Source organism: Haloferax gibbonsii (assembly GCF_001190965.1).
GTDB lineage: Archaea > Halobacteriota > Halobacteria > Halobacteriales > Haloferacaceae > Haloferax > Haloferax gibbonsii.
Window position 1 is genome coordinate 2,707,851 of sequence record NZ_CP011947.1, and the last position, 54,614, is coordinate 2,762,464.

56 protein-coding genes and 6 tRNA genes (2 of these 62 cut by a window edge) are annotated in these 54,614 nt (G+C 66.0%); 22 read left to right on the plus strand and 40 right to left on the minus strand.

Annotated elements, in window-relative coordinates; translation table 11 throughout:
- Positions 1 to 595 carry the 5' portion of an MBL fold metallo-hydrolase gene (locus ABY42_RS13790; RefSeq protein ID WP_050459774.1) on the minus strand. Its footprint begins 152 nt before the window's first position, so only the first 595 of its 747 coding nucleotides appear in the window; its start codon is at positions 593 to 595; its stop codon lies off the left edge, out of view.
- A gap of 94 nt (positions 596 to 689) precedes the next feature.
- Between ABY42_RS13790 and ABY42_RS13795 the strand changes: the two genes are divergently transcribed.
- Complete coding sequence (locus ABY42_RS13795) at positions 690 to 3,446, plus strand: ATP-dependent helicase (protein ID WP_050459775.1); 2,757 nt, start codon at positions 690 to 692, stop codon at positions 3,444 to 3,446.
- A gap of 63 nt (positions 3,447 to 3,509) precedes the next feature.
- On the opposite strand, the gene ABY42_RS13800 is transcribed toward ABY42_RS13795, so the two are convergent.
- On the minus strand, positions 3,510 to 6,164 hold the full coding sequence (locus ABY42_RS13800; protein WP_050459776.1) for an AAA domain-containing protein: 2,655 nt from the start codon (positions 6,162 to 6,164) through the stop codon (positions 3,510 to 3,512).
- Positions 6,165 to 6,285: 121 nt separating this feature from the next.
- Here ABY42_RS13800 and ABY42_RS13805 point away from each other — a divergent pair, with 121 nt between their 5' ends.
- Together ABY42_RS13805 and ABY42_RS13810 are read left to right on the plus strand one after the other, a co-directional pair.
- On the plus strand, positions 6,286 to 6,861 hold the full coding sequence (locus ABY42_RS13805) for a hypothetical protein (protein WP_050459777.1): 576 nt from the start codon (positions 6,286 to 6,288) through the stop codon (positions 6,859 to 6,861).
- A 100-nt stretch (positions 6,862 to 6,961) separates the two neighbouring features.
- Positions 6,962 to 7,189: a hypothetical protein gene (locus ABY42_RS13810; protein WP_004974550.1), complete on the plus strand. Its 228-nt coding sequence runs from the start codon at positions 6,962 to 6,964 to the stop codon at positions 7,187 to 7,189.
- Between the two features lie 264 nt (positions 7,190 to 7,453).
- Here ABY42_RS13810 and ABY42_RS13815 read toward each other — a convergent pair whose 3' ends face one another.
- Positions 7,454 to 8,416 carry a zinc-dependent metalloprotease gene (locus tag ABY42_RS13815; protein ID WP_004974543.1) on the minus strand — a complete coding sequence of 321 codons (963 nt, stop codon included), beginning with the start codon at positions 8,414 to 8,416 and terminating at the stop codon, positions 7,454 to 7,456.
- Positions 8,417 to 8,526: 110 nt separating this feature from the next.
- On the opposite strand from ABY42_RS13815, the gene ABY42_RS13820 reads away from it, so the two are divergent.
- Positions 8,527 to 9,345, plus strand: a complete 819-nt coding sequence (locus tag ABY42_RS13820; protein ID WP_050459778.1) for a VOC family protein — start codon at positions 8,527 to 8,529, stop codon at positions 9,343 to 9,345.
- Between the two features lie 57 nt (positions 9,346 to 9,402).
- On the opposite strand, the gene ABY42_RS13825 is transcribed toward ABY42_RS13820, so the two are convergent.
- The 14 genes from ABY42_RS13825 to ABY42_RS13890 form a co-directional block, all read right to left on the minus strand.
- Positions 9,403 to 10,563 (minus strand): MBL fold metallo-hydrolase, encoded by a 1,161-nt coding sequence (locus ABY42_RS13825; RefSeq protein WP_049905051.1) that lies wholly within the window; start codon positions 10,561 to 10,563, stop codon positions 9,403 to 9,405.
- A gap of 156 nt (positions 10,564 to 10,719) precedes the next feature.
- The gene (rpsB, locus tag ABY42_RS13830) at positions 10,720 to 11,502 is read right to left on the minus strand and encodes a 30S ribosomal protein S2 (RefSeq protein ID WP_004974538.1); all 783 of its coding nucleotides are present in this window, start codon (positions 11,500 to 11,502) and stop codon (positions 10,720 to 10,722) included.
- Positions 11,499 to 12,698, minus strand: a complete 1,200-nt coding sequence (gene eno, locus ABY42_RS13835; RefSeq protein WP_004974537.1) for a phosphopyruvate hydratase — start codon at positions 12,696 to 12,698, stop codon at positions 11,499 to 11,501. The genes rpsB and eno overlap by 4 nt, the downstream gene beginning before the upstream one ends.
- A gap of 4 nt (positions 12,699 to 12,702) precedes the next feature.
- Positions 12,703 to 12,879, minus strand: a complete 177-nt coding sequence (locus ABY42_RS13840) for a DNA-directed RNA polymerase subunit K (RefSeq protein WP_004043021.1) — start codon at positions 12,877 to 12,879, stop codon at positions 12,703 to 12,705.
- On the minus strand, positions 12,876 to 13,070 hold the full coding sequence (locus tag ABY42_RS13845; RefSeq protein WP_004061330.1) for a DNA-directed RNA polymerase subunit N: 195 nt from the start codon (positions 13,068 to 13,070) through the stop codon (positions 12,876 to 12,878). Before ABY42_RS13845 ends, ABY42_RS13840 begins: the two co-directional genes overlap by 4 nt.
- 12 nt (positions 13,071 to 13,082) lie before the next feature.
- On the minus strand, positions 13,083 to 13,481 hold the full coding sequence (locus ABY42_RS13850) for a 30S ribosomal protein S9 (protein WP_004043023.1): 399 nt from the start codon (positions 13,479 to 13,481) through the stop codon (positions 13,083 to 13,085).
- Positions 13,475 to 13,912, minus strand: a complete 438-nt coding sequence (locus ABY42_RS13855; RefSeq protein WP_004974520.1) for a 50S ribosomal protein L13 — start codon at positions 13,910 to 13,912, stop codon at positions 13,475 to 13,477. The genes ABY42_RS13850 and ABY42_RS13855 overlap by 7 nt, the downstream gene beginning before the upstream one ends.
- Positions 13,909 to 14,259, minus strand: coding sequence for a 50S ribosomal protein L18e (locus ABY42_RS13860; RefSeq protein ID WP_004043025.1), 351 nt, complete (start codon positions 14,257 to 14,259; stop codon positions 13,909 to 13,911). The genes ABY42_RS13855 and ABY42_RS13860 overlap by 4 nt, the downstream gene beginning before the upstream one ends.
- Before the next feature lie 26 nt (positions 14,260 to 14,285).
- Positions 14,286 to 14,370, minus strand: a tRNA-Leu gene (locus ABY42_RS13865).
- A 144-nt stretch (positions 14,371 to 14,514) separates the two neighbouring features.
- Positions 14,515 to 15,294, minus strand: a complete 780-nt coding sequence (locus ABY42_RS13870) for a DNA-directed RNA polymerase subunit D (RefSeq protein WP_004974519.1) — start codon at positions 15,292 to 15,294, stop codon at positions 14,515 to 14,517.
- 6 nt (positions 15,295 to 15,300) lie between these two features.
- On the minus strand, positions 15,301 to 15,693 hold the full coding sequence (locus tag ABY42_RS13875) for a 30S ribosomal protein S11 (protein WP_004043027.1): 393 nt from the start codon (positions 15,691 to 15,693) through the stop codon (positions 15,301 to 15,303).
- A complete protein-coding gene (locus ABY42_RS13880) occupies positions 15,690 to 16,217 on the minus strand; it encodes a 30S ribosomal protein S4 (RefSeq protein ID WP_004974516.1) in 528 nt (175 codons plus the stop codon). Before ABY42_RS13880 ends, ABY42_RS13875 begins: the two co-directional genes overlap by 4 nt.
- Positions 16,214 to 16,717, minus strand: coding sequence for a 30S ribosomal protein S13 (locus ABY42_RS13885; protein WP_004969358.1), 504 nt, complete (start codon positions 16,715 to 16,717; stop codon positions 16,214 to 16,216). The genes ABY42_RS13880 and ABY42_RS13885 overlap by 4 nt, the downstream gene beginning before the upstream one ends.
- Before the next feature lie 23 nt (positions 16,718 to 16,740).
- Positions 16,741 to 16,825, minus strand: a tRNA-Ser gene (locus ABY42_RS13890).
- A 206-nt stretch (positions 16,826 to 17,031) separates the two neighbouring features.
- On the opposite strand from ABY42_RS13890, the gene ABY42_RS13895 reads away from it, so the two are divergent.
- On the plus strand, positions 17,032 to 17,382 hold the full coding sequence (locus ABY42_RS13895) for a thioredoxin family protein (protein ID WP_050459779.1): 351 nt from the start codon (positions 17,032 to 17,034) through the stop codon (positions 17,380 to 17,382).
- A 30-nt stretch (positions 17,383 to 17,412) separates the two neighbouring features.
- On the opposite strand, the gene ABY42_RS13900 is transcribed toward ABY42_RS13895, so the two are convergent.
- The 6 genes from ABY42_RS13900 to moaA all read right to left on the minus strand — a co-directional run bounded on the left by ABY42_RS13900 (position 17,413) and on the right by moaA (position 25,057).
- A complete protein-coding gene (locus tag ABY42_RS13900; RefSeq protein ID WP_050459780.1) occupies positions 17,413 to 18,129 on the minus strand; it encodes a TetR/AcrR family transcriptional regulator in 717 nt (238 codons plus the stop codon).
- A 20-nt stretch (positions 18,130 to 18,149) separates the two neighbouring features.
- Complete coding sequence (locus ABY42_RS13905) at positions 18,150 to 18,617, minus strand: zinc ribbon domain-containing protein (RefSeq protein WP_050459781.1); 468 nt, start codon at positions 18,615 to 18,617, stop codon at positions 18,150 to 18,152.
- Positions 18,618 to 18,855: 238 nt separating this feature from the next.
- Positions 18,856 to 21,333, minus strand: coding sequence for an efflux RND transporter permease subunit (locus ABY42_RS13910; RefSeq protein ID WP_050459782.1), 2,478 nt, complete (start codon positions 21,331 to 21,333; stop codon positions 18,856 to 18,858).
- Between the two features lie 21 nt (positions 21,334 to 21,354).
- Positions 21,355 to 22,980 (minus strand): COG1361 S-layer family protein, encoded by a 1,626-nt coding sequence (locus tag ABY42_RS13915; RefSeq protein ID WP_050459783.1) that lies wholly within the window; start codon positions 22,978 to 22,980, stop codon positions 21,355 to 21,357.
- Between the two features lie 175 nt (positions 22,981 to 23,155).
- A complete protein-coding gene (locus ABY42_RS13920) occupies positions 23,156 to 24,040 on the minus strand; it encodes a universal stress protein (protein ID WP_050459784.1) in 885 nt (294 codons plus the stop codon).
- Between the two features lie 54 nt (positions 24,041 to 24,094).
- On the minus strand, positions 24,095 to 25,057 hold the full coding sequence (moaA, locus tag ABY42_RS13925; RefSeq protein WP_050459785.1) for a GTP 3',8-cyclase MoaA: 963 nt from the start codon (positions 25,055 to 25,057) through the stop codon (positions 24,095 to 24,097).
- A 258-nt stretch (positions 25,058 to 25,315) separates the two neighbouring features.
- On the opposite strand from moaA, the gene ABY42_RS13930 reads away from it, so the two are divergent.
- The 6 genes from ABY42_RS13930 (at position 25,316) to ABY42_RS19480 (ending at position 29,748) form a co-directional block, all read left to right on the plus strand.
- A complete protein-coding gene (locus ABY42_RS13930) occupies positions 25,316 to 26,356 on the plus strand; it encodes an Mrp/NBP35 family ATP-binding protein (RefSeq protein ID WP_050459786.1) in 1,041 nt (346 codons plus the stop codon).
- Positions 26,353 to 26,670, plus strand: coding sequence for a hypothetical protein (locus ABY42_RS13935; protein WP_004974493.1), 318 nt, complete (start codon positions 26,353 to 26,355; stop codon positions 26,668 to 26,670). Before ABY42_RS13930 ends, ABY42_RS13935 begins: the two co-directional genes overlap by 4 nt.
- Before the next feature lie 249 nt (positions 26,671 to 26,919).
- Entirely contained in the window at positions 26,920 to 27,555 is a 636-nt protein-coding gene (locus ABY42_RS13940; protein WP_050459787.1) for a uracil-DNA glycosylase, read from the plus strand.
- Positions 27,556 to 27,651: 96 nt separating this feature from the next.
- Positions 27,652 to 28,407 (plus strand): hypothetical protein, encoded by a 756-nt coding sequence (locus ABY42_RS13945; protein WP_004974484.1) that lies wholly within the window; start codon positions 27,652 to 27,654, stop codon positions 28,405 to 28,407.
- A 46-nt stretch (positions 28,408 to 28,453) separates the two neighbouring features.
- Positions 28,454 to 28,537: transfer RNA gene (locus tag ABY42_RS13950), tRNA-Ser, on the plus strand.
- Positions 28,538 to 28,884: 347 nt separating this feature from the next.
- Positions 28,885 to 29,748 (plus strand): hypothetical protein, encoded by an 864-nt coding sequence (locus ABY42_RS19480; protein ID WP_156224416.1) that lies wholly within the window; start codon positions 28,885 to 28,887, stop codon positions 29,746 to 29,748.
- A 293-nt stretch (positions 29,749 to 30,041) separates the two neighbouring features.
- Here the strand turns inward: ABY42_RS19480 and ABY42_RS13955 are convergent, their stop codons facing one another.
- Positions 30,042 to 30,773: a GNAT family N-acetyltransferase gene (locus tag ABY42_RS13955; RefSeq protein WP_004974483.1), complete on the minus strand. Its 732-nt coding sequence runs from the start codon at positions 30,771 to 30,773 to the stop codon at positions 30,042 to 30,044.
- A gap of 151 nt (positions 30,774 to 30,924) precedes the next feature.
- Between ABY42_RS13955 and ABY42_RS13960 the strand changes: the two genes are divergently transcribed.
- The gene (locus tag ABY42_RS13960) at positions 30,925 to 31,245 is read left to right on the plus strand and encodes a DUF5785 family protein (protein WP_004974481.1); all 321 of its coding nucleotides are present in this window, start codon (positions 30,925 to 30,927) and stop codon (positions 31,243 to 31,245) included.
- Between the two features lie 36 nt (positions 31,246 to 31,281).
- Here ABY42_RS13960 and udk read toward each other — a convergent pair whose 3' ends face one another.
- Positions 31,282 to 31,977, minus strand: a complete 696-nt coding sequence (gene udk, locus ABY42_RS13965) for a uridine kinase (protein ID WP_008094926.1) — start codon at positions 31,975 to 31,977, stop codon at positions 31,282 to 31,284.
- Positions 31,978 to 32,164: 187 nt separating this feature from the next.
- Between udk and ABY42_RS13970 the strand changes: the two genes are divergently transcribed.
- Positions 32,165 to 33,478: an ABC transporter substrate-binding protein gene (locus ABY42_RS13970; RefSeq protein ID WP_050459788.1), complete on the plus strand. Its 1,314-nt coding sequence runs from the start codon at positions 32,165 to 32,167 to the stop codon at positions 33,476 to 33,478.
- Positions 33,479 to 33,727: 249 nt separating this feature from the next.
- Here the strand turns inward: ABY42_RS13970 and ABY42_RS13975 are convergent, their stop codons facing one another.
- The 4 genes from ABY42_RS13975 to ABY42_RS13990 are packed head-to-tail and all read right to left on the minus strand — an operon-like array spanning position 33,728 to position 37,644.
- Positions 33,728 to 34,489: an ABC transporter ATP-binding protein gene (locus tag ABY42_RS13975; protein ID WP_004974477.1), complete on the minus strand. Its 762-nt coding sequence runs from the start codon at positions 34,487 to 34,489 to the stop codon at positions 33,728 to 33,730.
- Positions 34,486 to 35,349 carry an ABC transporter ATP-binding protein gene (locus ABY42_RS13980; protein WP_004974475.1) on the minus strand — a complete coding sequence of 288 codons (864 nt, stop codon included), beginning with the start codon at positions 35,347 to 35,349 and terminating at the stop codon, positions 34,486 to 34,488. The genes ABY42_RS13975 and ABY42_RS13980 overlap by 4 nt, the downstream gene beginning before the upstream one ends.
- Positions 35,342 to 36,709: a branched-chain amino acid ABC transporter permease gene (locus ABY42_RS13985; protein WP_004974473.1), complete on the minus strand. Its 1,368-nt coding sequence runs from the start codon at positions 36,707 to 36,709 to the stop codon at positions 35,342 to 35,344. Before ABY42_RS13985 ends, ABY42_RS13980 begins: the two co-directional genes overlap by 8 nt.
- Positions 36,706 to 37,644 (minus strand): branched-chain amino acid ABC transporter permease, encoded by a 939-nt coding sequence (locus ABY42_RS13990; RefSeq protein ID WP_004974466.1) that lies wholly within the window; start codon positions 37,642 to 37,644, stop codon positions 36,706 to 36,708. Before ABY42_RS13990 ends, ABY42_RS13985 begins: the two co-directional genes overlap by 4 nt.
- A 328-nt stretch (positions 37,645 to 37,972) precedes the next feature.
- Here ABY42_RS13990 and ABY42_RS13995 point away from each other — a divergent pair, with 328 nt between their 5' ends.
- Together ABY42_RS13995 and ABY42_RS14000 are read left to right on the plus strand one after the other, a co-directional pair.
- Positions 37,973 to 38,518: a GNAT family N-acetyltransferase gene (locus tag ABY42_RS13995; RefSeq protein WP_050459790.1), complete on the plus strand. Its 546-nt coding sequence runs from the start codon at positions 37,973 to 37,975 to the stop codon at positions 38,516 to 38,518.
- A gap of 11 nt (positions 38,519 to 38,529) precedes the next feature.
- Positions 38,530 to 38,603, plus strand: a tRNA-Thr gene (locus ABY42_RS14000).
- Positions 38,604 to 38,696: 93 nt separating this feature from the next.
- Here the strand turns inward: ABY42_RS14000 and ABY42_RS14005 are convergent.
- On the minus strand, positions 38,697 to 39,116 hold the full coding sequence (locus tag ABY42_RS14005) for a hypothetical protein (protein WP_004974462.1): 420 nt from the start codon (positions 39,114 to 39,116) through the stop codon (positions 38,697 to 38,699).
- A gap of 275 nt (positions 39,117 to 39,391) precedes the next feature.
- Here ABY42_RS14005 and ABY42_RS20170 point away from each other — a divergent pair, with 275 nt between their 5' ends.
- Positions 39,392 to 39,550, plus strand: coding sequence for a DUF7563 family protein (locus ABY42_RS20170; protein ID WP_013035319.1), 159 nt, complete (start codon positions 39,392 to 39,394; stop codon positions 39,548 to 39,550).
- Between the two features lie 12 nt (positions 39,551 to 39,562).
- On the opposite strand, the gene ABY42_RS14010 is transcribed toward ABY42_RS20170, so the two are convergent.
- The 7 genes from ABY42_RS14010 to ABY42_RS14035 form a co-directional block, all read right to left on the minus strand.
- Positions 39,563 to 39,781 carry a helix-turn-helix domain-containing protein gene (locus ABY42_RS14010; RefSeq protein ID WP_008094913.1) on the minus strand — a complete coding sequence of 73 codons (219 nt, stop codon included), beginning with the start codon at positions 39,779 to 39,781 and terminating at the stop codon, positions 39,563 to 39,565.
- 234 nt (positions 39,782 to 40,015) lie between these two features.
- Positions 40,016 to 40,113 (minus strand) — tRNA-OTHER (locus tag ABY42_RS19485).
- A 148-nt stretch (positions 40,114 to 40,261) separates the two neighbouring features.
- Positions 40,262 to 42,109 (minus strand): FAD-binding protein, encoded by a 1,848-nt coding sequence (locus ABY42_RS14015; RefSeq protein ID WP_004974458.1) that lies wholly within the window; start codon positions 42,107 to 42,109, stop codon positions 40,262 to 40,264.
- A 55-nt stretch (positions 42,110 to 42,164) separates the two neighbouring features.
- Positions 42,165 to 43,046 carry a succinate dehydrogenase/fumarate reductase iron-sulfur subunit gene (locus ABY42_RS14020; protein ID WP_004974456.1) on the minus strand — a complete coding sequence of 294 codons (882 nt, stop codon included), beginning with the start codon at positions 43,044 to 43,046 and terminating at the stop codon, positions 42,165 to 42,167.
- Positions 43,046 to 43,417, minus strand: a complete 372-nt coding sequence (locus ABY42_RS14025) for a succinate dehydrogenase hydrophobic membrane anchor subunit (RefSeq protein ID WP_004974454.1) — start codon at positions 43,415 to 43,417, stop codon at positions 43,046 to 43,048. Before ABY42_RS14025 ends, ABY42_RS14020 begins: the two co-directional genes overlap by 1 nt.
- The gene (gene sdhC / locus ABY42_RS14030; RefSeq protein ID WP_004974453.1) at positions 43,417 to 43,812 is read right to left on the minus strand and encodes a succinate dehydrogenase, cytochrome b556 subunit; all 396 of its coding nucleotides are present in this window, start codon (positions 43,810 to 43,812) and stop codon (positions 43,417 to 43,419) included. Before sdhC ends, ABY42_RS14025 begins: the two co-directional genes overlap by 1 nt.
- 110 nt (positions 43,813 to 43,922) lie before the next feature.
- Positions 43,923 to 44,948 carry a succinylglutamate desuccinylase/aspartoacylase family protein gene (locus ABY42_RS14035; RefSeq protein ID WP_004974452.1) on the minus strand — a complete coding sequence of 342 codons (1,026 nt, stop codon included), beginning with the start codon at positions 44,946 to 44,948 and terminating at the stop codon, positions 43,923 to 43,925.
- Positions 44,949 to 45,079: 131 nt separating this feature from the next.
- Between ABY42_RS14035 and ABY42_RS14040 the strand changes: the two genes are divergently transcribed.
- From ABY42_RS14040 to ABY42_RS14065, 6 genes are all read left to right on the plus strand, one after another.
- Complete coding sequence (locus ABY42_RS14040) at positions 45,080 to 46,441, plus strand: putative ATP-dependent zinc protease (protein ID WP_050459791.1); 1,362 nt, start codon at positions 45,080 to 45,082, stop codon at positions 46,439 to 46,441.
- A gap of 133 nt (positions 46,442 to 46,574) precedes the next feature.
- Positions 46,575 to 47,156 (plus strand): DNA-3-methyladenine glycosylase family protein, encoded by a 582-nt coding sequence (locus tag ABY42_RS14045; RefSeq protein WP_050459792.1) that lies wholly within the window; start codon positions 46,575 to 46,577, stop codon positions 47,154 to 47,156.
- A gap of 141 nt (positions 47,157 to 47,297) precedes the next feature.
- Positions 47,298 to 49,274, plus strand: coding sequence for a 3-hydroxyacyl-CoA dehydrogenase/enoyl-CoA hydratase family protein (locus ABY42_RS14050; protein ID WP_004974449.1), 1,977 nt, complete (start codon positions 47,298 to 47,300; stop codon positions 49,272 to 49,274).
- Between the two features lie 86 nt (positions 49,275 to 49,360).
- A tRNA-Glu gene (locus tag ABY42_RS14055) sits at positions 49,361 to 49,435 on the plus strand.
- A gap of 351 nt (positions 49,436 to 49,786) precedes the next feature.
- The gene (locus ABY42_RS14060) at positions 49,787 to 51,148 is read left to right on the plus strand and encodes an MgtC/SapB family protein (protein ID WP_049905049.1); all 1,362 of its coding nucleotides are present in this window, start codon (positions 49,787 to 49,789) and stop codon (positions 51,146 to 51,148) included.
- 429 nt (positions 51,149 to 51,577) lie between these two features.
- Positions 51,578 to 52,009 (plus strand): disulfide bond formation protein B, encoded by a 432-nt coding sequence (locus ABY42_RS14065; protein ID WP_050459793.1) that lies wholly within the window; start codon positions 51,578 to 51,580, stop codon positions 52,007 to 52,009.
- 37 nt (positions 52,010 to 52,046) lie between these two features.
- Here ABY42_RS14065 and ABY42_RS14070 read toward each other — a convergent pair whose 3' ends face one another.
- From ABY42_RS14070 to ABY42_RS14080, 3 genes are all read right to left on the minus strand, one after another.
- Positions 52,047 to 53,561 (minus strand): DASH family cryptochrome, encoded by a 1,515-nt coding sequence (locus ABY42_RS14070; RefSeq protein WP_050459794.1) that lies wholly within the window; start codon positions 53,559 to 53,561, stop codon positions 52,047 to 52,049.
- 76 nt (positions 53,562 to 53,637) lie between these two features.
- Positions 53,638 to 54,180: a DUF7344 domain-containing protein gene (locus tag ABY42_RS14075; RefSeq protein WP_004974441.1), complete on the minus strand. Its 543-nt coding sequence runs from the start codon at positions 54,178 to 54,180 to the stop codon at positions 53,638 to 53,640.
- Between the two features lie 8 nt (positions 54,181 to 54,188).
- Positions 54,189 to 54,614, minus strand: the end of a protein-coding gene (locus ABY42_RS14080; RefSeq protein ID WP_050459795.1) for a SpoVR family protein. It continues 1,584 nt past the right edge of the window; 426 of the gene's 2,010 nt are visible here — the last part of the coding sequence; the start codon falls outside the window, past its right edge; it ends in the stop codon at positions 54,189 to 54,191.

The following is a 54,614-nucleotide window of genomic DNA, read 5'->3' on the forward strand; positions in this document are numbered from 1 at the left end:
CGCCCACCTGCGACGGCGTCGGATGGTTCGACACGTCCACGTCGTCCGGGAACGAGCAGTCGTGCGCGAGGACGCTCGCGCCGTCGGCGAAGTCGCCGAGGGCGGAGAACGCCTCTGTGTCCCCCGAGAAGACGAAGTCGGCCTCGCCCCGCTCGTTGCTGAAGCGGTAGGCGAGCGTCGGCATCGAGTGGCGGACCTCGAACCCCATCACGTCGAAGCCGGCGACGCCGAACTCGGTCGGCCCGACCTCCCGAACCTGCACGTCGAGGCGTCCCTTTAGGTAGTCGTGAACGTCGAACAGCCCCTCGACGAGGTCCTCGGTTCCCTCGGGACCGACGATTTCGAGTCGGTCCTGTCCGGCGAGCCACCGGGCTTTCACGAGCGCCATCAGGTCCGACACGTGGTCGAGGTGGTGGTGCGTGAGGAGGACAGACGAGACGCCCTCGTAGCCGACCTCCGTCTCCGCGAGTCGGGCGAGGACGCCCGACCCGCAGTCCACGAGGAGGGCGTTGCTGTCCGATTCGAGGAGGAGCCCGGTCTGGGCGCGGCCGGTGACGGGCATCGCACTACCGGTTCCGAGGAACGTGACGCGCATGCGCCGAGATACCACGGCGGCGGCGTTAGTCCTTGCGCCCGCTGGCTCGGCCGCGGGCACAACCCTCATACCCGCGCAGGCTAACCCCGAGGTAATGACCCGGCGCGGCCGCTCGCTTCTCGCGTCGAGAGGCGGCGACTACGAGTTCGACCCCGAGTCGGTGACGGTCGCCGACGAGGACGTCCTCGACCTGTTGGAGCCCGCCGTCCAGGAGTGGTGGGTCGACCGGTTCGGGGAGTTCGTCCCCGGCAACGGCGGCTTTTTCACCCCGCCCCAGCGCGGGGCCATCCCGCGCATCCACGACGGCGACAACGCCCTCATCTGCGCGCCGACGGGGTCGGGCAAGACCCTCGCCTCCTTCACGGCCATCATCAACGAGCTGTTCCGCCGGGAGCGCGAGTCGCCCGACGGCCTCGACAACTCGGTGTACTGCCTCTACGTCTCGCCGCTGAAGTCGCTCGCCAACGACATCCACCGGAACCTGACCGAGCCGTTAGAGGGCATCGCCGACATCGCCGCCGACCGCGGCGAGACGGTCGACATCAGACACGCCATCCGCCACGGCGACACCTCCTCGGCGGACCGCCAGAAGATGCTCTCGGAGACGCCGCACATCCTCAACACGACGCCCGAGACGCTGGCGATTCTGCTCAACTCGCCGAAGTTCAAAGAGAAGCTCCGAACCGTCGAGTACGTCGTCGTCGACGAGATTCACAGCCTCGCGGAGAACAAACGCGGCACCCATCTGTCGGTGTCGTTAGAGCGGCTGGAGGACCTCGCCGAGTCGTCGCCGACGCGCATCGGCTGTTCGGCCACCGTCGAACCGCTCGACACGGTCGCGGAGTTCCTCGTCGGCCGCGAGGACGGCGAGCCCCGCGACTACGAACTCGTCGACACGCGGTTCGTCCGCGACTTCGACGTGCAGCTGGAGTGTCCGACCGACGACCTGATTCGGACGCCCCGAAGCGAGGTCCAGAGCCGGTTTTACGACCGCCTGCACGACCTCGTCGCCTCGCACACGAACACGCTCGTGTTCACCAACACGCGGTCGGGCGCGGAGCGCGTCCTCCACAACCTCCGCGAGGGGTTCGACGACATCGACGAGTCGAACTCCGGCTGTCACCACGGGAGCCTCTCGAAAGAGCGCAGACAGGAGATAGAGTCGAAGCTGAAAGCCGGCGAGTTACGCGTCGTCACAACTTCTACGAGCCTCGAACTCGGCATCGACATGCCCCACATCGACCTCGTCGTGCAGGTCGGCTCACCCAAGTCGGTCGCCGCGCTCCTCCAGCGGGTCGGTCGGGCCGGCCACCAACTCGGCCAGACGGTCGAAGGGCGCGTCATCGCCCTCGACAGGGACGAACTCGTCGAGTGCGCGGTGATGCTCTCGAAGGCCGAGTCTGGCTTCGTCGACCGAGTGTTCATCCCCGAGAACGCCTTCGACGTGGCCGCCCAGCAGGTGTACGGGATGGCCATCAACGCGATTCGCCCCGAGTCGGAACTGCGGGAGACGCTCCGGCGGGCCTACCCGTATCGGAACTTCTCGGACGACGACTTCGAGCGCCTGTTCCGCTATCTCACCGCCGACTACGACGGCCTCGAAGACAAGAACGTCTACGCGAAAATCTGGCGCGACACCAACGACCCGCCGGACGGCGAGCACCACTACGAGGAGTACCCCGTCGGCGAGCACCTCATCGGCAAGCGCGGTCGGATGGCCCGCGTCATCTACATGACCAACATCGGCACGATTCCGGACTCGTTTACCTGCGACGTGTTGGTCCGCGGGGCCGACCAGTGGGTCGGCACGCTCGACGAGGGTTACCTCGACACGCTGGAGAAAGGCGACGTGTTCGTCCTCGGCGGCGACCACTTCGCGTACCGCTACCGCCGCGGGTCGAAGGTGTACGTCGACCGCACCGCACAGCGCCCGACGGTCCCCTCGTGGTTCTCCGAGCGCCTGCCGCTTTCGTACGACCTCGGCCGCGAACTCGCGGCGTTCCAGGCCGACCTCGTGGACCGACTCGACGCCGGCGGCGCGCCCGCCGTCAGGTCGTGGCTCCGGGAGTTCCCGCTCGACGAGAACAGCGTCCGCGCCGTCACGCGGATGTTCGACGAGCAGGTCAGGTACGCCGGCCCCGAGAGCGTGGCGGCCCCGGACAGACTCGTCGTGGAGACCGAACTCGACCGCGACACCTACCGCCGGCACTTCTACGTCCACTGCACCTACGGCCGGCGGTTCAACGACGGCCTCTCGCGGCTCCTCGCGTACCACGCGGCCCGCCGGACGAACGCGAACGTGCAGGTCGCCGTCGCCGACAACGGCTTTTCGCTCTCGATGCCGCTCAACCGCAAAGTCGACCTCGCGGGCGTCCTCCGCGACCTGACACCCGAGGAAGTCGAGGACGACCTGCGGGCCGCCCTCGACGGGACCGACCTCCTGAAGCGCTACTTCCGCATCAACGCGACGCGCTCGCTCATGATTCTCAAGCGCTACAAGGGCTACGAGAAGTCCGCCGCCCAACAGCAGGTCTCCTCGGAGATGCTGCTGTCGTTCGCCCAGGACCTCGACGAGTTCGCCGTGATAGAAGAGACCTACCGTGAGATCCTCGAAGACAAACTCAACCTCGCCGCCATCGAGGACGCGGTTGCGGCGATTCAAACGGGCGACGTGGACGTGGTCGGCCACCAGGTCTCGTCGCCGACGCCGCGGGCGTTCGGCCTCGCCACGCTGACCGCGAGCGACGTGGTCCTCGCCGAAGACGAGAGCGCGGCGCTCCGGGAGTTCCACGAGCGCGTCAAGGCCGAAATCGGCGACGACGAGGCGGACCTCGGCATCGACGTGGACTGACGGGCGACGGGTCGGCGAGTCGGCGGGGCGGCGGGCCGACGGTCGGTGCGCCGCCGAGACGACCTACCGACGCGCCCACGCGAGCATCCGGTCGTAGAACGGGTCGGATTCGAGCGCGTCGGCGTCGCCGACGAGACACAGCGCCTTCTTCGCCCGCGTCAGGGCGACGTTGATGCGGCGGTGGTCCTCGAACAGCGGGCCGTCCAAGTCGCCGGTGGCGACGAAGGAGACGACGATGACCTCCTTCGAGGAGCCCTGGAACCGGTCGACCGTGTCGACGGTCGCGTCGGTTCTGCGGGAGATTTCTGCGACCTGCGCCCGGAACGGCGCGATGACGCCGATGTCGTCGGCGTCGACGCCGGCGGCCTCGTAGGCGGCGACGACCTCCGCCACGCGGTCGGCTTCGATGGGATTCGTGTTGCCGACGCGCCGGCCGTCGGGGTCGACGAAGGCGACTTGGTCCGCGAGTTCCGCGGGGAGGTCCGCGGTGTCGACGCCGAGGTCGCGGAGGTGCTGAGACGCGACCGCGCCCGTGGCCGGGCGGAGCGCGCCGTCGTAGAACTCCTTGGAGGCGAAGGCCTGAATCCGCTGGGACATGCGGTACTGGCGGTCGAGCATGACCGAGGCGTCCGGGTACGTCTCGATGAGTCGCTGGAACAGCGATTTCTGGAGGTCGTTTTCGGCGCGGACGACCGGCGGAAGCTGTTTGTGGTCGCCGACGAGGACGAACCGGTCTGCGAGGTTGACGGCGGCGAGTGTGCCCGGTTCAGTTATCTGCGACGCCTCGTCGACGAGCGCCACGTCGAACGACTGCTCGCGCATCACGCGCGACCCGCAGGAGGCGGTGGTCGCGGCGACGACGGGCGCGTCGTGGAGAGCGGCGGCGAGCGCGTTCGGGTCGCCGCTCCGGGAGAGCCGAACGTCCTGCATGTCCTCGCGGACGCCGGATTCGGTGCCGACGCGGACGATATCTTCGAATCCTTGGTCGCGCAGGGCCTCCAGCGCGTTGTCGACCGCGCGGTTCGTGAAGGCCGAGAGCAAGACGCGGTTGCCGTCCTCGACGAGCGCGCGGATGGTCCGGGCGATGGTGTAGGTCTTGCCCGTCCCCGGCGGCCCGTGGATGAGCGCGAGGTCGTCGGCGTCGACGGCGAGGCGGACCGCGTCGTCCTGCGCGTCGTTGTTGTCGATGAACGTGCGGCCCGCAGAGCGGTCCGAAAAGTCGGGGTCACGGCGGTCGAACAGCACGTCCTTGCGGTCGGGCGAGCCCTTGAGCACCGCGTCGTGGAGCGCGGTGAGCAGGCGGTCGACGGTGAGTTCGGAGGGGTACACGTCGAGGCGGCGGAGCGGGACGGGTTCGTCGGTCGTGACGACGATTTCGTCGCCGAGTTCGACGATGCGCGCGAGTTCGGCGTGCCCCTCGACGGGGTGGCCGTCGCTGGCGAGCGCCACGTCGCCGGCGCGGAGTTTCGACACCGCGTCGTCGGTCTGCTTCGCCCGGAGTTCCCACGTGCCGTCGGGGCGCTCGGTCTGGCCGATGGGTTCGAGGCCGATGAGCGCCCGGTCGTCGTCGGCGCGCTCCTCGGCGCTCTGGTCCCAGAGTTTGCGGTACTCCTTGTGGACCGCTCGTCGCTCCTCCTCGACGGCACGGTAGAAGCGGTCGAAGTAGTCGCGTTCCTCCTCGGGGACCGGATTCCCGATTGCGCCGGCTTTCGACTCCTGGTCGAGTCTGCCGGAGACGACCATGCAGGTGTCCTTCTCGAAGCAGTACTCGCACTTCGAGTTCACCTCGTAGCCGGTCGGCACCGACGCGTCGTGTTCCATCGCCGCGATTTCGTTGCGGGTGCGGACGACGAACTCGAGGAGGCCGCGGCCGATGGAGAAGTCCTTCGCCGGCGAGAGGTCGCCGGACTCCTCGGTCCGGTCGAGCGTCGTGTTCTTCGTGTAGAGGAGCGTCCCCGTGTCGACCGGGACGCCCCGCTCTTCGAGGATGAGCGCGTAGGAGGCGGCCTGAATCTTGTCCTGGAACCGCGGGTCGCGGTTGAGGTTCTTGCCGGTCTTGAGTTCGACGGGCGACCCTCGGCGGAGGGCGTCGGCGCGGCCCTTGATGCCGAACGTCGGCGAGATGAGCGTGTACTCGGAGCGCCACTCGTCTTCGTCCGTGAGGACGCCCTGCGAGAGCCAGCCCTCGATGGCGGCGGCGTTGCGGCGGACCTCGTCCGCGACCTCGTCGACCTCGCGGCCGAGCAGGCCGAGTTCGAGGCCGCGCTCGTCGATGCGCTCGTCGATGGACGAGTCGAGGTCGCGGCCGCGGAGGAGGTCACCGAACACGTCGTGGACGATGGTCCCTTTCACCACCGGGTAGTTCAGCGGGATACCCGAGAGCTTGTTCAGGTAGTACATCCGCGAGCACTGCACCCACGAGCGGATGTCGGTCACGTCGACGAGGAAGTCGGGTTCGACGACGACGAACGACTCCGAGCCGGTCGAATAGGTCGTCTCGCCGCGGTACTCGGACTCCTCGGCGTCGGTGACGAGCAGGTCCATCCCGGGTTCGGCGTGTTCGGCGGCGTGGGTCCACTTCCCCCAGAGGGTGACGGTCACGGGGTCTCCGGTCCCGCGCTCGGGGCGGAGCGTCACCTCCGCCAGCGAGCGCTCGCCGTACTTCGTTTCGACGTCACGCGGCTCGCCGACCTCGACGAGCGGACCGCGAAGGTTCACGTCCGAACCGTCGGTGAGGCGCGGCCAAATAGCCGTCGGTGGGGTGTGAGTCCCGCGCGGTTCGCGTGCGCGACTCTCCCCGACCGTCACGCTCTTTCTCTCCCGCGTGGTACGCCCAACCATGCGCGTCAGAGATTGGCAGGACATCCTCTCGGAGGTCGTCGAAGACGGCCGCGGCCGCGACCCCGACGCGTGGCGGGCCGTCGCGGGCACCCGGCGACGGAGCCTCGGTGAGGACCTCTTTCTCGCCCACCCGAACGCCGGTGTCTACCAACTGAAGACGTACGCGAAGAACCCCTACGAGGTCCGCGGCGTCGGCGCTCGCGTCGCCCGTCGCATCGACGACGACCTCGACCCGCTGTTCCCGCGCCGGCGCGGCGACGACGGCGAGAACGACGCCGGCCGGTTCGCCGTCCAGCAACCGCCCGAAGACGAGTCGCAGGCCGAATCGATGGCGCGGCGACTCGAAGAGACCGTGAAAGTCCACGCCGACGCGCCGACCACCGCCGACGACTTCTTCACCGACGTGATGGAGGCGCTCGAAAGCCCGGCGTTCGGCCCGATGGACTACGAGTTCGACGCCCGGCCCGACCGCCTCGACGACCTCGCGGACGAGTTCGCCGACGCCGACGAACTGCTGTCCACGGACCTCGACGACCTCATCGAGTCCGACGGCGTCGACCGCGGGTTCCAGTGAGACACCGGTTTCAAACCCTCCCAACCCAATGGACTGCTATGGACGATAGATTCCGCGGGCGGTCGCGAAAACCGCCCCACGGCGCGATTTCGGAGGAACGATGGTCGGTTCCAGCATGAGCGACGAGGAGACGCGGCTCGCCAACAACCGAATCAAAATCGGATTCGTCCTGTTGGTCGGCGTGTCGGCCGGGCTCGTCGCCGTCCAAGCCGGAGCGACGCTCGTTCAGAGCGCAATCGCGCTCCTCGCCGGGGTGGCCGTCGGCGGGGTCCTCACGTGGTATCTGGGCCGCTGGGCCAAGGAGTTCACCGCGGTGAACCGACGCTAGACGTATCGTCTGTTGTGAAATTCGAACACAAACACATATTTCAGATTAAACGTGTGGCACTGAATCGCAGGGTATATATCTGTCCTCTGAGGACAGTTTCTCGCCGGTAACCAGGGCAGGGGCAATGACCTGGTTATTCACCGGAAGACGCTGTGGGACACCGGAATTGGGCCTTCGGTGCAACGCGGCGTCCTACCCAAGGTGCGTGCGCGACCCGGACACGGTTCGGGTGTCGGGTACGCATGTGATGGAGTTGCAGTCTCCTCAGGGCGATACCCGTGCGATCCATCGCTCGGGCGCGTCCAATTCCGCGTCGGTCGGTAAGTTCTCCGGATGGTCCCACACTCGCGAAGCGGCCGCGACGCCGCGTTCGTCGGCGACGTGCTCGAAAAAGCGAGCGCCGCGTTCGTACTGCCGGCGCTTGAGGCCGAGTCCGAGGAGCCGCCGCGCGAGCTTCGCGACGGGACCGCCGCCCTGTCGTCGCTCGTCGAGCTTCCGGCGGAGGTCCTCGTAGTCGTCGTCGAACGCCCGGTCCATCAGCAGTTCCGCGTAGCCCTCGACGGCGGTCATCGCCGTGTCGAGTTCGCGGAACGCGTCGCGGTCGATGTCGCCTTCGACGAGCGCGTCGACGCCGCGTTGCATCCGCGATTCGAGGTGCGTCGAGAGCCACGGGGCCGCGCCGAACTCCGCGGCGTGGGACACCTCGTGGAAGGCGATCCAGCGGCGGAACCGCGGGTAGTCCACGTCGAGGCTGTCGGCGACCCGGCGGATGTTCGGGTGGACGAAGTACAGGCCGTGGTCGTCGTCGCCCTCGGCGAGGAGCAGCGGGTCGTACTGCCCGAGGACGTTGTTCCCGAGGAACGAGAGGACGAAGGCGAACGAGCCGGTGTTGACGGCGCGGGTGACACCGGGAAGGAGCGCGGGGCCGTGTTCCTCGAACGGGACCATCACCCGGCGGAACGTCGCCACGTTCGCGTCTATCCAGTGGTGTCGGTTCTGGACTTCGACGACTTCGGGCACGTCGAACTCCACCTCGGCGACGGTCGAAAGGCGGTCGCGCGCGTCGCGAACGTCCGCGGCGTACCCCGCTCGCTCCGCCTCCGAGAGGTCGAGCGAGCCGGGGTCGGTCGCGGCTTTCGCGGCCTCGGCGACGGCGTCCCAGTCGATGGTGCCGGAGCCGGTCGCCGAAGCGTCCGCGACCGCTCTGACGCTCCGAAAGAGGTTCATACTGTATCGTGGCGGGCCGGACGCAAAACGCTTCGGTCGGGCGAAACGAACCCTCTAATTCGCAGACACGACGCCCCTAAACACTATACCGAGTCGAACGTGGGGGGCGTATGGACCGAACCATCGACCACGTCGCGTTCGGTGGTACCGAGCTGTACGAACTCCGGGCGGCCGCGAACGAGGTCGGTCTCACCCCGACCTACGGCGGCGAACACGGGACCGGAACGACTCACATGGCCGTCGTCCCGTTCCCCGACGGGTCGTACCTCGAACTCATCGCGCCGACGCTCGGAACCGACGCGGCGGACGCCGGCTTCTGGCCGGACCACCTCGCGGCCGACGCCGGCCCCGCATCGTGGTGTCTGGAGACCGACGACGCCGCCGCCACCGCCAAGGCCGCCATCGACGCCGGCCTTCCCGTCGACGGTCCGCACGAGGCCTCCCGCGCTCGGCCGGACGGCCGCCTCGTCGAGTGGGACATGAGCTTCGAGGGCGCGGACCAGCGGCTCCCCTTCTTCATCCGGGACCGCACCCCGCGGAGCTACCGCGTCCCGAAAGCCGCGCGAAACGCCGCCGTCCGCGGACTCCACACCGTCGTCGTCGCCACCCGCGACCGCGAGGCGACCGCGGCGCTGTTCGCCCGGCGGCACCGCTACCCTTCGCCGGTCGACATCAACGGGCCGTTCTCCGAGTTCGCCGTCCTCCCCGGCACGCCGCTCGCCCTGTGCGAACCCGGCGGCGGCGCGCTCGAAGCGCGCATCGACGCGGTCGGCGAGGGACCGTGCGCGTTTCTCGTCGGCGTCACCGACCTCGACCGGGCGCGGAACTCGCTGTCGCTCGGCCCCGAGATTCGCTACAGCGACCGCCACATGGCGTGGTTCGACCACGACCTGTTCGAGGGGCGACTGGGCGTGGTGGAACTCCCCTGAATCGGCCCGAATCGCCGCGAATCGCCCTGAATCGCGAGCCGAGGTCCGACGGTCGGCTCAGGCGGCGCAGTTGTTCGGTCCGAGTTCGAGTTCGGTCGCCTCCTCCTCGTCGCCGACCGAGGCCCGCCCGGTGTTGATGGCGATGACGCGCTCGTAGTTCGCGGGCTTTTCCGGCGTATCTCCGGCCACCCGGTCGACGAACGCCTGCTCGTCCATCGACAGCAAGTCGAGTTCCCCGCGCAGGTCGCCGAGCGTCGCGCTCACGAGTTCGCCCGGCGCGGCGACGCCGTAGCGCCCGTCCGCCCCGACCGAGACGTGCCCTGGGAGGACGCGCGTCTCGTCGGGAAGCGACAACAGCGTGTCGTGGAGCGTCTCGTAGAGGAGTTCCGCGCCCGTCGCCGCGTCGGCGTCGCCGAACTGGAGTTCCGTCCGGCCGACCGACTCGACGAACAGCGTGTCGCCGGTGAGGAGGAACCGACCGTCGACGAGGTAGTTCGTCATGTCCGAGGTGTGGCCCGGCGCGTGAATCGCCTCGATACCGTAGTCGCCGACGCTCAGCGTCTCGCCGTCGTCGAGCGCGGTGAACTCGTATGCAACGTCGCGGTCCGCCGCCTCCGAACCGAGGTAGTACGGCACGCCGAGTCGGTCGGCGAGGGCCCGGCCGCCCGAGACGTGGTCGGCGTGGACGTGCGTGTCGAGCACACCCGAGACCGTCATGCCGGCGTCGGCGGCGACGAGTTCGAACTCGTGGACCTGCCGCGTCGCGTCCACGACGACCGCCTCGCGGGCCGACCGCGAGCCGACGACGTAGCCGAGACAGCCCTTCGCGCGCCGCTGGACCTGCGCGACGAACAGGTCGTCGTCGCCGGTGTCGAGTTCGACCACCTCGTACAGCTTGCTCCAGTCTTCCATGCCGCCCTTGACGACCTCCACGTCGTCGTAGCCCCGCGACGCGAGTTCGAACCCGAACGACGTAGAGGACAGCCCCTTCCCGCAGATGGCGACGACCGGCCCTTCCTCGGCGAGGTCGTCGACGCGCTCCCAATCCCAGTCGCCGCCGAGTCCGTCGACGGGGTGGAAGGGAACGTTAACCGAGCCCTCGATGTGCCACGACTCGAAGCTCTCGGGCGGTCGCGTGTCGACCACGGTGAACGATTCTCCCGCGTCTACCCGGTCAGCGAGTTCGCCCACGGTGAGCTGGTGGAGGAGTTTACTCATGTGGTTAGCTATGGGAACGACGCACAAAACCGTTTGCGGCGGGAGCGACGCGCGCGGCTCTCGGGTCGGCGTCGCTGCACCGCTATCGAACCGAGAGAACGTGCCGCCGCTCACCGGGCGGGTGTCAGAAAAGTCGAATCGAAATGTCGTCCCGAACTACAGTTCGGCCTCGAAGTCTTCGAGGGCGTAGACCGTGTCGGAGCCGCGGCGGTCGAGCGTCTCGTTGGCGAGGAGCCAGTAGACGACCGACAGCGCGCGTCGACCCTTGTTGTTCGTCGGGACGACGAGGTCGACGTTCGACGTCTGGTTGTTGGAGTCGCACATCGCGATGACCGGGATGCCGACCGTGATGGCCTCCTTGACGGCCTGCGCGTCACCGATCGGGTCGGTGACGACGACCACGTCGGGTTCGATGTAGCCGGCGTAGTCGGGGTTCGTCAGGGTTCCCGGGATGAAGCGGCCCGTGCGGGCGCGAGCGCCGACGGCGTCGGCGAACTTCTCGGCCGGGAAGCGACCGTACTGACGGGAGGACGTGACCAGAATCTGCTCCGGACTGTAGTTCGCGAGGAAGTCCGCGGCGGTGCGGATTCGCGAGTCCGTCTGGCTGACGTCGAGCACGTAGAGCCCGTCGTCGCGGACACGGTGGATGAACCGGACCATGTCCTTGGTCTTCTGCTGGGTACCGATGTGGACACCGGCGGCCAGGTAGTCCTCGACCGGGATGAGCAGGTCGGCGTCTTCGTCGGGCATAACGTCCTCGTCGAAGGCCGGTTCCGGCTCTGCTTCTTCGGCCTCGGCGGCTTCGTCGGCCGCCTCGGCGGTCTCTGCTGTCTCGTCTTCGGTGGCGGCCTCGGCGGGTTCCGTCTCGGCGACCGCTTCGGTCTCCGTCTCGGGTTCCTCGTCGGCGACCTCCACCGCGTCGTTTTCGTTGTCGCTCATACTGCGTCGTCCGCGATGCGGATGAGTTCGTTCAGTTTGGCGGTTCGCTCGCCCTGCACCGTGCCAGTCTTGATGAACGGCGCGTCGGTTGCGACGGCGAGGTGTGCGATGGTCGCGTCTTCCGTCTCACCGGAGCGGTGAGAGATGACGGCGTCCATCCCGTTTCGGGAGGCCAGTTCGACGGCGTCGAACGCGTCGGTCAGCGTCCCGATCTGGTTCGGCTTGATGAGGATGGAGTTCGCGGCGCCCACGTCGATGCCGTCCTGCAGACGGTCGACGTTGGTGACGAACAGGTCGTCACCGCAGATGAGCGTGCGGTCGCCCACGCGCTCTGTGAGTTCCGCGAAGCCCTCGTAGTCGTTCTCGTCGAGGGGGTCTTCGACGTAGACGAGGTCGTACTCGTCGACCATTTCGGCGACGTAGTCGATCTGCTCGTCGGTCGTCTTCGTCTCGTCACCGTAGTGGTAGACGCCGTCTTCGAACATCTCCGAGGCCGCGATGTCGAGGCCGAAGCGAATCTCGAAGCCGAGTTCGTCCTCGACGTCGGAGACCGCTTCGGACATGATTTCGAACGCGTCGGCGTCCGAAACCGGCGGTGCCCACGCACCCTCGTCGCCCTTCGCGGCGGGCACGCCGCGCTCGTCGAGAATCTCGGACGCGCGGGCGTGGACCTTCGCGTTGGCGAAGACGGCTTCGGAGACGCTCGGCGCGCCGACGGGCGCGGCGAGGAACTCCTGGATGTTCGTCGCTTCCTTGGCGTGTTCACCGCCACCGATGACGTTCCCGAGCGGCGTCGGGAAGTTGTCGCCGCGGAACGCGCCGCCGAGGTGCTGGTACAGGGGTGCACCGAGCACGTCGGCACCGGCCTTCGCGGCCGCCATCGAGATGGCGACCGCACTGTTCGCGCCGATTTCCGAGAAGTTCTCGGAGCCGTCTGCGGCGCGGAGCGTCGCGTCGACCTCACGCTGGTTGCCCGCGTGGACCTCGTCCACGAGTCGGGGAACGGCGTGTCGCCGCGCGGCGGCGATGGCTTCAGTCGGCGGCAGTTCGATTGCCTCGTACTCGCCGGTGGACGCCCCGCTCGGGGCCGCAGCGCGACCGAACCCACCGGATTCGGTGAGCACGTCGGCTTCGACCGTCGGGTTTCCACGGGAGTCGAGCACGCGGCGCAGAGCTACGGATGTGATTCGAGTCATGTTGTCACTTACCCTCTCGTTTGACGGTGAACGGAAGTACACCTGCGTCGTACTCCTCAGCGGCGATTAATATCGGTTCGGTCTGTTCCGAATCGACGAGTACGGGTGCACCGTAGGAGACCTGCAGCGCTCGCGCGCCGAGGATGCGTGCCTTCTCGTATCGGTTGTACCGTTGCATCATTGGTAGGGAGATACGACGTCCACGAGGTCCTTGTGCGACACCATCATCCGCCGGCAGCAAGCACGGGTGACCCCGAGGTCGTCGAGGACGTCAGCGGGGTCCTCGTCTCCCTCGCGAGCACGGGCTTTGAACTCGTCCCAGTGTTCGCCGATCACTGTGCCGCAGGTGAAACACCGGACGGGAATCATCATGGTTAGATCACCTCAGCGGTAGGACTTCTGGTAACGAGCGCGCGCGCCCGGTCCGCCCCACTTCTTGGGTTCGGACTGGCGGACGTCGTTGACCAGAAGCGAGCGGTCGAACTCCATGTACGCGTCGCGAAGCTCCGCGTCGTTCAGGTACTGCACCAGGCCACGAGCGAGCGCGGTGCGGACTGCGTCGGCCTGACCGGCCACGCCGCCGCCGTTGACGCGCACGTCGATGTCGACCTGCGAGCGGAGGTCCTCGCCTGCGATGCGGAACGGTTCCAGCATCTTGAGGCGGGCCATCTCCGGCTCGACCAGCTCGACCGGCTGGGAGTTGATTCGGACTCGACCTTCGCCCTCGCGCACGGTGGCGCGAGCGATTGCGGTCTTCTTCTTACCGGACGTGTTCGTTACCATGTGACGTTAGCACCCAGCTTCTCGGAGACCTCTCCGAGCGAGATGAACTTGATGTTCGAAAGTCGGTCCAGCGAGGTGTCTTCGAGCATCTCGCCGTCTTCGTCGTACGGATTGCCGACGTAGACGCGGACGTTCGAGAGCGCCTCGCGGCCGCGGGGCTTCTTGTACGGAAGCATGCCGCGGATGGCACGCTTGAAGATGCGGTCGGGACGCTTCGGGTAGTACGGACCCTGGTCCGAACCGACTTCGACGCGCTTTCTGTACTTGGCCATCACGTCCTGTTCCGAGCCCGTGATGACGGCGTCTTCAGCGTTGACGACGGCGACCGTCTCCCCTGCGAGGGCGCGCTGTGCGACCTCCGAGGCGACGCGGCCGACGATGCAGTTTCGAGCGTCGACAACGACGTCTGCGTCGAATTCTGCGAGGCTCATCGGATCACCCGTACGTTGGACCCGTCGGGGTTCTGTTCAGCGAGTTGTTCTAGCGTCACGGTGTCGCCGACCTGCTCGATCTTCTTTCGAGCGGTGGACGAGAAGTCCACGGCCGCGACTGTGACGTTCTTCTGCAGCACACCGCTACCCAGCACCTTGCCGGGCACGACGACGGTCTCGTCTTCCTGAGCGTATCGTTCGATACGACCAAGGTTGACTTCCGCGTGGGTGCGCCGTGGCTTTTCGAGACGGTCCGCGACATCCTGCCAGACGTTGGCACCGGACTCACGCGAGACCGCCTTCAGCTCGGCGATGAGACTGTTGAGTCTCGGGTTCGTCTTACTCATTGTCTACCTCCAGAGAGAAAGCGGAGTGCAGGGAGCAGGATTTGAACCTGCGGACTCCTATGAGACAGCGCCCTGAACGCTGCGCCGTTGGCCAGACTTGGCTATCCCTGCAAGCATTCCGCTGTACTTCATGCCCCGTAAAAACACCTTCGGTCCGACCCGCCGCCGTGAGGGAGTCACACGCCACGCTATCGGTGGTCGTGACCCCTCGCGGGGCGGGCGAACGTCGGTGTTGAGACGGGGCAGTGTTCATTCTTACAGTGCGACCTTCTCTTCGAGCTCGGCCGCGCGGTCACCCAAGGAGGCGACTGCGCGGGTCACGAGCTCGTCGACGTCGAACGAACCGTCCGTCTCCACACTGAAGACGAACGCTCCGGGCACGTCGTGTACTTCGACCTCTTTACCGGGGTACCGCTCCGTCAGGTCGTTCCCGAACGTCTCCGTCGCGACGAGGTCGCCGTCTTCGGCGTCCCCCTCGGCGTGCTCCGCCGCGGCCTCTTCGATGACGCCGCGGAGGATGTTCGGTTCCTGTTCATCGAACTCGCCGGCGTCGCCGACGACCTCCACGCGCTGGAGGTGTCGGTAGCCGACGGCGACCCCGCCTTGGTTCTTGGCGTGGTCCTTTCCGTAGCCGAGGACGGCGTCGGCCTCGAACTCGAGGCGCTGGCCCTCCTTCAGCTCGATGATGGGGATGTTCTCGTCCGCCGGGACGACCATGTCGTCCGCGGATTCGATGTCCCCGGAGTAGGCGGTTGCCGGCCCGTCGACTTCGAGCGCGACGGTGACGGTGTCACCGGGCTCGAAGTCGTCGAGAGGCGTGGTCAACGGAACCAGACCGAGACGAAGCCCGATCATCTCGTCGAACATGACCGAGGTGTTCTCCACGAACCGAACGGTTTCGATGGAGAACGTCGGCACGTCGGCGACCATCGCCCGGCGAATGCCGTTGGCTAGCGCCGGGGTCAGACCGCGCGCGACGAAACGGGCGCGTCGGTCTTCGCGTTCGATGAACTCGACCTGGAAGTCGTTTACCATGGTGTGTTAGAGTCGGCTGTTTTTCGGCGCGCGAGTTCCGTCGTGCGGAATCGGCGTCACGTCCTCGATGCGACCGATCTCGAGACCGGCGCGAGCGAGGGCGCGAATCGTTGCCTGTGCGCCGGGTCCGGGGCTCTTGTTACCGTTGCCACCGGGACCGCGGACGCGGACGTGCAGACCGGCGATACCGGCCGCCTTAATCTGGTCGGCGACGCTCTCTGCCATCTGCATGGCCGCGTACGGAGATGCCTCGTCACGGTTCTGCTTGACGACGGAACCGCCGGACGACTTGACGATCGTCTCGGCGCCCGTGATGTCAGTCACCGTGATGAGCGTGTTGTTGAACGATGCGTGAACGTGGGCGATGCCCCACTTGTCACCGGTTTCGGATTCGCTCATTCTTGGGCCTCCGCGCGCTCAGGGTGCAGTTCGTCCGCGAGCTTCGACGTCTCGTCGAACGCCACGGTGTCCTCTTCGTCGACCTCGACCTTGCGGGAGGGGACGGTCGTCCGAGCACCGCCGACGGCCACGTGACCGTGGACGATGAACTGACGGGCCTGCTGGGGCGTCTGTGCGAGCCCCTTGCGGTAGGCGACCGTCTGGAACCGACGTTCGAGGATGTCGGTCACGTCGAGACGCAGCGTCTGGGAGATGTCGTCCTCCGCAGAGAGGATGCCGTAGCGGCGCATGCGCGCCATGAACTCGGCACCGAGCGACTCGGCCTCTTCGACGTCACCCTGGGCCTCGCCGAGGAGGCGTCGCGCCTCGCGGCGGAGGTTGCGCAGTTCGGACTGCGCGCGCCAGAGTTCTTCCTTGTTCTTGAGACCGTACCGAGAGAGGAGGTCCGATTCCTGCGCGATACGCTCGCCCTGGAACGGGTGGTTCGGGGTCTCGTAGAACTTGGTGTTGTTACCCGTCGTCATTCTTCAGCCTGCGCCTCCTTGATCTCCTCGACGTTGACACCGATGGTGCCTTCGGTACGTCCAGTGGACTTCGTCCGCTGGCCGCGAACCTTCTGGCCGCGCTGGTGTCGAACGCCCTTGTAGGAGCTGATCATCTTCATGCGGTTGATATCATGCCGCCGCTTTTCTTCGAGGTCCGAACCCGTGATGTGGTCGGTCTCACCGGAGAAGAAGTCCTTCCGTCGGTTTGCCATCCACTCGGGGGCGTGGTCCTCGAAGTTCTCGACGACATCGACAACGGAGTCGATCTCGTCTTCGGGAAGCTTACCGAACAGCGCCGTTCGGTTCACTTCCGCGGCGTCGGCGATGATGCGCGCTGTGCGCTTGCCGATACCCTTCATGTCCGTCAGACTGCGCTCTACCGTCTTCGTTCCGTCAAGGTCGGTCTGACCAATTCGGATGAAGTAACGGAGGTCCTCTTCCTCCTCCGGAGAGCCGTCCTGTGGTTCTTCTGCACTCATGACTTTGGAAGTCGTGTTGTGAGCGTTGCGGCGGGGATTCGAACCCCGGGGGCTTGACGCCACTGAGTTAGCAACCCAGCGCCTTGGGCCAGGCTTGGCTACCGCAACACTTCGTTCGTGTTAGTTTCGCCCTTCCGGACTCGGGGACGACATTCCCCTACATCGATTGCATCCGTTACGAGACGGGGGCATTACTTAAACATCACGAAAGGGACCTCGCGTGAGACCCCGAGTCACCGTCGCTCGCCGGCGAACTGTGGGGTGTTACACAATCTCACCAAAATCATAATAACTACGGTTACGTATTCTGGTCAATGAGTTCGACAGAGTCCGCTCCTGAGGCGACGAAGCCGGTCCGAATCGAGACCGTCGAAGAGCTCGACGCCCTCGTGGCCGAACACGACCGCGTCCTCCTCGACATCTACACCAAGGGCTGCACGCTGTGTCAGAGCATCGAGCCGGTGCTGGGCAACGTCGCGAAGGCGACCGACGTGGTCGTCGCGATGATAAATCCGCAGACGGACATGTCGGTCGCGGAACGGTACACGATTCGGAGCGTCCCGACGCTCCTCCTGTTCGAGGACGGCGAACTCGTCGACCGCCTCGCCGACGGGTTTCAGGGCGCGCAGGCGGTCGTCGACTTCGTCGAGAACGACGAGCGGTGAGGAGTCGGTTCGGCACGGTGGCGACGCCGGTTACGCGTCGTAATCCGTGTCGTTACCGTCGGCGTCGCGTGCGGCGGCCTCGCCCGGGTGGCTCCCTTTCGGCATCACGTTGTCGAGGAGGAAGTACACCGAGTCGCGCATCGCGTACGCTGATTCGAGCCGCGTCCCGGTGACGCGCACGTCCAGGCTCCGAAAGAGGAAGGCCATCAGGTTCTCGGCCATCATCTCGGCGTTCATCTCGCGGTAGTGGCCCGACTCCATCTCCCGAGCGATGAGCGTCGCGACCGTCTCGACCATGTGCGTCTCCATGCGCCGGAACTTCTCTCGGTACTGCTCGTCGTGGACGGTCTGCGTGCGGAGTTCGAAGATGGCCCGCTGGAACGGGTCGACGCTGCCGCTGTCCGCGACCGGCTCCGGAACGCCGGGAGGGACCGACTCGCAGGTCGAAAGGTCGCCCTCCGGGGGGAGGACGTACTCGACGAACTCCCGAAGCTCGGCGTCGGGGTCGTCGGCCTCCGGGTCGATGGTCTCGACGAACAGGTCGATGATGTAGTCGAGGAACGCGAGGAGCAGCTCGTCTTTGTTCTCGTAGTGGTAGTACAGAAGCGAGGTGCTCTTTTCGAACTCCGTGCCGATGTTCTTTATCGAGAGGTCAGCGTAGCCGTGTTTCGCGAGCGCCCGGAGCGTGGCGTCCATAATCGCCTGCTCGGTCTCGCTTCGGCCGGTGTCGATTCGGTCGTCGTCCATGATGTGTCTCGTTGGGATTCTCAGTCGTCAGTTGGTTCGTCGAGGCGAGTGGTACACCAGTGACAGAAGTCGAGGTCGGCGTCGACCTCGCGGCCGCATTCGGGGCACGTGACGGCGTCCGAGTCGGGGTCGGAAACGGCCGCCGCCGAGTCGTCGGCGTCGTCGACGGCGGAGCGCGCCGCCTGCGCCTGCGCCTCGGCGGCCTGCCGGAAGCCGATGACGAACGCGTCGAGGACGCTCGCAAAGCTCACCGCGAGGAGGGGCAACAGCTCCGTGAGAACCGAGGTGAACTCCGAGGGGGACATCGTCTCGGCGGCGTCCAACGCCTCGAGCGTCCCCGAAGGAACGAACAGCGCGGCCACCGCGAGAACGAGGAGCACCCACATGGCGGCCCGCCGCCAGCGACGCAGGTAGATGTGGCCGAACCCGGTGAATATCAGTCCGAGTATCGCGGCGAGCCAGGGACGGAGCTTCGTGAGTGCGGACATACGTGGACTCGATTGATTCTCGCTCATGAGGGTTCCGTTCGTGGTGTGTCGTGGGAGTCGTGGGCGGGTCGCGTGCGATTCGTCGCGGGCTGTTCGACGCGCGGTTCCTCGCGGGCTGTTTGGCGTGCGGTTCGTCCGTGTGGGCTGGTCTGCGAGCGATGCGGGCGTGGGGGCCGGGGCAGGGGCAAACTGAATTTGGGAAGGCGATGCGTCAGCGTGGGGGTTGGAAGGCGATGCGTCAGGGGGACGTTGGTGCCGCGGTGGCGGTGTCCTGCTGGGTCCACTGCTCCCACAGGACGATGGCCGAGGGCGTGACGAGGAGCGCGGTGAGGTACGAGTAGAAGATACTCAGCGCGGTCACGACCCCGAACTGACCGAGGACGGGCGTGATGGCGATGGCGAGGACGCCGAGTCCCGTGGTCGTGGTGAGCATGCTCCCGGTGAGCGCGCCCCCGGTCCCGCCGACGGTCAGCCGAAGCGCCTCGTCGAGGTCGTGACCTTCGGCGTTGTACTCGTCGGCGAACCGGTGGACCACGTGGGCCGAGTAGTCGATACCCAGCCCGATGGCGATGGAGAGAATCGTCGCCGTCAGCGCGTTCAGCGGGATACCGAGATAGCGCATCGTCCCGGCGAGGAGCGCGATGGAGACGACGATGGGCACGAGGTTCACCACGCCGAGGGTCCACTGCCCTTCGAGGAGCTGGTAGATGACCACCAAGAACAGCGCGGTCGCGGCGAGCGCGACGGTGAGGCTCTCGATGGCCGACAGCAAGATCGTGTCGGAGACGCCTTTGAACACGACGGTGCTCCCGGTCGCCGTGGCGTCCATGCGGAGGCGCTCGGCGACGAGTTTCCCGTCGGCGACGATTTCGTCCTGCGTGGCGTCGCCCTCGACGGTGTAGACGATGCGCGTCTGCCGGTAGTCCTCCGTGATGTACGACGACGCCTGGTTCGATACCGGCGAACTGAGGAGTTCGTCGTATATCGTCTCGAGGTTGTCGTCGGGGACGCCGTTACCGTCGGCGTCGTTCCGGGCGACGAGCGCGGCGAATTCGGGGTCCTGCTCAGCGTAGCTCTGGATGACCGTGACGATGCTCGTCGCCTCCGCGCGGCGGTCGTCCGTGACGAACGACTCCGGCGGGTCCTCGCCGTTGCGGTGAATCATCTCGAGGGACGAGTCCTGTCGTAACTGTCCCTCGACGTATATCGTCACGCTGTCACCCTGCGTGCTCTCGAAGTTGTCTTCGAGGTAGTTCAGGTCCTTCGTGACGGTGTAGACGCCGGGCTTGAACGGCTCGGGAAGCTGTTGGAGGTAGGCGGGTTGGTCCTCCGGCGGGAGGAAGTCCTCCTGGGAGAACGTCGTGTCGACGCCGGTCCCGTACGCGCCCGCGACGACCGTCGTGAGCAGGATGACCACGAGAAACGCCCGCGGGGCCTTCCGCCCGACGACGACGCCGCCCGACAGGACCCGCGCGAGCATGCCACCCTCGCTTCCGAGAGGGTCGGAGGCGAACTCGGGCACGTTGTACTTTTCGCGGAGTTCGTCCGCGTAGAGCTTCGCCGCGGGGAGGAACACCCCGAAGACGAGGAACGTGAAGATGATGCCGACCGCCGCGACGAGACCGAAGTCGCGGATGGGCGCGAGGTCGCTCGTGGCGTTCGCGAGGAACCCGAGGACGGTCGTGCCGGTGACGATGAAGAACGCGACCGAGAGCTGTTTGATGGTGGTCCGCATCGAGGGGACCGGCGAGATGTCCTTGACGCGCTCCTCGCGGTAGCGGTTCACCGCGTGGAGCCCGAAGTCGATACCGACCGCGAGCAACAGCGGCGGCACCGCGATGAGCATCTGGCTGAACGCGATGCCCGCGAGGCCCATGAAGCCGAACGTCCAGACGACGGCGATGACGAGGGAGACGACGCCGAGGAGCAGGTCGATGGGGTCGCGGTAGGCGACGACGAGGAACCCGAAGATGAGGAGCACCGCCGCCGGAACCACGAGCAGGAGCGAGTCGGCGATGACGTTGCCTAACTCGCCGGAGATGATGCCGCTCCCGAACACGCGGATGTCGCTGTTCGAGACGGAAGTCATCGTCTGAATCTCCTCTTGGATGCCCGTCATCGGGCTGGTTCCGGAGGTACCGGCGCTCGACGAGAGGCCGGGGACCTCGTGACTCACGACGCCGATGGTCGAGGAGGCCTCGACGGACTGGCGGTTGAAGTCGTCGCTCAGGAGCGACGAGACCTGCGGGCTCGCGGTCGCCTGCTTGGCCGCGGCGCGGACCTCGCTCGGCGAGGCCGATTCGAGCGCGCCTATCTGTTCGTCGATGGTCGTCGCCGACGGGTCGAGCGTCTGGGCGACCGTGGACGCGACGCTCGACGCGGAGGTCGCCCGGAGGTCGGGGCGGCTCAAGATGCGCTCTTGGAGCCGCAACATGTCGAGCATCGCCGGTTTCGAGAGGACGTTATCGTCCCGTTGGATGAGTTGGGTGCTCCCCGAACTCGTCTCGAACGCGGGTGAGAACTCCCGGTTGACGTCGTCGAGCGCTTCCTGTGCGGGCGAGTCCTCGGTGAACTGCGAGGTACCGGAGTCGGTCGAGATGTTTCCGAGACCGGCCCCGAAGACGAGCGTCAGCACGAAGAACAGCGCCACGACTCTCCCGGGGTTCTCGACGATGAACCCGCCGAGGCGGTCGACGTACACTTCGTAGTCTATCATTGTGGGGGGAAAGTGGGGCGGTTAGCGGCGGTACCAGAGGAAGCCGACGACGCCGAGTCCGACGACGATGAGACCGCCGACGAGGGGCGTCGAGAGGCCGCCGCCGCCGCTCGATTCGGTGACGTCGATGGCGACCGGATACTGGTCAGAGAGCTTGCGTTCGCCGTCCTCGTTTTCGTACTGGAAGTCGATGTCGAAGGAGTAGGCCTTCGGGTTGGCCGAGGAACCGACGCTCAGTTCGAGGGGAATCTCGGTCGACTCGCCGGGTTCGAGCTCCTGGATGAACGCGGTGTCGTCGTTAAGCGTCAGCGGGCTGTCGGCGAAGGCCTTCGCGTCGATGTTGCGGTAGGTCTCGTCGCCGTTGTTGGTCACGACGAGCGTGACGGTCTGCGAGCCGCCCGCCTCGATGCTCCCGTTCTTCGTGGTCACGCCGAAGAGGTTCTGCTTGGGTTTCACCTCGGCGTTCATCAAGAGGGCCTTCGACTGCTGGGTGTCGCCCTCGGAGTTGCGGTACTCGACCGTGTAGCTCAGTTGCCGCTGGCCGGCGTCCGCGGAGTCGGTCACTTCGACCGAGAACGAGAAGTCCGAGGACTCGCCGACGTCGAGGGTGCCGAGCGCGTACTCGGTCTCCTTGATGTTCGTGTTCGGCGACTTCGAGGAGATAGTGAGCACGGCGTCGCGGGCCGTCTGCGGGCCGTCGTTCGTGAGCGTTCCGCTGACGGTGGTTTCGCGGCCGACGCGGAGCGTCGACTGCTCGGCGTCGATGGAGAACTCCTGTTCGGCCACCGGCCTCACGCCGGTGGCGATGTTCTTCGACTGCTTGGCGACGCCGTCTTCGTCCTCGTAGCTCACGCCGAGCGAGAGGGCGTACTGCTGGACGGCGGCGGAGGACGCGACGCTCGTCTCGTATTCGAGCCGGCGCGTCTCGTTGACGCCCCACGAGCCGGCGTACCGGGTCGCGGAGGCAGACTGACCGAACGTTATCGAGGGGTTCTGCGAGGTCGCGGTGACGGACGAGTCGAACGCGGGGAGCGACCCGACGTTGCGCATCGTGACGGTGGTCGTCCCGCTGCCGCCGACCTGCGCGGTCGTGTTCACGGAGACGACCTCGAAGCGCGGGGCCTGCTCGACGACGACGGTCACGGGAATCTTCTCGGTCTTCTCCTCTTCGTTCTTCACGTCACCGTCGTCGCGGACGGACGAGTCGTGTTCGTACTTCGCGACGAGCGTCATCTCGTAGGTCCCCGGCGTGGCGTTCTCCTTGACCGAGACGGAGAACGAGGCGTCCCGCTGGGTCGCGTGCGGGATGTCGCCGACCGGGAGCGTCGCGGTGTTCACCTCGACCGGCGCCTCACCGGATTCGAGTGTGAGCCTGACGTTCCGCGTCGATTTGACCTGGGCTTCGAGCGCCGAGCGCTGTTGGTCGCTCAGCGTTCCCGAACTCTCCGACGAGGAGAACTTCCGGTACTCGCTGTCGCCGCCGTAGTTAGTCACGACGACGTTCAGGGAGGTCTCCTGCCCGGGAACGAGTTTGTTGCTCGGCGCGTACGCCTGAAGGTTCGGTTCGCCGACGATACCGGCCATCGCTGGGCTCGGTACGGCGACCAAGACGACCAGCAAGACCACAAGTGCACGTGAGAGTTTCATGGAGTGTAGAGGGGGTGGTGGGGTTCGGATGTTGAATCGCGTCCGCCGGTGGGGATGGGGGAGAGACGAACGCGGTCGTACGCCCACGCCGAACGCCGGCTGACTGAACGTACAATCAACACGCTACCCTGAGTAGTGGGGACGTATAAATTGAATGGAACTTCTAAAAACTAGTTCAGCGTTTTACACTGTCGCTCACGCTCGGGGCGACGAGGACCGGAACTTCCGCGTGGCGGACGACCCGACTGGCGACGACCCCGCCGGCGCGGTGTTCCGTGGGCCAGGGTCGTCGGTTTTCGCCGCCGGACCCCCCGACGCCGACGACGACCACGTCGGCCCCCACCCGTTCGACGTGCGCCAGCAGTTCGGCCGCGGGCTCGCCGGTTCGGACGGTTCCGCCGGATTCGACGGCGTCTCTCGCGGCCGCGGCGACGACGTCGTTCAGTCGGGTTCGCGCCTCGGCTTCGAGGGCTCGGAGAGTCTCCGGCGACGCGATTGCGGCATCGCGGCCGTCTACGATGGCGAGCGGTTGGAGCGTCGCGCGGGTCGCCGCGGCGATGCGGCGGGCGAGCGGCGCAGCCGATCCCGACGACGACTCGCCGTCCGCGAGAAGCGCAACCGTCCGGTAGTCCGGGTCGGTAGCCGCCGCCGGAACCGCGAGCGTCGGGACCGGCGGCGCGCCGAGAAGCCGCTCCGCGACCGACCCGACGAGAAACCGACCGGAACCGGTCTGTCCGCGCCGCCCGAGGACGAGCAGGTCTCCCTCGCCGACGGCGCGCTCCACTACGGTCGCGGCCGGACCGTCGGCGACTTCCGAGGTCGCTCGGACGTCCGCGAGGAGCGCACGACGGACGACCGCGCTGACGGCCTCCTCCGCTTCGAAGGCGGCGCTTACGGACGGTTCGGCGGTCTCGGCGGCGGCCGGCGACGTGCCGGTCGCGGAGACGACGTGGAGCGGCGCGTCGAGGACGCGGGCGAGAAACAGCGCGTGGGTCGCGGCCGTTCTCGCGGGTTCGCTTCCGTCCGTCGCGAGGACCACGCGCTCGACGATGACAGTCATGGGCTCCGAAAAGTCGTCAGAAGAGAAAAGCTCGCGCGTCGGGACGGTCGCCGCTCAGGCCCCGATGTACTCTTCGTTGATGGTCCAGCCGTCGTCGCCGTCGCGGACGAGGTACTCGCCGTAGTACGGCACGCGGTTGGCGACGACCGCCTCGAACGTCTCGCGGATTTCCTCCCGGGTCATCTCGCCCATCGGACGGAGGTCGTCGTTGCGGTTGAGACAGCCCTTGAGGTATCCTTGGTGTGTTACGCGCACGCGGTGGCAGTTGGCGCAGAACTCGGGATTCTCCACGGGGTCGACGATTTCGACCATTCCCTCGCCGACGTAGTAGCGGCGGCGGTGGTGCATGTCGCGGACCTCCACCTCGTCGGCGAGGTCGGCCAGCCAGCGGTGGACCCGCTCGATGTCGATGTTCCACTCCGGGCGGCCCGTCAGTTCGGGCATGTACTGGATGAGCTGGAGCTGTAGCCCCTCGTTCTCGGCGACGTACTCGACCATCTCCTCGACGTGGCCCGCGGTCTTCGTGAACACGACCATGTTGAGCTTCACGGGCGTGAGTCCGGCGTCGACTGCGGCCTTGACGCCCTCCATCACCTTGTCGTACGCGCCGGACTTGGTGATTTGCGCGAACGCCTCGGGGTCGAGGGCGTCCTGCGAGACGTTCACGCGGTCGAGTCCGGCCGCGACGAGGTCCTCGGCGCGGTCGCCGAGGAACGTCCCGTTGGTGGTGAGCGACGTCTCCATCGAGTCCGGCGTCCGGCGGATAATCTCTTCGAGGTCCGAGCGGAGCATCGGCTCGCCTCCGGTGAACTTCACCTTCTCGACGCCGTACTCCTCGACGACTTCGAGAAAACGGACCACGTCGTCAGTGCTCATCTCCTCGTCCGCGGGGTCCATCGGCCCGCGCGTGTCGCCCAAGCCCTCGTTATGACAGTAGACGCAGTCGAAGTTACACCGGTCGGTCAGAGAGATTCGAACGCCGGTTACCTCGCGGCCAAAGTCGTCCACCAGCACCATATACCGAATCCTGGGAGCGTACGTTGATAAATTCGCTGTCGATGACTGGGTCGGCGTAACTGGATTGGGTTACGACCGCCGCATCCCGAACCCGGTGGCGGTCAAGACAGCGAGCCCCGAAGCCGCACGGGTCGACGACGCTCCGCAGTCGGTCAGAATCCGGCGCGACCCGCGGTGGGACGGGTCGTCAGTCGCGTCCGTCACTGCGCGACGGGCCCTTACAAAACTCTTATCGGCCGCACCGCCGGAGTGACGGACATGGACGAAGCCGACGTACGCGACCGCTTGCGTGCGGTCGAGGACCCCGAACTCGGAGACGACATCGTCTCGCTCGGACTGGTGAACGCCGTCGAGGTCGACGGCGACACCGCCCGCATCTCGCTCGCGCTCGGTGCCCCGTACTCCCCGGCGGAGACGGACATCGGCCGTCGAATCCGCGAGGTCCTCGCCGAGGACGGACTGGAGGCCGACCTCACCGCCAAGATTCCGAGCGACCGCGACCCCGACGAGGAGGTCCTCCCCGGCGTGAAGAACATCATCGCCGTCGCCTCCGGCAAGGGCGGCGTCGGGAAGTCGACGGTCGCCGTGAACCTCGCGGCGGGCCTCTCGAAGCTCGGCGCACGCGTCGGCCTGTTCGACGCCGACATCTACGGGCCGAACGTCCCGCGGATGGTCGCCGCCGAGGAAGCGCCGCAGGCGACCCAAGACCAGACCATCGTCCCGCCGGAGAAGTACGGGATGAAGCTCATGTCGATGGCCTTCCTCGTCGGCGACGACGACCCGGTCATCTGGCGCGGCCCGATGGTCCACCAGCTTCTCACCCAGCTCGTCGAGGACGTGGAGTGGGGCAGCCTCGACTACCTCGTCCTCGACCTCCCGCCGGGCACGGGCGACACCCAACTGTCCATCCTTCAGACGCTCCCGCTCACGGGCGCGGTCATCGTCACGACCCCGCAGAACGTCGCTCTCGACGACGCCAACAAGGGACTTCGGATGTTCGGCAAGCACGACACGAACGTCCTCGGCATCGTCGAGAACATGAGCACGTTCCGGTGTCCCGACTGCGGGAACCGCCACGACATCTTCGGCGCGGGCGGCGGCCGCGAGTTCGCCGCGTCGAACGACCTGCCGTTCCTCGGGGCGCTCCCGCTCGACCCGGCCGTCCGCGAGGGCGGCGACGGCGGCAGGCCCATCGTCCTCGAAGACGGCGACGAGACGGCCGACGCGTTCCGCGTGATGACCGAGAACATCGCCGACATGGTCGGCGTCGTCCAGCGGCGGACCGTCAGCGAGCGATGAGCGACGACGGACGGCCCGACGCGGGCGGGGACGCCGATGCGGATGCGAGCCCAGAGGCGGACCCCGACGAGGTCGACTGGGAGATGGCTCCGGACTCGGACGCCGACTTCCCCGCGGACCCCGAACGCGTCGCGTTCCTCCGCGACATCGCCGACGACGTCTACGGCGAGTCCTCCGAGAGCCGCCAGGTGTCGGCCATCCTCTACCGCGTCAGCGACCTCTACGACCCCGACGGCGACACCTCGCCCGAGGAGATTTACCTGAACGTCCGCCACATCATGGACATCAAGGCGCAGGGCGGTATCGACCGCTGAATTGACTCCCCCGACTGCCGAACCACCCCCGACCGTCCGACTCGCGTTCGCCTCCGCTCGGTTCACTTCCGCTTTTCTCGATTCCGTGATTCGAGCGACTGCGCCCTCTTTGCCCGCGTCTCCTCCGATTCGCCCCGTGTTCACTTTCACCACGCACTCGCCGACTCGGTTGCCCCCCGCCAGCGAGGGTGCGACTCGATTATCTGCGCGGACCGGGCGGGTTTTGGTTCCGGAGCCGAATTCGAGGGTGTGGACGCACACCAACGCCAGTTCCGGAACCCCTTCTCGATGGACACCGACTGCACGAACTGCTCGGCGCTCTGCGAGACGCGCGAGCAGGTCGTCCACGGCTACGGCGACGTGGGCGCGGAGTTCCTGTTCGTCGGCGAGGCTCCGACAGCGGCCGCGGAGCGGACGGGCGTCCCCTTCACCGGCGACGAGGCCGGCCAGCGCGTCCAGCGCATCCTCGGCGACCTCGGGTTCGTCCGGTCCGAACCGGACGCCGACGAGCCGGACGTGCAGAACGTCTTTTTCACGTACCTCACGCGCTGTCGCCACCCCGAGCGCGGGCCGACCGACGACGAGGTCGCGACCTGCGAGCCCTACCTGAACGCGGAGATTCGGATGATAAACCCGCACATCATCGTCCCCGTCGGGCAGGCCGCGCTGGAGGCGCTCGCGTTCGACTACACCACGCGCGCGGCCGACAGCTTCGACGTCGACGCGGAGCACGCGACAACCATCCGCGGCCGCGGCTTCGAACTCGTCCCGATGAAGGAGCCGGAGCGATTGACCGACGCCGACGCCGAGGCGTTCGTCGAACACGTCCGCGAGTCGGTGTTCGGCCGGGACTACCGGCAGACGAAGGGTCGGCAGAGTCGCTGAAACGGGACGGCGCGCGGAGCGTTCCGTCCCCGCGGCCCCCCGATTCGACGGGTCACAAGCGGCGGGTTCAAGGGTTCCCCGGCGCGAGGGGAGGGTATGACGGTCATCGCCGTACTCGCCGAACCGCCGCGGCCGGGACTGGTGCTTTCGGAACTCGCGGAGACGAGTCCGCTCACCGAAGCCGAAGCCGCGGAGCTCTACGCCGCGATGCTCAAAGACGCCTGTATCGCCGTCGAGCGCTCCGGCGGCGACCTCCTCGTCAACTACCGTACCGAGGACGACCTCCCGGACGAGTTCGCCGGGGACCACGACTCGGAGGCCGAGATTCGGAGCGTCGTCGCCGACGCCCTCGGCGGCACCGACGGCGTGCGGTTCGAACCGCAGGTCGGCTCGTCGTTCTCCGCCCGCGCGGGCAACACCGTCTCGCATCTCCTCAACGAGGAGGAGGTCCACTCGGCCGCTATCGTCCGCCCGGTCGCGCCGCTTCTCGGGCGCACCCACATCGACAGCGCGGCGATGAAGCTCCGGAGCACGCCCGTCGTCCTCGGCCCCTCGACGGAAGGGCGCGTCTACTTCTCGGGCTTCCTCGACCCCATCGATTTCACCGACGCCTACGCGGAGCCGGAAGTCGAGACGCTCGCCGAGCGCGCCGACGACGCGGGCCACGGCCTCGACTACGTCCCGATGCTTCCCGTCCTCGAAACGGGCGCGGACCTCGCCACGGTCGTGCCGATGCTCCGCTCGCGGGTCGAGTCGGAGCGGGTCGTCCCCGAGCACACGACGACGTTCGTCTTCGAGAGGGGGCTTCGGGTCGAACCGACCGACGGCGTGTTGGAACTCGTCCGCGACTGAGCGAAGCGACAACACTTAGGTATCCGACTCAAAACTGTCGTGCGAAGGTGGGATGGCGGAGTGGCCTAACGCGCCTGCCTTGAAAGCAGGTTTCCTCACGGAATCCTGGGTTCAAATCCCAGTCCCACCGCATTCTCAGAGAACCGAGACGCGCAGGTTTAGCTGCGCGTCTCCGGTGAACGTGTGACGCGGAGACAGACTGGGATTTGAAGCAGGGAGCGACGCGAACGACGTGAGCGGAGCGAGTGGGGTTCAAATCCCAGTCCCACCGCATTCTGACGCGAACAACACTCCTTACAGCCTTGTCTGGCGATTATAGAGTGTCGCGGGATTCGAGCCCGTGGTGTTCACACCCACATGACCTTGACTCACGGTGATAAATCCTGGGTACGGTGGCATCAGGGCTAATCGGGCCTGGCTATACTATAGATATGGTTCTGCGAAAACATTAATTCAGAACAGAAACTACTGTTTTTTGTGATAGACTCCTCCCAGGACGAGCGAATCGTTGTAGACCGGTCGGAACATGATGTTGTCCAAGATTTTATTCAAGTGAATAAACTGGACGAACAGCGTGTTGACAAGTATAAAGGCTATAAACAGTACCAAGATTGGGCAGACCGTTGGTTTTTACCTGCCACCATTGGGTTGATGATTCTGTTTACTGTTGTTTTAGTCGCCATAACCAGATTTGGGGGGTCGGGGTCTGAACCCTGGGTGGATATATCTGCCTTTGCCGCAGTTCTCGTCATGGGAGGTATCTTTTTGTTATCAATCGGTTCATCTGCTGCAAGGATTCTATCCGACATCTCTAGAGAGAAAGTAGCATATCACGAACTTGCTTCAGCCTTTGAGCGTTACAGACAAGACGAAGATAATCTTGAACCAATCTTCAGTAGGATTGAGAATGCTACGGAGTATTTTGACAAGAGAAGTCTTGAGAGGCTTGACACAAAGAGATACCAAGGGACAGCCAGGTATCTGCAAAAAATAACTCAAGCCGACAAGCCCGAATACATATCGGAAGAATTTCATGAAACATTCCCGTCGTTCATGCAAGGTTTCTCGAAAGCAGTAGCAAATCCCTCTGAAACCCAGTTTTCTGCCCTCGCAAAGCAGATGGACTCCGCATATACGGGTGAAACGCCGATGAAAACTCGTCTCGTTTCAGACCTCAAACGCTTGGTCATTCGCTTGTTTACAGGTTCAGAGTTAGTACTCAGTGTTGCAGCAATCGGATTAACTCTCGGTGTCGTCGGTGGGGCAATACAACTTAGTATTGCAGTGGGTATCGGTGGTATCGTATTTGCAGTCTACACCCACTATAAAAACAGAGATTAGCACGATAGAGAGGGCGGTGAAATCCACACCCACCAACGTGGAGTATGGGACCCGTCCGCTCTGTAATCTTGACGGGGTAGTACGCCCCAACCCCCGTAGCCACTTTGTATAACAACTTGATTACTACGCGACCCTGAGAGTGGAAATCGGAGACGGACTGGGATTTGAACGAGACGAGTCGCAGCCCGAGCGGAGCGAGGGACCGTCTCGGCGTTGTTCAAATCCCAGTCCCACCGCACGTACTGCTCAACACCAACGGCCCCACAAAAACCGACCCACCGCCGCCGACCCGCTCAGAACCGGTACGCCATCATCACTTCGTCGACGTGCTCGTCGCCGATAGTGTAGTGGTCCCTGCGAATCGCCTCGGTCTCCCAGTCGTGGTCGCCGAGGAACTCCAGCGCGCGGTCGTTCGTCATCGGAACGCTGTTGTACACTTTCCGGAAGCCGTTGGCTTCGGCCCAGTCGAGGCCGCGGCGAAGCAGGAGGCTGCCGATGCCCGAACCGCGGTACTCTCCCTTGACGCCGACGGTCTGCTGGGCGGTCTCGCGGATGCGCGACACCTGCGGGAGGTCGAGGTGCGTCCAGCCGACGACCTCCTCGCCGATGGTGGCGACGAAGAACACCCGAGACTCCACCCGGTTGTGGCGCGTGACCGCCTCGTCGTAGAGGAGTTGTTCGGCGATTGTCTCGGCGACGACGTACGTCTCTTCGGACGTCACGTCGCGAATGGCGTCGACCAGACCCTCGAAGTCGCGCTGACGGGCGGGTCGGATGGTGACGATTCCCGCGTCGGTCTCGTGTTCCTCGATAGCGCCCACGTCGAGCGCCAACTGGAGGGTGCCGCCGTCTTCTTGGAGATAACCGCGGGATTTCAGTCGCTCCAGTTCGGTTCTAAACTCGTCGGACGAGACGGGCGCGACGTCGAGGAGGACGTTCCGTTTCGCGGTCCCGTGCCGCTCGACGTACTCGTAAATCAGCTTGCTGGCCTCGGATTCGAACGTCGGCCGCTCGGTCGCTCGCATGACTCCAAGAACGATGGCGTGCCACGCGTATATTTCTTGTTCATCGGTAGCAAGCGACACGAAGAGGCGAGGGCGACTCGACCGCGACGTTCCGCGTGACAAATTCCCACAAATGCGTAACGGCTTTGAATCGGCCTGCCAACACTCGGGTATGGATTGGCCACACGACCCGGACGGCGAAGAGGGGAGCGAAGGCGGACGCAAGTACGGCCAGGCAGTCATCGCGAAGAAGATCGACGAAGACGAGGACTTCCCGCTGAACAAAGCGGAGTTCGTCGAGGAGTTCGGCGACCACCCCATCCGACTCGACTACGAGCGCGTCGTCTCGCTCGCGGACATCTTCGAGCACGTCGAAGGCGAGGAGTTCGGCGACTTCGTCGAACTGCACAAGGCAGTCGGCAAGGCGATGCGCGAAAACGACTTCTGGTTCTACGAGGGCGCAGCGCAGTTCGTCACCGGCAAGAACGCGTAATCTTCGAGGCCCCGATTTTCGACCCGCGACGCCGCGTTAGTTGTCGGGCCCGCGGGACGAGGTCCGCTCTTGGACTTTCCGTTCGATAGCGTCGCGCTCCCAGGTGCGCGTCTCGTCGCCTTCGACTTCCGCTTGGACTTTCTCTTCGAGCAGCGTGACGGCGACGCTGTTGGCCCCCTCGGGAATGATGAGGTCCGCGTGCTTCTTCGTCGGCTCGATGAACTGCTCGTGCATCGGCTTGACCGTCGAGAGGTACTGGTCGATGACGCCCTGGAGGTCGCGTCCGCGGTCGATTGCGTCCCGCTGGATGCGCCGGAGGATGCGAACGTCGGCGTCGGTCTCGACGTAGAGCCGGAGGTCGAGCATCTCGTTTACGTCCTCGTCGTAGAGCGCGAGAATCCCCTCGAGGATGATGACGTCGGTCGGTTCGACGGTGTTCCGCTCGGGCTTCCGGTTGTGTATCTCGAAGTCGTACTGCGGCATCTCGACCGCTCTCCCCTCCAGCAGTTCCGAGAGCTGTTCGTACAGGAGGTCCCACTCGAACGCCGAGGGGTGGTCGTAGTTCACCTGCTCGCGCTCGGTCATCTCGAGGTGACTCTGGTCTTTGTAGTAGTTGTCAATCGGAATCCGCGTCACGGACTCGCCGACGTTCTCCGTGATGAGTCGGGCCACGGTGGTCTTGCCGGCACCGCTCCCCCCCGCGATACCGATAACGAACGACGGGATAGTCATTGTCCCAAAGACGCCCGCGAACGGGTTTGAACGCAGCGGTTCTCCGGCTTCGGCGCGTTGGGTATATAAAGCACGATGTCTGACGTTCTCACACAGCCGATTCTCGCACCGCCGTCGGTCGCAATTATCATGGCTTTTCAAACGCAGGGAGTAAATTTTATAAGCGGGAGTTGCCATTGCCTTTCACATGGTACGTGATATCGTACGCCGCGACTTCCTCAAGGGAGTGGGAGCCGCGGGCGCGGCAGGCTTGACTGGCTTATCCGGATGCATCGGTGGCGGCGGCGGTGGCGGCGGTCCCGAAGGACTCGTCGTCATCGGCTACCCCGAAAGTGGTATTCAACTGTTCCGTGACTACTACAGCGCGTCCGACGGGAGCGAGGAGATACTCGTGCCCGACGGGATGCGCTCCGGGTCGATGCCCGGACAGGTCGGCAACGACATGGCGAACGTGACCGGGACGGCACCCGCCGCTGGCGGTCCGAACCAAGACACGTTCAATCAACTGTTCGAAGACGAGTACGGCGCGGCTCCGGGCGTCTTCACGTCGCAGACCTACGACTCGGTCGCGATTCAGCTGCTGGCGAACGCCGCCGCCGGGGAGAACTCCGGCCCGGCCATCAAAGACCAGATGCGCCGGATGGCGAACCCCGATGGAATGACCGTCGGACCGGACAACCTCGTCGAGGGCGTCGAGGCGGCCGCGAACGGCGAAGACATCGACTACCAGGGCGCGTCCTCGTCCGTCAACTTCGACGAGAACGGCGACCCGGCGGAAGCCGCGTACGCCATCTGGGAGTTCGACGCCGAGAACAACGCCACGTCGAGCGTCGAGACGCAGTCGTTCGCCGGCGAGAACCCCGACGGGAACGGCCCGTCCGCGGACAGCGGTCCGGGCGGTTCCGACCGCGAGATGTCGGTCGGCATCCTTCTGCCCGAGACCGGCGACCTCGCGGCCGTCGGTGCGCCGATGATTCAGGCCGCGCAGATTCCGGTCATGCAGGTCAACGACGCCAACCCGGCCGGGCTCTCCGTCAACGCGCAAATCGAAGACACCCAGACGTCCCCGGACGCCGGTGTCTCCGCCGCGCAGTCGCTCGTCTCCGCGGGCGTTCCGTCCGTCTGTGGGTCCGCGTCCTCCGGCGTGAACGTCCCCGTCTCGCAGCAGGCGTTCATCCCGAACGAAATCGTCGGTTGCTCGCCGTCCTCGACGGCGCTGTCCGTCTCGAACCTCGAAGACAACGACTTCATCTTCCGGACTGCACCGTCCGACTTCCTGCAGGGCCGCGTCATGGCGCAGGTCATGGCCGAGCGCCTCGAAGTCAGTTCGGTCTCGACGCTGTACGTCAACAACGACTACGGCCAGCAGCTCTCGGAGCGCTTCTCGAACGTGTTCAGCGACTCGTTCGACGGCGAAGTGTACAACCAGGTCGCGTTCAACATCGGCGAGTCGTCGTACTCCTCCGTCATCGAGACGGCGCTCTCCGGCCCGGACAACTAAGACCGACTCGGCAGACCCGACTTTTCTTTCGTCGCCACCGACGCGAGCGGTTGCGCTCATCATCTACCATCCGTCTCCCACCGCACCCCCACGACCGACACAAGACACTCATACGACACGAACACGGTAGTGACCCTCGACGGTGGCTCATCGGGTGGTTCGGACGACGGAGACGGCGGCCTCTCGGTCGAGTCGTTCCAGTACGTCTGCGATTGACGGCGGAAAAATAGCGTGGACCGCCGAGACGGGCTATCCGCCGAGGAAGTCCTGCCGGACCTGTTCGTCTTCGAGGAGCGCCGTGCCGGTGTCCATGTAGCGGTTCTGCCCGTTGGCGAGGACGTAACCGCGGTCGCAGCGCCGGAGCGCCTCCTTCGCGTTCTGTTCGACCATCAGGACGGCCGTGCCGGCCTCGTTAATCTCGTCGATTTTGTCGAACATCTCCTCGACGAGGTCGGGCGCGAGCCCCGCCGAGGGTTCGTCGAGGAGCAGCAGGTCGGGGTCGAGCATGAGCGCGCGACCCATCGCGAGCATCTGCTGTTGCCCGCCGGACATCGTGCCCGCCTTCTGGTCTTTCCGCTCTCTGAGGATGGGGAACCGCTCGTAGACCGCCTCCATGGCGTCCTGCGGCACCTCGTCGAGGATGTACGCGCCCATTTCGAGGTTCTCTTCAACCGTCAGCGTCGGGAAGATGTTGTCGTTCTGCGGGACGTAACCGATGCCGACGTGGATGATGTCCTCGGGTCGACGCCCGGTGATGTCCTCGTCTTTGAACCGGACGGTCCCGCCCATGTGGGCGGTCAGGCCGAAGACGGACTTCATCGTCGTGGACTTGCCGGCCCCGTTCGGGCCGACGATGGTGACGTACTCGCCGTCGAACACGTCCATGTCGACGTCGGTGAGAATCTGGAGGTCGCCGTAGCCGGCGTCGAGGTCGCGGACGCGCAGGAGCACGTCCTCGCGTCCTTCGACGCCCGCGCCGCTCGTCGCGTCGGTGTTGGCGTCGACGCTCATACGTTGCCCCCGAGGTAGGCCTCGATGACCTCTTCGTTGCTCCGAATCTCGTCCGGCGTCCCCTCCGTGAGCACCGAGCCCTGGTGGAGGACGATGACGTGTTCACAGTTGTTCATGATGAGGTCCATGTCGTGTTCGACGAGCAGGAACGTGTAGCCCTGCTCGCGGAGTTCGTGTACGTGTTCGAGCAGTTTCTTCTCGAGCGTGGGGTTGACCCCGGCGAACGGCTCGTCCAAGAGCAGCATGTCGGGGTCGGTCAGGAGCGCCCGCGCCATCTCGAGCAGTTTGCGCTGCCCGCCGGAGAGGTTGCCCGCGTACTCCTCTGCGATGTGGGCGATGTCGAAGAAGTCGAGCACCTCCCAGACGCGTTCGAGGAGTTCCTCTTCCTGTTCGCGGACGTCGTCGCGGACGCCCGGCATGACGGAGCGCCACAGCGTCTCGCCGCGCTGGTGTTTCGGCGCGAGCATCATGTTTTCGAGGACGGTCATCTCGCTCAGTTCGCGGGCGATTTGGAACGTCCGAACCATCCCGCGGTTGGCGATTTCGTGCGGCTCCTCGCCGGTGATGTCCTCGCCGTTGAACGTGACCGTGCCGGCGTCGGGCTTGAGCATGCCCGTGATGAGGTTGAACGTCGTCGACTTGCCGGCCCCGTTCGGACCGATGAGACCCGTGAGCGACCCGGCTTCGACCTCGAAGGTCGCACCGTCGACGGCGGTGATGCCGCCGAAGGACTTCTCCAGTCCCTCGACTCGGAGCGGGTAGTCGACCGACGTGTCGACGCCGGAGGCGAACGCGCCGAGCGCGTCTTCGTCGACCTTGTTCGCCACGTCTTCGACCGGCTGGTCCGCGGCGTCACTCATCGGTCTCACCTCCCTGGGCCGCGGCGTCGACGCCGCCGTCGGTGCGGACCGAGTCGTCGCTGCCGCCGTCGGCGGTCATCGACTTCGGCCGCGACAGCGGGATGACTGACGCGGTCTCCTTGCGGTAGCCGAGCATCCCCTCCGGCCGGTTGTGCATCAGCCAGATGAGCACGAGCCCCATCACGACCAGTTGGAGCTGCCGGATGCTGTCGACCGTGTACAGGAGGAACGGCACGGGGTCGAACTGCGAGATGAGCGGCGAGATTGCCTGCCCGAAGCCGGACGGCGAGTCGAGGTTGGGGAACACCGCCGACACGAGGTTCTGGAAGTACCGCGGCCCCTGGTAGAGCACCGCCGCGAAGACGGCCCCACCGAGGACGCTGCCCGTGTTCGAACCGGCCCCGCCGATGATGAGCGCGATCCAGATGAAGAACGTCACGCGCGGCCGGAAGAAGTTCGGCGTCACCGCGCCCTGCGGAACGAGCCAGAGGATGCCGGCGAGCCCCATGAGCGCACAGCCGAGCATGAACGACTTGATTTTGAACCGGTCGGTGTTCTTGCCGAGGGCGTTCGCGACGTCCTCGTCCTCGCGGATGGCCTTCAGCACGCGACCGAACGGCGATTCGCCGGTGCGCTTGAGCAGCCAGTAGAAACCCGCGACGAACCCGAGGAGCAACAGCCCGTAGACGAGGCCGTCGACGACCGGCTTGGGGTTCCTCGGCACGAGGACCTGGAAGGCGTCGACGAAGCCGAGGTATCCGTTCCAGAGGCCGACGCCGCGAAGCAGCGCCTCCAGCGGCGGGGCGAAGTCGAGGATGAGACCCGACCCACCGCCGAAGCCGACGCGGTTACCGAACAGCTGGAACTGCTGGAGTTCGCCGGAGAGGAAGCTGAACCGGACGATTTCCGACATCGCGATGGTGACGATTGCGAGGTAGTCGGCCCGCAACCGAAGCGCCGGGAGCGCGACCACGAGTCCCAACAGCGCGGCCGCGGTCATGCCGGCGAGGATGCCCACCCAAAGCGGCAGGCCGAGTCCGCCGACCTGCGCCGCGCCGCCGGCGACGTACGTCGGCTTCGTCACGATTGCCGTGACGTAGACGCCGACGGCCATGAAGCCGACGATGCCGATGTTGAACAGCCCGGTGTACCCCCAATGGAGGTTGAGCGCGAGCGACAGCATGGCGAAGACGCCGATGTAGAACGTCAGCGTCGCGATGGAGTTGAGCTGACCGCGGAGCGTGTATCCCAGAACGAACCCCGCGAGGACGTACGCGAGGTACGTCCCGAGGAGGACCAGTACGATGAGGCCCGCGTCGCCGCCCGGGATGCGGGCGGTGAAGTCGTCGCGGACGCTCATGCGGTCGCCCTCCCGCTGAACAGCCCGGACGGTTTCACGAGGAGGATGACGATCATGACGACGAAGGCCGCGGCCCGCGAGAACGCCGAGGGAATCCACAGGACCGACATCGACGCCGTCAGTCCGATGACGAGGCCGCCGGCGATGGCCCCGTAGATGGAGCCGATGCCGCCGAGGATGACCGCGGCGAAGATGAGAAGCAAGAGGAGCCACCCGTCGTTGAACCCGAGCGTCCCTTTCCAGAGGATGAACATGTACCCCGCGACGCCGGTCAGCCCGCCGCCGATAATCCACGTCGCGCGGACGACGCGCTCGGTCGAGATGCCGGTGATGAGCGCGAGGTCCTTGTTGTCGGCCATCGCGCGCATCGCCTTCCCGAGTTTCGTCCGCTGTAAGAGGACGTGGACGCCGAGCATCAGGGCCGAGGCGACCACGAGAAGCGTGATGTCGTGGGCGTTGATGAAGACCGTGCCGTCGATGAAGTACAGCGACACCGAGGGCGGCTGCGCGGTCGTACCGCGCACGTCAGAGCCGAAGACGAACTGCATCAGGTAGCGCAGCGCGAACGCGACCCCGATGCTCGTGATGAGGAGGGTGATGCCGTCCTCGTTCCGAATCGGTTTGAAGATGGTCCGGTCGACCGCGAGCGACAGCGCGATGGCGAAGCCGCCGGAGACCACGATGCCGGCGACGACCGCGAGCGGCGTCGAGAGCATTCCGATACCGAGCGTCCCGCCGTAGACCGACCCCCCGGCCCCGACGAGCAGGAGCGCGCCGATGTCGGCGCGTCCCAGTCCGGCGATGAGGTACGTCGTTGCCCACCCCGAGAAGGCCCCCGCTGTGATGTAGTCGCCGTGCGAGAAATTAGCGAAGTTTAGAATACTGTACGTCATCGACAACCCGATGCCCGCGAGGCCGATTACGAGCCCCCGCATCAGACCATCCCAGACCAGCGTGCCAATGTCGGCAAACTGCGTCTGCCCTGTTGCTAACCCGCGAAGCAAGTCACCGAATAGTACGACTACGATGACCGCCAAGACGAGCGCGAACGGACGCTCGATGGCGAACTGCCTGCCACGGGAGTAGGTTTCGGCAATACCCATTGATAACTATCCTCATGATATGTGCGGACGATAAACATAGATAAATCTTTCTTCATCGGTCGTCTTTACTGACCCCGCTCGGCACCCCGCAGGGCCGCGATTCCTCGATTTCGGTCCGAATCGCCGACACTTAAAAGCGGATAGAGCCCCGACAGGGCCCATGCGCGTCAGTTCGGCGGCGTTTTCCGACCTCGACGACCTCGCCGACCTGTGGGTCGAACTCGCCGCGGACCAGCGGTCGTTCGGGTCGCACCTCCGCGCCGACGCCAATCGGACGCCGATACGGGAGGCGCTGGCGCGACACGTCGCCGCCGACGGCGTGCTCGTCGCCCGTGAGGAGGGGACCGATGGGGCCGAGAAGAACGACGGGAACGACGGGAACGACGCGGAGGGACCGGAGACGGGCGACATCGTCGGTTTCGTCATGTTCGACATCGAGGCGGGGGCGTACGAGCAGGACGCGACCCGCGGGATGATTCGGAACCTGTTCGTCCGCCCGGCGTACCGAGACGCCGGGGTCGGCGCGCGACTGCTGGCGGCGGCGGAGACCGCGCTCGGAGACGCCGGCGCGGATACCGTCGCGTTGGACGTGCTGGCGGACAACGACGCCGCCCGTCGGTTTTACCGGCGGCACGGCTACCGACCGCACCGCGTCGAACTGGAGAAATCGATGCGAAACGATACACACTCAAAGGAGGACCGGTAATCGACGGACGCGCCAGGAGAGCATGGGCGGTTCATGCACTCGACTTGTAATCGAGACTTCGTGGGTTCAAATCCCACTCCTGGCTTCTGTCGCCGGTTCGACCTTTTTTGCGCCCCACGCGGGCCCCGCGTTCAGTCGTCGCGAGCCGGAGCCGCGCCCGCGGGTCGTCGATACGGTTTCAGTTCCGCCTCGCGGGCGGCCGGACCCGAATGAGGAGGAGCGACCCCGGCACGCCGAGGACGAGCGCCCGAAACGGATTATGCTTGATGATAACGTCGGGGTCGAGCGGCTCCGACTGGAGGTCGGTGATGCGGATGCACGAGTAGTAGACCGTGACGTGAGTGAGCACGTACGCGAACGCCGCGGGGACGACGACCGGATACCGGATGCCGCTCATCGCGAGCCCCTCGAACGCGAGGGCGGTGAGCGCCGAGATGAACAGCAGGTTTCCCAGTTGGAGCGTGACACCGGTCAGCGCCGTTATCGCGGTGTCGAACAGCGACGCGCCGTAGGGGGTGTACGTGAGCGCAGTGACGACTGCCACCGCTCCGAGAAAGAGCCCGGCGAACAACCCAGATAACGCGTACACGAACTCCATTGGAGGACCGTTACGGGACCGACGGGGGCGATGAATTTAGTTCTACCTCCCTCGTTATCGCGGTCGAAAATCAGAGAACCCCGCCGAGCGCAGCGGGACGCGGCGTCGAGACGGAATTTTATCTTTATCCGGAACGTCGTGTTCGGTATGAACGGGACCGATCAATTCATGTTCGCCGTGACGCTTCTCATCTTCGCGCTCCTCCTCGTCGGCCTCCTTCTCGCACTCGTCTAGGGAGAAAACTTATGTGATATTCATGGAGGATACTAGATACCATGCCGGAATGTCAGAACTGTGGTTCGTTCGTGACGCCCGCATACGCCCGAGTCTTCACTCCCGATGGCATGGAGAATCCGCGTGTCTGCCCGAACTGCGAGGATATGGTCCGCGACGGCGCACAGGTCCGGGCGGCGCGGTCGCCGAGGAATCACTGACTCGCCGAGCCGTCACTGAGCGACGTGGTAGCGTTCGGCGTCCTGTCGGACGAAGCCGCGCTTCGACAGCGTACTGAGGATGCTGTAGAGGGCGATTTTCTTCATCTCCAGCCCGTTTTGCAGGTCGGTGATGGACGCGCCGTCGTGCGTGGTGAGATAGAGGTACACGAGCTTGGCCGAGGGCGATTCGAGTTCGCCGGGGACTTCGATGGTCGGAACCGTCTGTTGCATGGTCGTTGTCATCCCCTTTGCTTCGACGATAATAAAACTCTCTTACAACAATCGTCGAAGAACCGAGGTCGGGGGTGAGGCCGCGAACGTCCCGAATTCGAGAGAATCGTTGTATTCGTCACGAACGTACATCGGATAATTGTCGGTGTTCGACGCCGCCGACTTCGACTGTCGTCGAAGGGAGCGGGTCGCGGGCCGGCGGGCGGCGAGGCCCGGCGGCGCGCGGTTCCGAGACGGAAGGGGCGGGAGTCGAACCACGCGAAGCCATTGAAAACCACCGGACCGACCGCGAGGGCCTGCGCCGGTGTGCTCTACCACTGAGCCACCCTTCCGGGCGGCTGTAAGGGTCGAGCGGGCAAATAGCCGTTGGTGGGCTCCGGCCGCGGTCGCACGATTCGGCGCGCTGTGCGCGTCGGTGCACCGCTCGGGAGTCGACGTCGAAAGAAAGGGCGTCTGCGACTCGGACGAGTCGCGGTCGACTCAGTAGCTCCGGACCTTCGGCTCGTACGTCTTGTCCTCGCCTTCGAGGATGACCGGCTTGTACCAGAGTTCCGGGCGGCCGTCGTTCCACGAGAGCATCGTGTGCTTGAGCCACTCCTCGTCGCGGCGCTCCTGGTACTCCTTGCGCCAGTGGGCTCCGCGGAACTCGTTGCGCGCGAGCGCGCCGAGCGTGATGGCCTCGGCGATGTCGAGGATGTTGCGCGTCTCCAGCGTCTGGAGCAGGTCCGTGTTGAACGTCCGCGACTTGTCGGCCACGAACACGTCCTGGTAGAGTTCGCGCGCCTCGCGGATGTCGCGGAGCGCGTCCTTGAGGGCCGACTCCTCGCGGAAGACGTTCACGTTGCGCGTCATCGACTTCTGGACGCGTTCGCGAATCTCGGCCTGCTGGATGCCGTCTTCTCGCTCCAGGAGGGTGTCGATGGTCTCGCGCTCGTCTTCGACGGCGCGCTGGACGAGGTCCGCTCCGGAGACGGACGCGCCCGCGTCCGCCGCCGTCCCGCCGTCGGCGACGGCGTCCTCACCGATACCCGCTTCGCCGAGTTCGACCGGCGAGTCGACCTCGCCGAGTTCGTACTCGCCTTCTTTGCCGGTCGTGATTTTGGCCGCCTCCATGTCCTTGCCCGCGGCGTGGTGGCCGGCGCGCTTGCCGAAGACGATGAGTTCGGGGAGCGCGTTGCCGCCGAGACGGTTGCCGCCGTGGACGGAGGCACAGGCGCACTCGCCGGCCGCGTAGAGACCGGAGATACAGGTTTCGCCGTTCTCGTCGGTCTCGATGCCGCCCATCGCGTAGTGCTGGCCGGGCTTGACCGGCATCGGCGCGTCGAGGGGGTTGACGCCCTCGAAGTCCTCCGAGAGATGGATGATGTTCTCGAGGCGGTCGATGATGCGCTCCTCGCCGAGGTGGCGCATGTCGAGGTGGACGTACTCGTCTTCGATGCCGCGGCCCTCGTTGACCTCCGTGAGTTCGGCCCGAGAGACCACGTCGCGCGAGGCGAGTTCGCCGAGGTTGTTCGCGTAGCCGTACTCGAACATGAAGCGCTCGCCGTTTTCGTTGTAGAGGATGCCGCCCTCGCCGCGGACGCCCTCGGTGATGAGAACGCCCGTCGAGGGGAGCGTCGTCGGGTGGAACTGGATGAACTCCATGTCCTCCATCGGCGCGCCGGCGCGGTAGGCCATCGCGACGCCGTCGCCGGTGTTGGCGACCGCGTTGGTCGTGTGGTCGTAGACCTGCCCGAGGCCGCCGGTGGCGAGGATGACGCCGTTGCGGGCGCGGAAGCCCTCGACCTGTCCGGTCTGAACGTCGTAGGCGACGATGCCGTGGCAGTTCCGGTCCTCCGGCTTCTCCTCGTCGGAGACGGCCAGTCGGGTCACGTGCCACTCGTCGTAGACCTTGATGCCGCGCTTGACGAGCTGCTCGTACATCGTGTGGAGCAGCTGGTGGCCCGTCTCCGCGCCCGCGTAGGTGGTCCGCGGGAACGAGAGCCCGCCGAACGGTCGCTGGCTAACGCGGCCGTCGTCGTCACGGGAGAACGCCATCCCCCAGTGTTCGAGCTTGATGGTCTCTTTCGGGCTGTCCTTACAGAGGGTCTCGGCCGCCGGCGCGTCGGCCAGATAGTCCGAGCCCTTCATCGTGTCGTAGGCGTGGTCCTCCCACGAGTCGCCTTCGCGGAGCGCGGCGTTGATGCCGCCCTCCGCCGCGCCCGTGTGACTTCGGACCGGGTGGAGCTTCGACACGATGGCCACGTCGGCCCCTTCCTCGTGTGCCGCAATCGCCGCGCGCAGGCCCGCCCCGCCCGCGCCGACTACGATAACGTCGTGTTCGTACATGGTGTGTTTGGGTGTGTCGTAGGGTTGGTCGAACTTCAGGGTTTCACCGGGAAGTTCACCAGAACTTCAGGTTGTTCTTAATCGCCTCGCGCTTGAGTTCCTGGATGTGCTCCGTGAGAGGGATGTCCTTCGGGCACACCTCGGTACAGGAGAACTGGGTCTGACAGCGCCAGACGCCGTGTTCCTGTTCGAGGATTTCGAGGCGGCGCTGCTTCATGTCCTCGCCCTCGCGTTCGTCCATGGCGAAGCGGTAGGCCTTGTTGATGGCCGCGGGACCGAGATACTCGTTGTCGCCGGCGGCGATGTTACACGAGGACATACACGCGCTACACCAGATGCAGCGGGTGGACATCTTGACCTTCTCGCGGTTCTCGCGCGTCTGGCGCTGCTCGTCGAGTTCGCCGTCCGGAAGCGAGTTCGTCTGGAAGTACGGCTCGACCGACTCCATCTGGTCGTAGAAGTGCTCCATGTCGACGACGAGGTCCTTGACCACGTCGGCGTGCGGGAGCGGCTCGACCCGAATCGGCTCCGAGAGGTCCGACAGCTGGGTCTTGCAGCCGAGTCGCTGCGACCCGTTGACGAACAGCGCGTCGGACCCGCAGATGGCCTGCCGGCAGGAGTGCCGGAAGGTAAGCGAGGAGTCGTAGTGGTCCCGCGCCCACATGAGCGCGTCGAGGACCGTCATCCCCTGCTTGTACGGGACGTGGAAGTCGTCGAAGCGGGGCTCCTGCTTCTCCGGCACCTCGGGGTCGTAGCGGAAGACCTTGAGGTGGAAGGTGTCGTCCGCGGAGCGCGCCTTCTCGGCCGCCTCGGCCTCGCGCTGCTCTTGGACTCGCTCTGCGCGCTCGCGCTTTTTCGCGTCGCGCTTCTGCTTGCCGGCGGACGCCGTCTCCGTGGCCGATTCCTCTTCGACTGCTTCGGGAACTTGCGTGCTCATTAGATGGGAACACCTCCGGCCCACGCGAGGGCCGTGCGGACGCCCTGCACGATGAGGAGGACGCTCGCGAGACCGAGAATCGCCTTGACCGCCGTCTTCCGGGTGCCCGTGAGGCCCTGGTTGACGAGGGCGTTGTAGACGCCGTTGACCCCGTGGAACGTCGCGGTGACGAGGAACAGGATCATCAGCGAGAAGTACGTCAGCTGCTCCATGCGCGCCTGTGAGAGGGCGAACGTCACTTCGTCGGCGTGGTTGACGAAGTGGAGCAGGAAGAAGTGGAACGCCAGCACCACGACGAGGAAGGCGGCTGTCAGCCGCTGCCAGAGCCACCGCCGGCCGCCCGGCTCGAAGGACGTGTATCGCTCCGCCATTAGATGCTCACCCCCGAGAGGAAGGTGGGAACGCTCGCGACGACGATGACACCCGTGAGGATGAGCGACGCGTAGAAGCTCTTGTCCTGTGCTTCCAGCCCGACGCCCAGGTCGACGAACAGCAGCCGCAGTCCGTTGAGGATGTGAAACACCGCCACCGCGAGCAGCCCGACTTCCAGAATACGCACGACCAAGAGACTCTCCAGCGCCTGAATCGTGTTCGTGTACGCCGCCGCGCCCGAGAGGGCCGTCGACAACACGGCGATGTGGGTAAAGAGATAGCCCACAAGCACCCAGCCGGTGAACTTGTGGAATATCCAGGCCCACATGCCGGCCGAGAACTCCCGCCATCTGCTGAAGTCCTCGATGAGGCCCCGATTGTAAGACTGACTCATGCTCTTGTGAGTGTCGGGAAGGGGAGGGTATAGAACTTACGTGTATGGAGTTTCGTGAGGGTTGGCAAAAGTCGCCGGGCCCCGAATATCTCGGGGCGGGGCGGCCGGTCTCAGAGCGTCGGCTCGGGGGTGCCGGACTGCTCGCGCTCGACGACGCGCCGCACCTTGTCCTTCAGTTCGACGAGGTGGCAAAGCGGGTTCCCGGGGTAGACGACCGGGTTCTCGAGGACGCCGACGAGCAGGCCCGTGAAGGGGGCGACGACGGTGACGTTGTCGTCCTTGAACGGGTTCGTAATCGTGCAGATGCGGTCGCCCTCGTGGACGAGCGCGCCGCGGTCGTGGTGCATGTCGACGATGCCGCCAGCGTCGGCGCGGAGCCACGTCTTCTCGTTTTCGTCCGAGATGACGGTCCGCCAGCCCGGCCAGTTGACCGTCGAGGTCCCACGGAGGCCGTACTCGGCGAAGACGCTCTCGACGCCCGCGAGCGCCTCGTCGATGAGTTCGCGCTGGAAGCGGTGGGCCTCGCCCATCTCGACGGTGATGGCCGGCGTCCCGCTCGCCGACGACTCGGTTCGGAGCATCCCGCTGGACCCCGAACTGTCGATGATGACGTGCGAGCCGAAGGCGTTGGCGAGTCGCGCGACGGCGGGGTCGGACATGTCCGCGCGGACGTGGAGCATGTTAGTTCGCCCCCGCGTGGAGGTGTGGAAGTCGATGCCGAGGTCGCAGGGCGCGATGAAGTTCTGGTAGATGCGGTGTGCCATCCGCTTTGCTCCCGTCGAGGTCTCGGAGCCCGGGAACGACCGATTCAGGTCACGGTCGTAGATGGGGAGGTACCGCTGTTGGGCGAGGAACGCGGGGACGTTCATCACCGGCATGCAGACGAGCGTGCCCGCGAGGTCCGCGAGGTCCCACTCGTAGGCCACCTCGCGGACGACCTCGATACCGTTCAGTTCGTCGCCGTGGGCGGCGGCGGAGAGGAACACGGTCGGCCCCGGCCGCTCCCCGTTGATGATGGTGACGGGGATGCGAACCGGGTCGCCGAGATACGTCTCGGAGATGCCGTACCGGATGTCCTGTGTCTCGCCCGGCTCGACCTTCCCGCCGTTGTAGGTGAAGGCCTCGTTGTCGGCCATGTGATGCGATGGGAGGGCCGGGGTTATAAACGGTCGCGACGGACCGCCCGACGCCGTCCTCGCGGCCGCGAACCGCGGGCGGCCGGCTCTCGACCGTCATGTCTTTGAAACCGGGAGGATATCAACTGAGTATGTCCACCACAAACGACGCCGTGCGTGTCGGCGTGCTTTCTCTGCACAACAGCAAGGAGACGAAGGCAATCCTCAACGCGGTCGAAGACCTCGGTCACGAGCCGGTGTGGCTCCGCCGGGAGAACGCGGCGGTCAGCATCGAAGACGGCGAGGTGACGGTCGAGCCTGAGGTGGACATCATCGCGAATCGACTGCTCCTGTCGAACACCGAAGAACCCGCCGAACTGCTCGGGCTGGCGACGACGTTCAACCGCATCCGACCGATGCTCAACGAGCCCGACGCGGTTCTCGCGGCCATCCACAAGTTCGCCACGGCCGCGACGCTCGCCAACTGGAACATCCAGGTGCCCGACGCGCTCCTCGCGCTCTCGAACGACCGGCTGAACAAGGGCCGCGAGCGCTTCGGCGACGTCGGCGTCTACAAGTCCGCCATCGGCACCCACGGCGGCGGGACGTGGAAGGTCGACCTGACCGAGCCCGTGAACCCGAAGGTCGGCAACCGACAGGCGTTCCTGCAGAAGCTCATCGACCGCGACGGCGACCGCCACCGCGACCTGCGCGTCTACATCGTCGACGGCGAAATCATCGGCGCGATGTACCGCTACGCCCCGGACGGCGACTGGCGGACCAACGTCGCCCTCGGCGGCGACGTGCTCAACGCGACCGACGAGATGCCCGAGGAAGCGCGGGAGACGGCGCTCTACACGGCCGAAGTGATGGAGATGGACTACGTCGGCGTCGACCTCGTCGAGGGCGAAGACGGCTGGTTCGTCCTCGAAGCCAACCCGACCGCCGGCTTCAAGGGCCTCTATCAGGCGACGGGCAAGAGCCCCGCGCCGCACATCGCGAAGCTCGCAATCGAGCGCGCGGGCGGCGAGGTCGACGAGGCACGCGTCGAGGAACTGTCCGCGACGCTCGACGACTCCGTCCCCTCGTGTGCCCCCAACGAGTCGCCCATCATCGACGGCGAAGCGCCCATCATCGGCTACATCGAGGAGGTCGTCGTCAACGGGACCAGCGGCTCCCAGCAGACCCTCGCGAAGTCCGACACCGGGGCGACCCGGACGAGCATCGACACGAGCCTCGCCGCCGAAATCGGCGCGGGGCCCATCAAGAGCATGACGCGCGTGAAGTCCGGGAGCCTCAAGGGCGGGAAGGCCCGCCCCGTGGTCGACCTCGTCATCGGTATCGGCGGCACCCAGCACACCGTGACCGCCAGCGTCGAGGACCGCTCGCACATGGACTACCCGCTGCTGCTCGGGCGCGACATCCTCGAACACTACCGCGTGGACGTGCGCCGCCGCGCCAACGCCGACCGCAACGACAGCGACGACGAGGAAGAGGAACTCCTCGAAGAGTAAGTCGGCCCGCGCCACGCCACGGCCACCGGCGCGCTCGCCATCGGCGCGACGACCGCCGTCGCTCCGACCGGTGACCGCATCCGAGCACCCGAGACACGCGCACTTTTCTCTCCGACGACCCAACCACGGGTCGATGAGCGACGACGCATACCGCGAACTCCGGGCGGACCCGCACCTCGGCGACGTGGTCGAGGAACACGGCCCGCTCTCGCTCGACCTCGCCGACGACCCCTTCGAGCGACTGGTCGTCTCGATTGTCAACCAACAGCTCTCGACAACCGCGGCGGCGACGATTCGGGACCGCCTGTTCGACCGCGTCGAGGTCACGCCCGAGGGGATACTGGCCGCCGACGAGGCCGTCCTGCGCGACTGCGGCCTCTCGAATCAGAAGGTCGGCTACGTCCGCAACGTCGCCGACGCGTTCCGAGACGGCCTCTCGGCCGAATCTCTCCGGGAGATGGACGACGACGAGGTCGTCGCGGCGCTCACCGAGATTCGCGGCGTCGGCGACTGGACCGCGAAGATGTTCCTCATCTTCGTGCTCGCCCGCGAGGACGTGTTCCCGGTCGAGGACCTCGGGATTCGACGCGGCATGGAACACGTCTTCGGGTTCGAACCCGACGCCGTCTCCCGCGGCGAGATGCGCGAACGCGCCGAGCGCTGGGCCCCCTATCGGAGCTACGCCAGCCGGTATCTCTGGCGGTGCGTGGACTAACTTCGAACGGGTGGAAAGCCAAGCCGGGACGAATAATCGACAGACTGCGTCGGTATTTCTAACCGAGAAAATAAACATCTGTTACGTTTATATTCTGCGCGAGGGAAACGTTGAAACCGCCGCGCACTATAACGTTCGTCCATGAACGTAGATGACGTCAACAGTATCACCGTTCTCGGAGCGGGCAACATGGGCCACGGCATCGCGGAGGTCGCGGCCCTCGCCGGCTACGACGTCGTGCTGCGCGACATCAAAGACGAGTTCGTTCAGAAGGGCTACGACCAAATCGAGTGGTCGCTGAACAAACTCGCCGAGAAGGACCGACTGTCGCAGGACGACGCCGACGCCGCGCTCGCCCGCGTCTCGACGGCGGTGGACCTCGGCGAGGCCGTCGTCGACGCCGACGTGGTCATCGAGGCCGTCCCCGAGAAGATGTCCATCAAAAAGGAGGTGTACACCGAGTTGGAGGAACACGCCCCCGACCACACGGTGTTCGCCACCAACACCTCCAGTCTCTCCATCACCGAACTTTCCGAAGTGACGGAGCGACCCGAGCGCTTCTGCGGAATGCACTTTTTCAACCCGCCGGTCCGCATGGACCTCGTCGAGGTCATCTCCGGCGCGCACACCGCCGACGAGACGCTCGAACTCGTCGAGGACCTCGCCGAGGCGATGGGCAAGACGCCCGTCCGCGTCCGCAAGGACAGCCCCGGCTTCATCGTGAACCGCATCCTCGTCCCGCTGATGAACGAGGCCGCGTGGATTGTCCACTCGGGCGACGCGACGATGGCCGAGGTCGACTCTACGACGAAGTACGACATGGGCCTCCCGATGGGGAGCTTCGAACTCGCCGACTACGTCGGCATCGACGTGGGCTATCACGTCCTCGAATACATGCACGAGGTGCTCGGCGACGCCTACGAGCCGTGTCCGCTCCTCTCCGAGAAGGTCGAGGAAGGCGACCTCGGCCAGAAGACCGGCACGGGCTTCTACGACTACGAGGACGGCGAGGGCGCGGAAGTCCCCCACGACGAGGGGAGCGAAGCGGTCAAGAACCGCCTCCTCGGCGTCATGGCGAACGAAGTCGCAGGTCTCGTCGGAAACGACGTGGCCGACCCGGCCGCCATCGACCGCGCGGTCAAACTCGGCGGGCGCTTCCCCGACGGCCCGGCGAAGATGGCCGACAACGCGGGCATCGCCACCCTCGTCGGCGCGCTCGACAAGCACCACGACGAGACCGGTGAGGAGCGCTACGAGGCCGTCCAGTACCTCCGCGACCTCGCCCAGTCCGGCGAGGGCTTCTACGGCGGCGCGGAGGAATCCGACGAGGCACCCGCGTTCGACGACATCTCCGTCGAGGTGCGCGACGGCATCGGTCACATCACCCTCGACCGCCCGCACCGCCTCAACACCATCAGCATCGAACTGATGGACGAACTCTCCGAAGCGCTCGACACCCTCGCCGAGGACGACGAGGTCCGCGCCGTGCTCCTCACGGGGGCCGGCGACCGCGCGTTCTCCGCCGGAGCCGACGTGACGAGTATCGCCGCGGGCGGCGGCGACGCCGTCTCGGGCGTCGAAATCTCTCGGAAGGGCCAACAGACGTTCGGAAAGCTCGAAGAACTCGACAAGCCGGTCATCGCCGGCATCGACGGCTTCTGTCTCGGCGGCGGGATGGAACTCGCCATGTGCGCCGACCTCCGCATCGCCACGGAGCGCTCCGAACTCGGCCAGCCGGAGCACGACCTCGGGCTCCTCCCCGGCTGGGGCGGCACGGTCCGCCTCCAGCGCATCGTCGGCACCGGCCGCGCGAAGGAGATTATCTTCAGCGCCGACCGCTACGACGCCGAGACGATGGCCGACTACGGCTTCATCAACGAGGTCGTCGAGAACGACGGCTTCGAAGAACGGGCCTTCGAGTACGCGAAGCGGTTCGCACAGGGCCCGCCGGTCGCCCAGCGCTACACCAAGCGCGCCATGCACAACGGCTGGGAAGACACCGACTCCGGACTGGAGGTCGAAGCGCAGGCGTTCGGCCTACTGTTTACCACCTCGGACCTGATGGAGGGCATCGCCGCCTTCACGAGCGACCGCGACCCCGAGTTCACGGGCGAGTAAGCCACCGCCGTGGGTGGGTTCCTCTCACTCACCCACGATGGAACGCAACGCTTAAAATAGTCCAACGACCACTCGTGAATGCAGACGCTCGGTTGGTGTAGTCCGGCCAATCATCTTGGCCTTTCGAGCCGAGGACCAGGGTTCAAATCCCTGACCGAGCACTTCTCTGAGGAACAACGTGACGAAGAAGAGCGTGCAGTGTAGGGATTTGAATCAGGGAGCAGCTTGCTGCGACTGAGGTTCAAATCCCTGACCGAGCACTTCTCTGCTGAACTACCTTCCAAGCGACCGCTGTACATGTCGCCTGGACCGCGAAGGTACGGATATGAGCGGGATATTCGAACTAGCGAGCAACTTGTTGCGAGTGGAGTTCAACTCCTCTCCCGAGCAGTTCTCTCACCCCGAACGACTCGACTCCCGCCCGCGGTAGTTAGCTTACACGTTTTTAACGATAGCAATTAAAATATACACGATAGCATGGAACACGAGCGTCCCGGGACGGGAGTTCGATGATGCTCGAAGAGTTCGTCTCCCAAATCGACCCCGTCGTCGTCCGCCTGTTCGTCGCGGCGGCGTTGGGGATGTTCCTCGGGTTGGAGCGCGAGCGGTCGAAGAAGAGCGCCGGCGTGCGGACGTTCACGCTGACGAGCCTCCTCGGTGGCGTCGCCGTCGTGGTCGGGAGCGACATCCTCCTCGCGGTCGGCGGGTTGTTGGTGGTCGCACAGGCGGTGTTGCTCGGGAGTCGCGGACTCGTCGAACGCGGGTCGCACGAAAGCGAGGACGACCGAGCCGACTCCCAACTCGACTTCGACGCGGACGCTGACGCCGAAGCCGACGACGGCCGCCGCGGTGACGCCGAGGTCGTTCGCCTGGACGACCTCGGCGTGAACCTCTCACTCACCACGTCGACGTCGTTGTTAGTCGCCTACGCGGTCGGCGCGGCGGTGGTGAGCGGCTTCGTCATCGAGGGCGTCGTCGTCGCGCTCACGTCGTCGCTCCTGTTGGTCCTGCGGCGCGAACTCCACGGGTTCGCCCGGCGGCTCACGACCGACGAGGTTCGGAGCGCCGTCGAGTTCGCCATCATCGCGTTCGTCGTCTACCCGTTGCTCCCCGAGGGGCGAATCGGTCCGTGGGACGCCGTCAATCCCCGGACGGTCTGGTTGCTCGTCGTCGCGGTGAGCGCAATCGGCTTCGTCAACTACGTCATCATCCGACGGTACGGCGAACGCGGCATCGCCATCACGGGCTTTTTCGGCGGGCTGGTGAACTCGACGGCCGTCATCGGCGAGATAGCCGGTCGGACCAGTCGGAACCCGTCGATTCGACCGCTCGCGGCCGGCGCGATTCTGATGGCCGACGCGGCGATGGCGCTCCGAAACCTCTCGCTCGTCGTCGTGTTCATCCCGGAGCTCGCGGTCGAGGTGGGGATTCCCCTCGGACTCGTCGCGCTCGTGGGTGTGAGCTACGCGCTGCACTCCCGCGAGTGGGGCGTCGACCTCGACGTGGCGTTCGAGTCGCCGTTCAGCCTCGAAAGCGCCCTCCGGTTCGGCGTGTTCTTCCTCCTCGTGTTGCTCGCCTCCGCGGCGGCGCAGGAGTACTTCGGCGCGGCCGGGTTCGTCGTGACGAGCTTCCTCGGCGGACTGGTGTCGAGCGGGTCGGTCGTCACGACCACCGTCACGCTCTACGGCGGCGGCACCATCAGCGAGACGACCGCCGTCGTCGGCGTCCTCGCCGGAACCGCCGCGAGCATCGGAGTCAAGGTGGCTCTCGCGGCGAGCGTCGACCGCGAACTCCTCGGGCCGGTCGCCCGGCGGAGCGCGCTCCTCGTGGCGGCGGGCGTCGCCGGCGTCGCCATCGTCGTCTTTCGTCCGTAAGGCGAGCGGCACGGAGGTCCGCGCACGCGGAATCAATTTGGCCGACACAACAGTCAGCGACACAACATTGATAACACCGTGCCGCGGCAATCAAATCGCACTGGTTCGGCGCGTATCCCGTGACCGAGCGGCCCACGAAGATTCGCCCGTCGGTCGTCCCCCGACGGGCGAGGGTCACTCCGCGTATCCACCCTCCCGAGCGACTGCGCTCGTCTGAGTGGCCCGATTCGTCCGACCGCCCCCGTTCGCGCCGACAGCTCGACTGCGAAGCCGATGGCTTGAGGTTCGCCGGCGTCTATCGTGGCTCTACGTCCACCGAGCGATGATACGCGACCCGACCCGACGAGACCGTGGCGAACCGCACGCGAAGCGACAGCAGTCGGCCCCGAAGCCGAACCGGGCGAGAAACGGCCTCGGGAGCGCCTGACCGTGTCGGACACGACGCGCGCCGCGCTCGCCGCCGGAACGCTCGTCGCCCTCGCCGCGACGAGCGGGAGTCTCTATTTCAGCCTCGGTCTCGGACTGACGCCCTGCGACCTCTGTTGGTACCAGCGCATCCTGATGTACCCGCTCGTCGTGGTGCTCGGCGTCGCCACGGTGGAGGACCGACCCGGCGTCTGGAAGACGGTGCTTCCCCTCTCGTTGGGAGGGCTCGCCCTCTCGGGCTACCACTCGTACCTGCAGGTCGCACCGGGCGCGACCTGTACCGTCGGCGGCCCGTGTACGTCCATCCAGTATCCCGTGCTCGGCGGCCTCCTGACCATTCCGCGACTCGCGTTCATCGGGTTCGCGCTCGTGACGGTCCTCGCGCTCGCCGCCGCCCGCCTCGGCGGGTCGGCCGACGACGCGTGGGGGATGTGACCGGGTTCGGGACCGCACTCCGAGCGCCGTCATTGCCCTAACTCCCGTCGAGTTCGACCATCGGTTCGGGGTAGTCCACGCCCAACTCGACCCCGTAGGTCGCCTGTTCTTCGTCGCTTAGTTTCCACGGTTCGTGGGCGTACTCGGCGGGTAACGCGTCGAGTTCGGGGAGCCACGTCTTCACGTACTCGGCGTTCTCGTCGTAGCGGTTCGCCTGCCAGCGCACGTCGAACGAGCGGTCCCGCGAGTCGTTGCCGACGCCCGCGATGTAGGCCCAGTTGCCGTAGTTCGACGCGGGGTCGTAGTCGACGAGTCGCGTCTCGAAGTACGCCGCGCCGCGTCGCCAGTCCAGTCGGAGGTCGTTGGCGAGGAACGACGCCGCGTTCTGCCGCCCGCGGTTCGACATGTAACCCGTCGCGTTCAGTTCCCGCATGTTCGCGTCGACGAAGGGGATACCCGTCTCGCCCGCCGCCCAGCGCTCGAACTGCGCATCGTCGGCCCGCCAGTCGACGTCGGTCCGTTCCCGGATGCCCCCGCGGCGGAAGAAGTCGCTCCCGTGTTTGGCGAACTGGAACTGGAAGAAGTCGCGCCAGCGGAGTTCGAAGACGAGCCAGTACGTCGAGTCGTTTGCGACCCGTCGGTCCTCGTAGCGGTCCACCTCGGCCTTGACGTACCGCGGCGAGAGACAGCCCTCGTTCAGCCACGGCGAGAGCTTCGAGGAGTAGTCGGCCCCGAGCAGTCCGTTTCGCGTCTCCTTGTACTCGCGGAGGTGGTCGCCCGTCCAGATGTACGACTCCACGCGGTCGAGCGCGGCCGTCTCGCCGCCGTCGAAGGGGAGAACGCCGCGGTCGTCGGGGGCGCGGGCGGACTCGGCGTCCGAAATTCCGACGAGGTCCGAAAGCGAGGGGAGGTCGCCCGCGACCGGTGCGTCGACCGGGAGCGGCGGGACGTCCAGTTCGGAAATCGGGTCACGACCGGCGGGGTCGCCGTCGCCCGCTGACTCGCCACTTCGCCCTGCGTCGCCTCCCTCGTCGCCTTCGACGGCCGATTCGACCGCCTTCCGGAACGTCGTGTACGTGTCCGGAACTTCGGAGAGCGCCATCGGGAGGTCGTCGAGGTGGGTGAGCGTGTGGCCCCAGAAGCGCCGGAGGTCGACGCCGTCGCCTCCCAGTTCTCGCTCGACCGCCGACTCGACGCTCGACTCCTCGGGGGTCGGACGCGTGTGGACCGTCACGAAGTCGGCGTCGACGGTCGCCGCCAACTCCGGAAGGACGGACTCGGGCGTCCCCTCGCGGACGACGAGGTCGCTTCCGCGCTCTCGGAGCGACGACCGCAGGTCGGACAGCGATTCGAGGCGGAAGCGGGCGCGGTGCGCGCCCGTCTTGTCGAAGTCGAAGGAGTCGGGCCCGCCGAAGGGCCGGTCGCCGTACTCGCGGGGGTCGAGACAGTAGACCGGGAGGACGCCGTCGGCGTCGCAGGCGGCCGCGAGCGCCTCGTTGTCGTGCAGGCGGAGGTCGCGGCGGAACCACGCGAGCGAAGTTGACTCGGACATCGTCGGCGGCGCTTAGGATGGGGATGACTTGAGTCGAACGGCGGTTCTGGGGCGACCCCCGGCCGTGTCGCCGGGTCTACGTCCGGCTTCGCGTCTGCAGGCCGAGTTCCGCGCCGGCGACGACGGCGGCGACGGTGAGCGCGAGCCCGGCGACGAGTCGCGGGTCAACGCGGTCGATGACGGGGACGCCCATCCAGCCGGCGAAGAGGAGCGCGAGCCCGGCGAGACACGTCGCGAGCGACAGGAGCGCGAAGGGGGCTTGCGTCGGCTCCTCGTCGGCCAAGTAGTGGTCGAGCTCCGCCGCGCTCGACCCGAGCGAGACGGTCTTCGCCCGCGAGTCGTACGCGACGATTCGGAGCGAGTCGAGCTTGGGCAGATGGGTCTGGTGGAGCGAGATGTAGACGCTCTGACGGACGTTCTTGGGAGGTGGCGACTCGCCGGACTCTATCTCGGCGATGTGCTCCGCGAGGTCGCCGACCGACTCCGGACCGTCCCCGTCGCGCAGTCGTTCGAGCGCGAGCCGCCGCCGCTCGTTTCTGAGCACGTCGTGGATGTCGGCCTCGTCGAGCGAGCCGTCTGCCTGCTCGCCGGAGACGGTCGGCGAGTCAGGCTCGGCCATCGCCCCGCTCAGAGCCAGTCATCGGGCTTCGTGTCGTAGTCGACCTCGCCGGCGGCGATACGCGCCTCCAGTTCGGGGTCGAGGTCGTGTTCGTCGAACGATTCGCCGTCGTAGCGGACGCGGATGGCTCGCTCTTCCGGCGTCGGCTCGCGCCCCCGTCGACGGGCGACTTCGACCTCGTGCTCGTCGAACTCCTTCGTGATGGTCATCAGGTTCACCGGGCGGCCCCAGAGGTGATAGACGCGCTCCAAGACGCCCTTCGCCTGCTTCATGTCGAGGATGACGCCGTTGTACTGGTGTCCCAACAGGAGTTCCCCGCGGTTGTCGAAGTTGCCGTCGTACACCGCGATAGTCGGCTTTCCGAAGTTCGTGAACTGGAACAGGAGCTTCTTTTTCACGTCTCGGTACTCCGACGAGGAGACGCGGAACTGCCG

Coding starts and splice junctions, on each gene's coding strand:
- ABY42_RS13795 (WP_050459775.1), top strand. CDS start 690: ATGACCCGGCGCGGCCGCTCGCTTCTCGCGTCGAGAGGCGGCGACTAC.
- ABY42_RS13805 (WP_050459777.1), top strand. CDS start 6,286: ATGCGCGTCAGAGATTGGCAGGACATCCTCTCGGAGGTCGTCGAAGAC.
- ABY42_RS13810 (WP_004974550.1), top strand. CDS start 6,962: ATGGTCGGTTCCAGCATGAGCGACGAGGAGACGCGGCTCGCCAACAAC.
- ABY42_RS13815 (WP_004974543.1), bottom strand. CDS start 8,416: ATGAACCTCTTTCGGAGCGTCAGAGCGGTCGCGGACGCTTCGGCGACC.
- ABY42_RS13820 (WP_050459778.1), top strand. CDS start 8,527: ATGGACCGAACCATCGACCACGTCGCGTTCGGTGGTACCGAGCTGTAC.
- ABY42_RS13825 (WP_049905051.1), bottom strand. CDS start 10,563: ATGAGTAAACTCCTCCACCAGCTCACCGTGGGCGAACTCGCTGACCGG.
- rpsB (WP_004974538.1), bottom strand. CDS start 11,502: ATGAGCGACAACGAAAACGACGCGGTGGAGGTCGCCGACGAGGAACCC.
- eno (WP_004974537.1), bottom strand. CDS start 12,698: ATGACTCGAATCACATCCGTAGCTCTGCGCCGCGTGCTCGACTCCCGT.
- ABY42_RS13840 (WP_004043021.1), bottom strand. CDS start 12,879: ATGATGCAACGGTACAACCGATACGAGAAGGCACGCATCCTCGGCGCG.
- ABY42_RS13845 (WP_004061330.1), bottom strand. CDS start 13,070: ATGATGATTCCCGTCCGGTGTTTCACCTGCGGCACAGTGATCGGCGAA.
- ABY42_RS13850 (WP_004043023.1), bottom strand. CDS start 13,481: ATGGTAACGAACACGTCCGGTAAGAAGAAGACCGCAATCGCTCGCGCC.
- ABY42_RS13855 (WP_004974520.1), bottom strand. CDS start 13,912: ATGAGCCTCGCAGAATTCGACGCAGACGTCGTTGTCGACGCTCGAAAC.
- ABY42_RS13860 (WP_004043025.1), bottom strand. CDS start 14,259: ATGAGTAAGACGAACCCGAGACTCAACAGTCTCATCGCCGAGCTGAAG.
- ABY42_RS13870 (WP_004974519.1), bottom strand. CDS start 15,294: ATGGTAAACGACTTCCAGGTCGAGTTCATCGAACGCGAAGACCGACGC.
- ABY42_RS13875 (WP_004043027.1), bottom strand. CDS start 15,693: ATGAGCGAATCCGAAACCGGTGACAAGTGGGGCATCGCCCACGTTCAC.
- ABY42_RS13880 (WP_004974516.1), bottom strand. CDS start 16,217: ATGACGACGGGTAACAACACCAAGTTCTACGAGACCCCGAACCACCCG.
- ABY42_RS13885 (WP_004969358.1), bottom strand. CDS start 16,717: ATGAGTGCAGAAGAACCACAGGACGGCTCTCCGGAGGAGGAAGAGGAC.
- ABY42_RS13895 (WP_050459779.1), top strand. CDS start 17,032: ATGAGTTCGACAGAGTCCGCTCCTGAGGCGACGAAGCCGGTCCGAATC.
- ABY42_RS13900 (WP_050459780.1), bottom strand. CDS start 18,129: ATGGACGACGACCGAATCGACACCGGCCGAAGCGAGACCGAGCAGGCG.
- ABY42_RS13905 (WP_050459781.1), bottom strand. CDS start 18,617: ATGTCCGCACTCACGAAGCTCCGTCCCTGGCTCGCCGCGATACTCGGA.
- ABY42_RS13910 (WP_050459782.1), bottom strand. CDS start 21,333: ATGATAGACTACGAAGTGTACGTCGACCGCCTCGGCGGGTTCATCGTC.
- ABY42_RS13915 (WP_050459783.1), bottom strand. CDS start 22,980: ATGAAACTCTCACGTGCACTTGTGGTCTTGCTGGTCGTCTTGGTCGCC.
- ABY42_RS13920 (WP_050459784.1), bottom strand. CDS start 24,040: ATGACTGTCATCGTCGAGCGCGTGGTCCTCGCGACGGACGGAAGCGAA.
- moaA (WP_050459785.1), bottom strand. CDS start 25,057: ATGGTGCTGGTGGACGACTTTGGCCGCGAGGTAACCGGCGTTCGAATC.
- ABY42_RS13930 (WP_050459786.1), top strand. CDS start 25,316: ATGGACGAAGCCGACGTACGCGACCGCTTGCGTGCGGTCGAGGACCCC.
- ABY42_RS13935 (WP_004974493.1), top strand. CDS start 26,353: ATGAGCGACGACGGACGGCCCGACGCGGGCGGGGACGCCGATGCGGAT.
- ABY42_RS13945 (WP_004974484.1), top strand. CDS start 27,652: ATGACGGTCATCGCCGTACTCGCCGAACCGCCGCGGCCGGGACTGGTG.
- ABY42_RS13955 (WP_004974483.1), bottom strand. CDS start 30,773: ATGCGAGCGACCGAGCGGCCGACGTTCGAATCCGAGGCCAGCAAGCTG.
- ABY42_RS13960 (WP_004974481.1), top strand. CDS start 30,925: ATGGATTGGCCACACGACCCGGACGGCGAAGAGGGGAGCGAAGGCGGA.
- udk (WP_008094926.1), bottom strand. CDS start 31,977: ATGACTATCCCGTCGTTCGTTATCGGTATCGCGGGGGGGAGCGGTGCC.
- ABY42_RS13970 (WP_050459788.1), top strand. CDS start 32,165: ATGGTACGTGATATCGTACGCCGCGACTTCCTCAAGGGAGTGGGAGCC.
- ABY42_RS13975 (WP_004974477.1), bottom strand. CDS start 34,489: ATGAGCGTCGACGCCAACACCGACGCGACGAGCGGCGCGGGCGTCGAA.
- ABY42_RS13980 (WP_004974475.1), bottom strand. CDS start 35,349: ATGAGTGACGCCGCGGACCAGCCGGTCGAAGACGTGGCGAACAAGGTC.
- ABY42_RS13985 (WP_004974473.1), bottom strand. CDS start 36,709: ATGAGCGTCCGCGACGACTTCACCGCCCGCATCCCGGGCGGCGACGCG.
- ABY42_RS13990 (WP_004974466.1), bottom strand. CDS start 37,644: ATGCGGGGGCTCGTAATCGGCCTCGCGGGCATCGGGTTGTCGATGACG.
- ABY42_RS13995 (WP_050459790.1), top strand. CDS start 37,973: ATGCGCGTCAGTTCGGCGGCGTTTTCCGACCTCGACGACCTCGCCGAC.
- ABY42_RS14005 (WP_004974462.1), bottom strand. CDS start 39,116: ATGGAGTTCGTGTACGCGTTATCTGGGTTGTTCGCCGGGCTCTTTCTC.
- ABY42_RS20170 (WP_013035319.1), top strand. CDS start 39,392: ATGCCGGAATGTCAGAACTGTGGTTCGTTCGTGACGCCCGCATACGCC.
- ABY42_RS14010 (WP_008094913.1), bottom strand. CDS start 39,781: ATGCAACAGACGGTTCCGACCATCGAAGTCCCCGGCGAACTCGAATCG.
- ABY42_RS14015 (WP_004974458.1), bottom strand. CDS start 42,109: ATGTACGAACACGACGTTATCGTAGTCGGCGCGGGCGGGGCGGGCCTG.
- ABY42_RS14020 (WP_004974456.1), bottom strand. CDS start 43,046: ATGAGCACGCAAGTTCCCGAAGCAGTCGAAGAGGAATCGGCCACGGAG.
- ABY42_RS14025 (WP_004974454.1), bottom strand. CDS start 43,417: ATGGCGGAGCGATACACGTCCTTCGAGCCGGGCGGCCGGCGGTGGCTC.
- sdhC (WP_004974453.1), bottom strand. CDS start 43,812: ATGAGTCAGTCTTACAATCGGGGCCTCATCGAGGACTTCAGCAGATGG.
- ABY42_RS14035 (WP_004974452.1), bottom strand. CDS start 44,948: ATGGCCGACAACGAGGCCTTCACCTACAACGGCGGGAAGGTCGAGCCG.
- ABY42_RS14040 (WP_050459791.1), top strand. CDS start 45,080: ATGTCCACCACAAACGACGCCGTGCGTGTCGGCGTGCTTTCTCTGCAC.
- ABY42_RS14045 (WP_050459792.1), top strand. CDS start 46,575: ATGAGCGACGACGCATACCGCGAACTCCGGGCGGACCCGCACCTCGGC.
- ABY42_RS14050 (WP_004974449.1), top strand. CDS start 47,298: ATGAACGTAGATGACGTCAACAGTATCACCGTTCTCGGAGCGGGCAAC.
- ABY42_RS14060 (WP_049905049.1), top strand. CDS start 49,787: ATGCTCGAAGAGTTCGTCTCCCAAATCGACCCCGTCGTCGTCCGCCTG.
- ABY42_RS14070 (WP_050459794.1), bottom strand. CDS start 53,561: ATGTCCGAGTCAACTTCGCTCGCGTGGTTCCGCCGCGACCTCCGCCTG.
- ABY42_RS14075 (WP_004974441.1), bottom strand. CDS start 54,180: ATGGCCGAGCCTGACTCGCCGACCGTCTCCGGCGAGCAGGCAGACGGC.